The organism is Rhizobium leguminosarum (assembly GCF_004123835.1).
Taxonomy (GTDB): Bacteria; Pseudomonadota; Alphaproteobacteria; order Rhizobiales; family Rhizobiaceae; genus Rhizobium; species Rhizobium leguminosarum_M.
On record NZ_MZMU01000011.1, the window covers coordinates 57672 to 114166 of the forward strand.

Annotated in this window: 55 protein-coding genes and 1 other RNA gene (2 of these 56 cut by a window edge); 31 read left to right on the top strand and 25 right to left on the bottom strand. The window is 61.6% G+C overall.

The genetic code is table 11. The features are described 5' to 3' along the window. Positions 1 to 1339, bottom strand: the 5' portion of a protein-coding gene (locus B5P46_RS16000; RefSeq protein ID WP_129419512.1) for a putative bifunctional diguanylate cyclase/phosphodiesterase. The gene continues 815 nt to the left of window position 1, outside the view; 1339 of the gene's 2154 nt are visible here — the first part of the coding sequence; it begins with the start codon at positions 1337 to 1339; its stop codon lies beyond the left edge, outside the window. A 164-nt stretch (positions 1340 to 1503) separates the two neighbouring features. Here B5P46_RS16000 and B5P46_RS16005 point away from each other — a divergent pair, with 164 nt between their 5' ends. Then, positions 1504 to 1770 (top strand): hypothetical protein, encoded by a 267-nt coding sequence (locus B5P46_RS16005; RefSeq protein WP_129419513.1) that lies wholly within the window; start codon positions 1504 to 1506, stop codon positions 1768 to 1770. 267 nt (positions 1771 to 2037) lie between these two features. Here B5P46_RS16005 and serA read toward each other — a convergent pair whose 3' ends face one another. From serA to ybgC, 14 genes are all read right to left on the bottom strand, one after another. Next, positions 2038 to 3633 carry a phosphoglycerate dehydrogenase gene (gene serA / locus B5P46_RS16010; RefSeq protein ID WP_129419514.1) on the bottom strand — a complete coding sequence of 532 codons (1596 nt, stop codon included), beginning with the start codon at positions 3631 to 3633 and terminating at the stop codon, positions 2038 to 2040. Positions 3634 to 3715: 82 nt separating this feature from the next. Continuing rightward, positions 3716 to 4894, bottom strand: coding sequence for a phosphoserine transaminase (locus tag B5P46_RS16015; protein WP_077979585.1), 1179 nt, complete (start codon positions 4892 to 4894; stop codon positions 3716 to 3718). Between the two features lie 188 nt (positions 4895 to 5082). After that, the gene (locus B5P46_RS16025) at positions 5083 to 5919 is read right to left on the bottom strand and encodes an outer membrane protein (protein WP_129419516.1); all 837 of its coding nucleotides are present in this window, start codon (positions 5917 to 5919) and stop codon (positions 5083 to 5085) included. Positions 5920 to 6429: 510 nt separating this feature from the next. Continuing rightward, complete coding sequence (gene glmM / locus B5P46_RS16035) at positions 6430 to 7782, bottom strand: phosphoglucosamine mutase (RefSeq protein WP_129419518.1); 1353 nt, start codon at positions 7780 to 7782, stop codon at positions 6430 to 6432. A 241-nt stretch (positions 7783 to 8023) separates the two neighbouring features. Continuing rightward, the gene (gene ftsH / locus B5P46_RS16040) at positions 8024 to 9955 is read right to left on the bottom strand and encodes an ATP-dependent zinc metalloprotease FtsH (RefSeq protein ID WP_017961979.1); all 1932 of its coding nucleotides are present in this window, start codon (positions 9953 to 9955) and stop codon (positions 8024 to 8026) included. A 97-nt stretch (positions 9956 to 10052) separates the two neighbouring features. Then, positions 10053 to 11510, bottom strand: coding sequence for a tRNA lysidine(34) synthetase TilS (tilS, locus tag B5P46_RS16045; protein WP_129419519.1), 1458 nt, complete (start codon positions 11508 to 11510; stop codon positions 10053 to 10055). A gap of 11 nt (positions 11511 to 11521) precedes the next feature. Next, positions 11522 to 12508 (bottom strand): tol-pal system protein YbgF, encoded by a 987-nt coding sequence (gene ybgF / locus B5P46_RS16050; RefSeq protein ID WP_129419520.1) that lies wholly within the window; start codon positions 12506 to 12508, stop codon positions 11522 to 11524. A 163-nt stretch (positions 12509 to 12671) separates the two neighbouring features. Further along, positions 12672 to 13205 (bottom strand): peptidoglycan-associated lipoprotein Pal, encoded by a 534-nt coding sequence (pal, locus tag B5P46_RS16055; protein ID WP_024323075.1) that lies wholly within the window; start codon positions 13203 to 13205, stop codon positions 12672 to 12674. Between the two features lie 152 nt (positions 13206 to 13357). Further along, positions 13358 to 14665, bottom strand: a complete 1308-nt coding sequence (tolB, locus tag B5P46_RS16060) for a Tol-Pal system beta propeller repeat protein TolB (RefSeq protein WP_129419521.1) — start codon at positions 14663 to 14665, stop codon at positions 13358 to 13360. 22 nt (positions 14666 to 14687) lie between these two features. Continuing rightward, positions 14688 to 15131: a cell envelope integrity protein TolA gene (locus B5P46_RS16065; RefSeq protein WP_129419522.1), complete on the bottom strand. Its 444-nt coding sequence runs from the start codon at positions 15129 to 15131 to the stop codon at positions 14688 to 14690. Beyond that, a complete protein-coding gene (locus tag B5P46_RS16070) occupies positions 15132 to 16277 on the bottom strand; it encodes a hypothetical protein (protein WP_129419523.1) in 1146 nt (381 codons plus the stop codon). It lies immediately after the preceding gene. An 8-nt stretch (positions 16278 to 16285) separates the two neighbouring features. Then, positions 16286 to 16741, bottom strand: coding sequence for a protein TolR (tolR, locus tag B5P46_RS16075; protein WP_003542730.1), 456 nt, complete (start codon positions 16739 to 16741; stop codon positions 16286 to 16288). Between the two features lie 18 nt (positions 16742 to 16759). Next, positions 16760 to 17479, bottom strand: a complete 720-nt coding sequence (tolQ, locus tag B5P46_RS16080; RefSeq protein ID WP_003542733.1) for a protein TolQ — start codon at positions 17477 to 17479, stop codon at positions 16760 to 16762. Between the two features lie 375 nt (positions 17480 to 17854). Further along, positions 17855 to 18310, bottom strand: coding sequence for a tol-pal system-associated acyl-CoA thioesterase (ybgC, locus tag B5P46_RS16085; protein WP_129419524.1), 456 nt, complete (start codon positions 18308 to 18310; stop codon positions 17855 to 17857). A gap of 141 nt (positions 18311 to 18451) precedes the next feature. Here ybgC and B5P46_RS16090 point away from each other — a divergent pair, with 141 nt between their 5' ends. The 7 genes from B5P46_RS16090 (at position 18452) to B5P46_RS16120 (ending at position 24960) form a co-directional block, all read left to right on the top strand. Continuing rightward, positions 18452 to 19672, top strand: a complete 1221-nt coding sequence (locus B5P46_RS16090; RefSeq protein ID WP_129419525.1) for an NAD-dependent epimerase/dehydratase family protein — start codon at positions 18452 to 18454, stop codon at positions 19670 to 19672. 267 nt (positions 19673 to 19939) lie between these two features. Then, a complete protein-coding gene (locus B5P46_RS16095; protein WP_129419526.1) occupies positions 19940 to 20764 on the top strand; it encodes a glycosyltransferase in 825 nt (274 codons plus the stop codon). Then, positions 20761 to 21678: an NAD-dependent epimerase/dehydratase family protein gene (locus B5P46_RS16100; protein WP_129419527.1), complete on the top strand. Its 918-nt coding sequence runs from the start codon at positions 20761 to 20763 to the stop codon at positions 21676 to 21678. Before B5P46_RS16095 ends, B5P46_RS16100 begins: the two co-directional genes overlap by 4 nt. Before the next feature lie 39 nt (positions 21679 to 21717). Continuing rightward, positions 21718 to 22413 (top strand): hypothetical protein, encoded by a 696-nt coding sequence (locus B5P46_RS16105; RefSeq protein WP_129419528.1) that lies wholly within the window; start codon positions 21718 to 21720, stop codon positions 22411 to 22413. Positions 22414 to 22530: 117 nt separating this feature from the next. Further along, positions 22531 to 23118, top strand: a complete 588-nt coding sequence (locus tag B5P46_RS16110; RefSeq protein ID WP_129419529.1) for a 5-formyltetrahydrofolate cyclo-ligase — start codon at positions 22531 to 22533, stop codon at positions 23116 to 23118. A 3-nt stretch (positions 23119 to 23121) separates the two neighbouring features. Next, the gene (locus tag B5P46_RS16115) at positions 23122 to 23946 is read left to right on the top strand and encodes a TIGR00282 family metallophosphoesterase (protein ID WP_129419530.1); all 825 of its coding nucleotides are present in this window, start codon (positions 23122 to 23124) and stop codon (positions 23944 to 23946) included. 168 nt (positions 23947 to 24114) lie between these two features. After that, complete coding sequence (locus B5P46_RS16120) at positions 24115 to 24960, top strand: MBL fold metallo-hydrolase (RefSeq protein WP_129419531.1); 846 nt, start codon at positions 24115 to 24117, stop codon at positions 24958 to 24960. An 83-nt stretch (positions 24961 to 25043) separates the two neighbouring features. On the opposite strand, the gene B5P46_RS16125 is transcribed toward B5P46_RS16120, so the two are convergent. Next, entirely contained in the window at positions 25044 to 25547 is a 504-nt protein-coding gene (locus B5P46_RS16125; protein WP_029871965.1) for a pyridoxamine 5'-phosphate oxidase family protein, read from the bottom strand. Between the two features lie 141 nt (positions 25548 to 25688). Here B5P46_RS16125 and B5P46_RS16130 point away from each other — a divergent pair, with 141 nt between their 5' ends. Beyond that, complete coding sequence (locus B5P46_RS16130) at positions 25689 to 26435, top strand: YebC/PmpR family DNA-binding transcriptional regulator (RefSeq protein WP_011653412.1); 747 nt, start codon at positions 25689 to 25691, stop codon at positions 26433 to 26435. Positions 26436 to 26513: 78 nt separating this feature from the next. On the opposite strand, the gene B5P46_RS16135 is transcribed toward B5P46_RS16130, so the two are convergent. Further along, on the bottom strand, positions 26514 to 27515 hold the full coding sequence (locus B5P46_RS16135) for an LLM class flavin-dependent oxidoreductase (protein ID WP_129419532.1): 1002 nt from the start codon (positions 27513 to 27515) through the stop codon (positions 26514 to 26516). 125 nt (positions 27516 to 27640) lie between these two features. Continuing rightward, the gene (locus B5P46_RS16140) at positions 27641 to 29956 is read right to left on the bottom strand and encodes a methyl-accepting chemotaxis protein (protein WP_129419533.1); all 2316 of its coding nucleotides are present in this window, start codon (positions 29954 to 29956) and stop codon (positions 27641 to 27643) included. Between the two features lie 241 nt (positions 29957 to 30197). Here B5P46_RS16140 and ruvC point away from each other — a divergent pair, with 241 nt between their 5' ends. The 10 genes from ruvC to B5P46_RS16190 all read left to right on the top strand — a co-directional run bounded on the left by ruvC (position 30198) and on the right by B5P46_RS16190 (position 35932). Next, complete coding sequence (ruvC, locus tag B5P46_RS16145; RefSeq protein ID WP_129419534.1) at positions 30198 to 30707, top strand: crossover junction endodeoxyribonuclease RuvC; 510 nt, start codon at positions 30198 to 30200, stop codon at positions 30705 to 30707. Positions 30708 to 30764: 57 nt separating this feature from the next. Next, a complete protein-coding gene (locus B5P46_RS16150; RefSeq protein ID WP_017961997.1) occupies positions 30765 to 31016 on the top strand; it encodes an AbrB/MazE/SpoVT family DNA-binding domain-containing protein in 252 nt (83 codons plus the stop codon). Further along, positions 31016 to 31429 (top strand): type II toxin-antitoxin system VapC family toxin, encoded by a 414-nt coding sequence (locus B5P46_RS16155; RefSeq protein ID WP_129419535.1) that lies wholly within the window; start codon positions 31016 to 31018, stop codon positions 31427 to 31429. Before B5P46_RS16150 ends, B5P46_RS16155 begins: the two co-directional genes overlap by 1 nt. Before the next feature lie 13 nt (positions 31430 to 31442). After that, the gene (gene ruvA / locus B5P46_RS16160) at positions 31443 to 32057 is read left to right on the top strand and encodes a Holliday junction branch migration protein RuvA (RefSeq protein ID WP_129419536.1); all 615 of its coding nucleotides are present in this window, start codon (positions 31443 to 31445) and stop codon (positions 32055 to 32057) included. A 74-nt stretch (positions 32058 to 32131) separates the two neighbouring features. Continuing rightward, complete coding sequence (locus B5P46_RS16165; protein WP_064651256.1) at positions 32132 to 32416, top strand: AbrB/MazE/SpoVT family DNA-binding domain-containing protein; 285 nt, start codon at positions 32132 to 32134, stop codon at positions 32414 to 32416. Then, a complete protein-coding gene (locus B5P46_RS16170; protein ID WP_129419537.1) occupies positions 32413 to 32817 on the top strand; it encodes a PIN domain-containing protein in 405 nt (134 codons plus the stop codon). Before B5P46_RS16165 ends, B5P46_RS16170 begins: the two co-directional genes overlap by 4 nt. After that, positions 32814 to 33854, top strand: coding sequence for a Holliday junction branch migration DNA helicase RuvB (ruvB, locus tag B5P46_RS16175; protein WP_017968121.1), 1041 nt, complete (start codon positions 32814 to 32816; stop codon positions 33852 to 33854). The genes B5P46_RS16170 and ruvB overlap by 4 nt, the downstream gene beginning before the upstream one ends. After that, entirely contained in the window at positions 33855 to 34757 is a 903-nt protein-coding gene (locus B5P46_RS16180; protein WP_129419538.1) for a metallophosphoesterase, read from the top strand. Positions 34758 to 34764: 7 nt separating this feature from the next. After that, on the top strand, positions 34765 to 35277 hold the full coding sequence (locus B5P46_RS16185; protein ID WP_129419539.1) for an NUDIX hydrolase: 513 nt from the start codon (positions 34765 to 34767) through the stop codon (positions 35275 to 35277). 91 nt (positions 35278 to 35368) lie between these two features. Then, the gene (locus B5P46_RS16190) at positions 35369 to 35932 is read left to right on the top strand and encodes a DinB family protein (RefSeq protein ID WP_129419540.1); all 564 of its coding nucleotides are present in this window, start codon (positions 35369 to 35371) and stop codon (positions 35930 to 35932) included. A gap of 46 nt (positions 35933 to 35978) precedes the next feature. On the opposite strand, the gene B5P46_RS16195 is transcribed toward B5P46_RS16190, so the two are convergent. Both B5P46_RS16195 and mprF read right to left on the bottom strand, forming a co-directional pair. Next, positions 35979 to 37361, bottom strand: a complete 1383-nt coding sequence (locus tag B5P46_RS16195) for a virulence factor family protein (protein WP_129419541.1) — start codon at positions 37359 to 37361, stop codon at positions 35979 to 35981. Then, positions 37358 to 39961 carry a bifunctional lysylphosphatidylglycerol flippase/synthetase MprF gene (mprF, locus tag B5P46_RS16200; RefSeq protein ID WP_129419542.1) on the bottom strand — a complete coding sequence of 868 codons (2604 nt, stop codon included), beginning with the start codon at positions 39959 to 39961 and terminating at the stop codon, positions 37358 to 37360. Before mprF ends, B5P46_RS16195 begins: the two co-directional genes overlap by 4 nt. A 233-nt stretch (positions 39962 to 40194) precedes the next feature. On the opposite strand from mprF, the gene B5P46_RS16205 reads away from it, so the two are divergent. Beyond that, positions 40195 to 40572, top strand: coding sequence for a DoxX family protein (locus B5P46_RS16205; RefSeq protein WP_129419543.1), 378 nt, complete (start codon positions 40195 to 40197; stop codon positions 40570 to 40572). Between the two features lie 289 nt (positions 40573 to 40861). Here B5P46_RS16205 and gnd read toward each other — a convergent pair whose 3' ends face one another. Together gnd and B5P46_RS16215 are read right to left on the bottom strand one after the other, a co-directional pair. Further along, the gene (gene gnd, locus B5P46_RS16210; RefSeq protein WP_129419544.1) at positions 40862 to 41893 is read right to left on the bottom strand and encodes a phosphogluconate dehydrogenase (NAD(+)-dependent, decarboxylating); all 1032 of its coding nucleotides are present in this window, start codon (positions 41891 to 41893) and stop codon (positions 40862 to 40864) included. Positions 41894 to 42030: 137 nt separating this feature from the next. Next, positions 42031 to 42513 carry an SRPBCC domain-containing protein gene (locus B5P46_RS16215; RefSeq protein WP_129419545.1) on the bottom strand — a complete coding sequence of 161 codons (483 nt, stop codon included), beginning with the start codon at positions 42511 to 42513 and terminating at the stop codon, positions 42031 to 42033. A 69-nt stretch (positions 42514 to 42582) separates the two neighbouring features. On the opposite strand from B5P46_RS16215, the gene B5P46_RS16220 reads away from it, so the two are divergent. The 4 genes from B5P46_RS16220 (at position 42583) to B5P46_RS16235 (ending at position 46344) form a co-directional block, all read left to right on the top strand. Further along, on the top strand, positions 42583 to 42915 hold the full coding sequence (locus tag B5P46_RS16220) for an ArsR/SmtB family transcription factor (protein ID WP_129419546.1): 333 nt from the start codon (positions 42583 to 42585) through the stop codon (positions 42913 to 42915). 76 nt (positions 42916 to 42991) lie between these two features. After that, the gene (locus B5P46_RS16225) at positions 42992 to 43528 is read left to right on the top strand and encodes a helix-turn-helix transcriptional regulator (RefSeq protein ID WP_129419547.1); all 537 of its coding nucleotides are present in this window, start codon (positions 42992 to 42994) and stop codon (positions 43526 to 43528) included. A 98-nt stretch (positions 43529 to 43626) separates the two neighbouring features. Beyond that, on the top strand, positions 43627 to 44610 hold the full coding sequence (locus tag B5P46_RS16230; RefSeq protein WP_129419548.1) for an NAD-dependent epimerase/dehydratase family protein: 984 nt from the start codon (positions 43627 to 43629) through the stop codon (positions 44608 to 44610). A 246-nt stretch (positions 44611 to 44856) separates the two neighbouring features. Beyond that, positions 44857 to 46344: an esterase-like activity of phytase family protein gene (locus B5P46_RS16235; protein WP_129419549.1), complete on the top strand. Its 1488-nt coding sequence runs from the start codon at positions 44857 to 44859 to the stop codon at positions 46342 to 46344. Positions 46345 to 46410: 66 nt separating this feature from the next. On the opposite strand, the gene ssrS is transcribed toward B5P46_RS16235, so the two are convergent. From ssrS to B5P46_RS16250, 3 genes are all read right to left on the bottom strand, one after another. Next, positions 46411 to 46569: non-coding RNA, 6S RNA (ssrS, locus tag B5P46_RS16240), on the bottom strand. A gap of 69 nt (positions 46570 to 46638) precedes the next feature. Further along, complete coding sequence (locus B5P46_RS16245; protein WP_129419550.1) at positions 46639 to 47016, bottom strand: cell division protein ZapA; 378 nt, start codon at positions 47014 to 47016, stop codon at positions 46639 to 46641. Positions 47017 to 47031: 15 nt separating this feature from the next. After that, positions 47032 to 47307, bottom strand: coding sequence for a DUF4164 domain-containing protein (locus B5P46_RS16250; protein ID WP_012758879.1), 276 nt, complete (start codon positions 47305 to 47307; stop codon positions 47032 to 47034). Between the two features lie 333 nt (positions 47308 to 47640). Between B5P46_RS16250 and tkt the strand changes: the two genes are divergently transcribed. From tkt to B5P46_RS16285, 7 genes are all read left to right on the top strand, one after another. Continuing rightward, complete coding sequence (tkt, locus tag B5P46_RS16255) at positions 47641 to 49614, top strand: transketolase (RefSeq protein ID WP_129419551.1); 1974 nt, start codon at positions 47641 to 47643, stop codon at positions 49612 to 49614. A gap of 83 nt (positions 49615 to 49697) precedes the next feature. After that, the gene (gene gap / locus B5P46_RS16260; protein ID WP_129419552.1) at positions 49698 to 50708 is read left to right on the top strand and encodes a type I glyceraldehyde-3-phosphate dehydrogenase; all 1011 of its coding nucleotides are present in this window, start codon (positions 49698 to 49700) and stop codon (positions 50706 to 50708) included. A 251-nt stretch (positions 50709 to 50959) separates the two neighbouring features. Further along, entirely contained in the window at positions 50960 to 51274 is a 315-nt protein-coding gene (locus B5P46_RS16265) for a hypothetical protein (protein ID WP_129419553.1), read from the top strand. Between the two features lie 249 nt (positions 51275 to 51523). After that, a complete protein-coding gene (locus tag B5P46_RS16270) occupies positions 51524 to 51703 on the top strand; it encodes a hypothetical protein (RefSeq protein ID WP_129419554.1) in 180 nt (59 codons plus the stop codon). A gap of 491 nt (positions 51704 to 52194) precedes the next feature. Further along, a complete protein-coding gene (locus B5P46_RS16275; RefSeq protein WP_129419555.1) occupies positions 52195 to 54069 on the top strand; it encodes a potassium/proton antiporter in 1875 nt (624 codons plus the stop codon). A 70-nt stretch (positions 54070 to 54139) separates the two neighbouring features. Beyond that, entirely contained in the window at positions 54140 to 55342 is a 1203-nt protein-coding gene (locus B5P46_RS16280; RefSeq protein WP_206735360.1) for a phosphoglycerate kinase, read from the top strand. A 226-nt stretch (positions 55343 to 55568) separates the two neighbouring features. After that, a protein-coding gene (locus B5P46_RS16285) for a class I fructose-bisphosphate aldolase (RefSeq protein WP_129419557.1) crosses the window boundary here: on the top strand, positions 55569 to 56495 show its 5' portion. 99 nt of this gene lie beyond the right edge of the window; only the first 927 of its 1026 coding nucleotides appear in the window; the start codon lies at positions 55569 to 55571; its stop codon lies off the right edge, out of view.

The window sequence follows — 56495 nt, forward strand, 5'->3', positions numbered from 1 at the left end:
AACGATAGGTCGAGCGCCCGTTCTCCTTGGCGGCATAGAGCGCCAGATCCGCATGCCGCATCAGCACATCCGCGTCGCCGGCATGATCCGGCGCCAAGGCGATGCCGATACTGCAGGTGACATGCTCCCGGGCGCCGTCGAGATCGAAGGCATGGCTCAGCGTCTTGAGCAGCCGCTGCGCAAAGCGGCCGGCCCGTTCCGGCTCGTCGAGCTCCAGCACGACGGCGAATTCGTCGCCGCCGAGACGGGCGACGAGATCGCCCTCCTCCGCCAGCTGCAGCAGCCGCTCCGACACTTGGCAAAGCAGCGCGTCGCCGGCGGCATGTCCCTTGCTGTCGTTGATATGCTTGAAGTGATCGACGTCGATATAGAGCAGCGCGATCGGCCAGCGGGCGGTCGCCTCGACCGCCCGCTGGCCGATATGTTTGGAAAATGCTGCCCGGTTCGGCAGGCCGGTGAGCGAATCATGCATGGCGAGATGCGCAAGCTTTGCCTCGACGGCGCGCTCCTCCGTCACGTCCTGCGAGATGCCGAGCAGATAACGCGGCGCATGGCCCTCCGGCGTCGGCAGGGCGCGCTTGACGGTGCGCAGGAGGCGCGGCGCACCGTCGGCGCGCAGCATCGTCTCCTCGAAGCTGATCGCCGTATTGGCTTCGAAGGCCCGGCGGTCCTGATCGCGGAAGGCGTCTGTCTGACTGGGAGGAAACAACGCCCGGTCGGTTCGGCCGACCACGTGCTCCGCCCTCATGCCGACAATGTCGCCGCAAGCCTCGTTGAAGAGAACGTAAAGCCCGTCCGCTTCCATGTCCTTGACGAAGACGCCGACCGGCAGGTTGTCGACGATGCTGTCGAGAAGCGAGCGCGTATCGCTGATCTGGCGTCTGGCGGCATTGACCTCGGTGCGGTCCTGCACGATCGCCAGGATCGCGGCCCGGCCCTCGAAACGCACTTCTCGGCCATAGGTCAGCACTTCGAAGGTCTCGCCACTCGCCTTGAGGTGAACCCAGCGTTCTGCCTTTTCCATGTCGGTACGGCCGCTGACGGCGTCGCTCATCCGCTCCCGCTCATGCTCAGGGCGGATATCCAGAACCGTCATGCGCCGGTATTCGTCCGCGCCGTAGCCGTAAAGAGCTGCCGCTGCCTCATTGACGATGAGAAAACGCAGCGATGCCGGATCATAGACCCACATCGGCGACGGATGCGTCGCAAACAATGACCGGAAGTCGTCGCTTAATGCTTCGGTCTGCTCGGTGTTCTGCAAGAGGGCCATGGAATTTCGCGTGCGGTTGATGCCGATGTCAGGGGTATACCGAGAAAAGTTAAATAAAATCAGAATCATAATCGGGGTTAAACTTTAGGCTTCCGCCTTCAGAATGTGCAAAGCGACGGTCTGCTGTCACGATCTCGGCCCTTGACAAAATAATTTGGGCGTCGCGGAACAATTCCGTCGATCGTGCGTTGCGGGGTGATCGATGTCGCATTCGAATTGCTGAGGAGGGTTTCATGGGCAGGTTCGGCACGACGACGGATTACAGCAGAATCAGACATTGGATCGAGGCGCGCGGCGGCCATCCCGCTCGCATCAAGAACGCACCGGACAGCGAAACCGTCCGCGTCGATTTTTCCTCTGAAACGCAGGAAGAGATTTCCTGGGACGAATTCTTCCAGGGTCTCGACGGCAGCAGGCTCGCCTTCCTTCACCGCACGAAGGCTGAAGACGATGCCGCCCGTTTCGGCAAAATCCTCCGCCGGAAACGCCGGCACCACTAAGATTCACCTTGCTCCTGACGCAGCAAAAACCCGACGCTGCTCCCGCACCGGTCAGTTTGTTGACAAAGTCTCCTCCGTCATGCTCGGTCTTGTGCCGAGCATCTGACCGCCCTAACTATTCTGGAAGAAAAGTATTTATTTTCAAACACTTAATTGACAATGGGCAGATCCTCGGCACGAGGCCGAGGATGACGTTGCAGGTTTGGCAGCAGCAAAAACCCGGCGCCGTTCCAGCGCCGGGTTTTTCATTTCCTCGGGAGGAAAAACTCAGTCGATATTGAAGGTCAGCGGCTTTGCCTGGCGAACCGCCTGGTGGGCGGTCAACTCAGCAAGCACGGCGTCATCAACCTTGCCGTCGACATAGAGCAACGCGATGGCGTCGCCGCCCTGTTTGTCGCGGCCGAGCTGGAAGTTGGCGATGTTGACGCCGGCAGCACCAAGCGTCGTGCCGATGAAGCCGATCATGCCGGGAACGTCGGTATTGGTGATATAGATCATGTGCGAGCCGACATCGGCATCAAGGTTGATACCCTTGATCTGGATGAAGCGCGGCTTGCCGTCCGAAAACACCGTGCCGGCGACTGAGCGTGTCATGCTTTCGGTCGTCACCGTCAGCTTGATATAGCCGTCAAAGACACCTGTCTTGTCGCGCTTGACCTCGGAAAGCACGACACCCTTTTCCTTGACCATGATCGGCGCCGAAACCATGTTGACGTCGGCAACCTGAGGGCGGATGAGGCCGGCGAGCACAGCGCTCGTCAGCGCCCGCGTATTCATGTTGGCGGTGATGCCGTCATAGAGGATTTCGATTTCCTTGATCGGCTCTTCGGTGACCTGGCCGACGAAGGCGCCGAGAACGTCGGCGAGACGAATGAAGGGCTTCAGGATCGGCGCTTCCTCAGCCGTGATCGACGGCATGTTGATGGCGTTGGAGACCGCACCATTGACAAGGTAATCCGCCATCTGTTCGGCGACCTGCAAAGCGACGTTTTCCTGAGCCTCGGTCGTCGAGGCGCCGAGATGCGGCGTGCAGACGACGTTCGGCAGGCCGAAGAGCGGGCTTTCCTTGGCGGGCTCGACCTCGAACACGTCGAAGGCGGCACCCGCGACATGGCCCGACTTGATCGCCTCGGCAAGCGCTGCCTCATCGACTAGGCCACCGCGGGCGCAGTTGATGATGCGCACGCCGGGCTTGGTCTTCGCCAGTGCTTCCTTGTTGAGGATGCCGCGCGTCTTGTCGGTCATCGGCACATGCAGCGTGATGAAGTCGGCCCGGGTGAAAAGCTCTTCCAGCTCGACCTTGGTGACGCCCATCTCTTCGGCGCGCTCCTTGGAGAGGAACGGATCGTAGGCGACGACGTGCATCTTCAGGCCGATGGCCCGGGCGCAGACGATCGAACCGATATTACCGGCGCCGATGACGCCGAGCGTCTTGCCGGTGATCTCGACGCCCATGAATTTCGACTTCTCCCACTTGCCGGCCTGCGTCGAGGTATCGGCTGCCGGAAGCTGGCGGGCGACGGCGAACATCAGCGCGATCGCATGTTCGGCCGTCGTGATCGAGTTGCCGAAGGGCGTGTTCATCACGATGATGCCGCGGCGCGAGGCGGCCGGGATATCGACATTGTCGACGCCGATGCCGGCACGGCCGACGACCTTGAGGTTCGTCGCCCCCTCGATGATCTTTTCCGTCACCTTGGTGGCGGAGCGGATGGCCAGGCCATCATACTTGCCGATGACTTCGAGCAGACGGTCTTTGTCCTTGCCGAGCTGCGGTTCGAAATCGACTTCGACGCCGCGGTCGCGAAAAATCTGGACGGCGGTTTCCGACAATTCGTCGGATACGAGAACGCGAGGTGCCATTGTGGCCTCCTTCAAAAGTGTTCAGCGATGAATGAATGGAGATGCTAGGCTCCGCCCGATGGCGGAGCCGAATGCGATCAGGTCAGGCGGCAGCCTGAGCAAGCTGCGCCTTCTGGGTTTCGAAAGCCCAGGAAAGCCAAGGCATCAGCTTCTGCATATCGGATGCCTCGATCGTGGCGCCGGCCCAGATACGCAGGCCGGACGGCGCGTCACGGTAGTGGCCAACGTCATAGGCGACACCTTCCTTTTCCAGGAGGCCGACCAGACCCTTGGCGAAATTCGCCTGGCCGTCGTCGTCAAGCGCTGCGATGTCCTTGTCGACGATCTTCAGGCAGACGGAGGTATTGGAGGCCGTTTCCGCCTTGACGGCAAGATTGGCGATCCAGTCGTTAGCCGCGACGAAATCGTGGATGACCTTGGCATTGGCATCGGCACGCGCGATCAGCCCCTTGAGGCCGCCGAGGCCCTTGGCCCAGACAAGCGCATCGATATAGTCCTCGACGCAGAGCATCGACGGTGTGTTGATCGTCTCGCCCTGGAAGATGCCTTCCGTCAGCTTGCCGCCCGAGGTCATGCGGAAGATCTTCGGCAGCGGCCAGGCCGGCGTGTAGGTGACCAGACGCTCGACGGCCCGCGGCGAAAGAATGATGACCCCGTGGGCGCCCTCGCCGCCCAGAACCTTCTGCCAGGAGAAGGTGACGACGTCGAGCTTGGCGAAATCGAGTGCCTGCGCGAAAGCGGCCGAGGTGGCGTCGCAGATCGTCAGGCCCTTGCGGTCAGCCGGGATGAAATCGGCATTCGGCACGCGCACGCCCGAGGTGGTGCCGTTCCAGGTGAAGACGACGTCGCGGTCGAAATCGACGGCGGAGAGATCGGGAAGCTCGCCGTAACCGGCTTCGAGCTTGCGAACATCCTTGAGCTTCAGCTGCTTGACGACATCGGTGACCCAGCCGGCGCCAAAGCTTTCCCAGGCGAGCATATCGACGCCGCGTTCGCCGAGCAGCGACCAGAGCGCCATTTCGACGGCGCCGGTGTCGGAAGCCGGAACGATGCCGATGCGGTAATCCGCCGGCACTTCGAGAATTTCACGGGTAAGGTCGATGGCCTGCTTGAGCTTGGCCTTACCGACCTTCGCGCGGTGCGAACGGCCAAGGGCCGCGTCGGAAAGGGCTTCGAGCGACCAACCGGGGCGCTTCGAGCAGGGGCCAGAAGAAAAATGGGTATTGTGCGGACGGATGTCCGGCTTTGCGGTCTTCGCCATGATGCTATCCTCTCAGATAGAAAGCCCTTCGTTGGGGAAGGGTGTCCCGCCGCCGTGTGTATGGATCCGGCGCGTCATAGTCAAGATCGAAGTGTCGCGGTCGGAACATATTTTGACGCAGAGCGGTAAGGCCGCAATACGAAAAGCCGCCCGGTTGGGGGCGGCTTCTGGTGTCAGGGGGATCTGGCTTACTTGTAGACCGGCTGCTGCAGCGGGATTTCCGGCGGCGGTTCGTAGCTGGCCTGGGCGCAACCGCCGAAGAGATAACGGGCGCCGACGCGGGCTTCGTGGACGCTGAGGCCCTTGTCGCGGCCCGGGCCGCCGTTTTCGGCATAACCGAACATGTTGCCGCCGTCGATATGCAGGTAACGGTAACCGACGTCGGCCTTGACGTTGCAGGTCACGTCGATCGAGGCGCCGGCCATGAGCGCGTAGGTGAAGCGCCAGTTGCCCTTGCCGCCATGGGTGACCTGGTCGTCGCAGAAGCTGCCGTCATCGGCGCAGGCAACGTTGCGCAGGTTCTTCCACTTCACGTAAGAACCACCGATACCGGCGCCGACATAAGGCGTGACGTAGCCGTAGGTGCCGAGATCGACATAGGCGTTGGCGAGCAGCGTATAGGCTGTCAGCGAAGAGCGGTCGCTTGAGGTGCAGTCCACCAGCGGAAAGCCGCACTGCCCAACCGTCGAGCCCTTGAAATCCGCCTGGGTGAGATAGTCGAAGGTCAGATCGGTGCGCAGATAGCTGTTGATCTGATAGCCGACACCGCCGCCGATCGTCCATGCGTCGTCGAGGTCGGCGTCGTCGAAATCGACTTCCGTGGCGTTACTGCCCTGGAAGTAGCGCGCGCCGCGCAAATCGGTGAAGGCATAACCGACGTCGCCGCGCAGATACCAGCCGGTCGCTTCGGTGACCGTCACTTCAGGCGGCTGCTCAGGAATAGGCTCGGCAGGAGCGAAGTCCGCGGAATAGGCGTTTGTCGCGATCAACAATGCGGCGAAAACGCCGGACAAGCTTCTTTTCATGGATCTCACTCCAAAATCCCGTTACGTCGGCAGGCTCAATCGCCGCCAATCTGGTACGCTTCGTATGGATAATGAATGGGAAACGTTAAAAGCTGCTTAACCACGCTTGTTTACCTTGATGCCCGGACATCTCCTTCCGCCTCGATCCCCTCGTCTCCCCTGGGGAAAGGTGCCGGATGGATAAGGGATCGGCGAATCGGTCTGCCCGGCACAAGATGAATAGCAATGCCGGGATTCGACCGCACCGGCATCGTCTCGAACCCATTGGAGCGCGGGGCACGGCCGCAGACAGGCAAATACGCGAGGGACGCGCGGTGCGGCCCCCTCATCCGCCCTACGGGCACCTTCTCCCCGAGGGGAGAAGAGGAAATCGAGACGTTGCGGCATATCTCTTCTCCCCTCGGGGAGAAGGTGCCGGCAGGCGGATGAGGGGGCCGCAGAAACCGGTCTACCCAACACGCTCACTCGAGGTTCGATCGCATCGGCTTTCGAGACTTCGTCGCGAAAAAATCAGGCGGCGGTACGGACGTTCGAGATCGTGCCGATCAGCTCGTTGACGATGCGCTCGATCTGGGCGCGGTCGTCGCCTTCGGCCATGACGCGGATCAGCGGTTCGGTGCCCGAGGGGCGGATGACGAGGCGGCCGTTCCTGGCAAGCTCGGCTTCGGCATCGGCGATCGCCTTCTGCACCTGGATATCCTCCAGCGGCTTGCCGCCGCCGATGCGGACATTGCGCAGGAGCTGCGGCACCGGCTCGAAGCGGCGGCAGACCTCGCTGACGGTCCGGCCGGTGCGCTTGACCGCGGCCAGGATCTGCAGGGCGGCAACGAGACCGTCGCCGGTCGTGCCGTAGTCCGAAAGCACGATGTGGCCGGACTGCTCGCCGCCGACATTGTAATTGTGCTGGCGCATATGCTCGACGACATAACGATCACCGACCTTCGTCCGGGCAAGGCCGAGACCCTTGTCCTCGAGGAAACGCTCGAGGCCAAGATTGGACATGACGGTCGCAACGATCCCATTGCCGCGCAGCTGCTGGCTCTCGGCCCAGCTCTCGGCGATGACGGCCATCAGCTGGTCGCCGTCGACGATCGAGCCGTTCTCGTCGACGATGATGACGCGATCCGCATCGCCATCGAGCGCGATGCCGATATCGGCGCGCACCTCGTCGACCTTCTTCTGCAGCGCGACGGGGCTGGTGGAGCCGCAATTCAGATTGATGTTGGTGCCGTTCGGCTCGTTGCCGATGGTGACGACGTCAGCACCGAGCTCCCAGAGCACGGCGGGCGCCACCTTGTAAGCGGCGCCATTGGCGCAGTCGATCGCAATCCTCAGGCCCTGCAGCGTCACATCGCGTGGCAAGGTGCGCTTGGCATGTTCGATATAGCGGTCATGCACGCCGTCGACACGCTTGGCGCGGCCGATATCGTCGGATTTGGCAAGCTGCGCGTTCAGGTCTTTTTCGAGCAGATCCTCGATCTCGGCCTCGATATCGTCGGAAAGCTTGTAGCCATCGGGACCAAAGAGCTTGATGCCGTTATCCTCGTAAGGATTGTGCGAAGCCGAAATCATCACGCCGATATCGCAGCGCAGCGAGCGCGTCAGCATGGCAACAGCTGGTGTCGGGATCGGGCCGAGAATAAAGGCATCGAGGCCTGCGGCCGTGAAGCCCGCGACCATGGCGTTCTCCAGCATATATCCGGAAAGGCGCGTATCCTTGCCGATGACGACGCGGTGGCGGTGGTTGCCGCGGCGGAAGATCGTGCCGGCGGCAATGCCGACCCGCATGGCGAGATCCGGCGTCATCGGGAAGACGTTGGATTGGCCGCGAATGCCGTCCGTACCGAAATAGCGTCTTTTCATCTGCACTCCTGTGCTTTCCGCGCGCCATTCAAGGCAGCGCACCGTTCCAAGCGAATCCGGCTTCAGTGGAATGTCGTCAATCCAGCAGCGTGATTCATGCTTGCCTCAATTCAGCGGAATGCCACAAAATGCGGCGAACGGCACGTAAATTAGCAAGAAAAATGATTATATCCCGTTACCAATAGAAAAGGCCGGATCTCCCACTTTGGAAATCCGGCCCTGTTCAAGGTAGCGCCGCTGTTCAATGCGGCTGCGGTTCGAGGCCGCCTTCGGGCTCGTCGCCCTTGGTGGCAGGCCGTGCGCCGGCCTTCGGAACGGCTGAGCCGCGGCTTGGCGGCGAATCATCACCGAGATCGCGGGAAGGCTTTTCGCCGCGGATCAGCGCCTTGATCTCTTCGCCGGTCAACGTCTCGTATTCGAGCAGACCTTCGGCAAGCACGACGAATTCGTCGTGCTTTTCCGTCAGGATCGTGCGGGCCTGAGTATAGGCTTCATCGATCAGGCGGCGCACTTCATTGTCGATCTTCTGCGCGGTTGCTTCCGAAACATTCTTCGACTGCGAAACCGAGTGGCCGAGGAAGACTTCCTGCTGGTTCTCGCCATAGGCGACCTGACCGAGCTGATCGGAAAAGCCCCACTGCGTGACCATAGCGCGGGCAAGCTTCGTGGCCTGCTCGATGTCGGAAGAGGCACCCGAGGTGATGTTCTCCTTGCCGAAGGTGAGCTCTTCGGCAACGCGGCCGCCCATCATGATGCAAAGGCGTGAGACCATCCACTTGTAGCTCATCGAGTAGCGATCGCCCTCAGGAAGCTGCATGACCATGCCGAGCGCACGGCCGCGCGGAATGATCGTCGCCTTGTGCAGCGGATCGGCGACGGCGACATTGAGCGCCGTCATGGCGTGTCCGGCTTCATGGTAAGCGGTGAGCTTCTTTTCCGCCTCGGTCATCGCCGAGGAACGGCGCTCGGCGCCCATCATGATCTTGTCCTTGGCGTCCTCGAATTCCTGCATGGTGACGACGCGCTTGTTGCGGCGGGCGGCCATGAGGGCGGCTTCGTTGACGAGGTTCATCAGGTCGGCGCCGGAGAAACCGGGCGTACCGCGGGCGAGGATCTTGAGATCGACATTCGGCGCCAGCGGAACGTTGCGGGCATGCACCTTGAGAATGCGCTCGCGGCCGACGATGTCGGGGTTCGGCACCACGACCTGACGGTCGAAACGGCCGGGACGCAGCAGCGCCGGATCGAGAACGTCGGGACGGTTGGTGGCGGCGATCAGAATCACGCCTTCATTCGCCTCGAAGCCGTCCATTTCGACCAGCAGCTGGTTCAGCGTCTGCTCGCGTTCGTCATTGCCGCCGCCGAGACCGGCACCGCGATGACGGCCGACGGCATCGATTTCGTCGATGAAGATGATGCAGGGCGCATTCTTCTTCGCCTGTTCGAACATATCGCGCACACGGCTTGCACCGACGCCGACGAACATTTCGACGAAGTCGGAGCCCGAAATGGTGAAGAAGGGCACGTTGGCTTCGCCGGCAACCGAGCGGGCGAGCAGCGTCTTGCCGGTGCCCGGAGGACCGACGAGCAGCACGCCGCGCGGGATCTTGCCGCCGAGACGCTGGAACTTCTGCGGATCACGCAGGAATTCGACGATTTCTTCGAGATCCTGCTTGGCCTCATCGACACCGGCGACGTCTTCGAAGGTCACGCGGCCATGCGCTTCGGTGAGCAGCTTGGCCTTGGACTTGCCGAAGCCCATCGCCCCGCGCGAGCCGCCCTGCATCTGCCGCATGAAGAACAGCCAGACGCCGAGAATCAGAAGCATCGGCAAAAGCGTGCCGAGATAGCTGAGGAAACCCGAAGAGCCGTCCGTTTCAGGACGGGCGGAAACCAGGACATTCTTCGACTGCAGGCGATCGAGCAGACTGTCGTCGATCACAGGCGAATAGGTCTGGAAGGTGGTGCCATTTTCAACATAGCTTCCGGAGAGACGGTTGCCCGTGACCACGACGTCCTTCACACGGCCCGCATCGACCTCACGCAGAAACTGCGAATAAGGGATTTCGCGGGAGCCCGTTTGCGCCGGCGCCGTCTGAAACATACTGAAAAGGGCGATCAGCAGAAGCGCTATGATCGCCCACAAGGCGAAATTACGTAAGTTAGGGTTCATTGAACTCCCCAGCACTGGAACAGCCGCCTCATGGCGACCGTCTTATTCGGTTCTAACATAGGGTTGCGCCGTGCCGTTGCCAAGGCGATCCCCCAAGTCAGATGGTTTTTCCGTCAATACTTCTTAAAGGCAGCCTCGCATAGGGCGCCGTCGCGAAAACTGCCGAAAGTCTGTTGGCAAAGATGAAGTCAAATCGTGTCAAAAAGCGGTCGAAGGGTGCGAAATAGGGTGTCAGCTCGACCATGCGGGCGGATTCCTCAGATAAAAGGTTTCCTTCGGCAGATAAAACCGGCGCGGAGGCGACGGCGCGCTTCCATGCCGCCTTGGGAAGGTGATGCATACGCCCCCTCATTCCTGTGCTTGTCACAGGAATCCAGCCACCGCGCGTCTGCGCGGTGATTGACTCAATAAAGCGTGAAGTGTCTTTCGCGCCCAAGGACTTGGACGCGCTGGATTCCTGTGACAAGCACAGGAATGAGGGGGCGTATGGAGTGGCGGCCTCGACCACTATCGATGTGGACAAACCATTGCGCGCATAAAACCTGCCATCCCAAACCCCGGCCTCTTCCGGCCGCAGAACCAGGGGCACTATCCCCCGGCTCTCGCGCGCCAGATAAAGCCCGTCACGCCTGAGATCGAACACCACCCTGCCGGCGGTCATTCGTCCAAGCCCGCTGCCGGTGGCAAATGTGAGAACCCGCTCCATCTGCGCCCTGCCCGGCACGAACGGCTGCCCACCGAAAACGGCTGCCAGACGGGCGAGTACATAGTCGAGAACGAGGCGATCCTGCCGCAACCCGTCAGGCATCACCTGCCCGAGCAGGCCGCCGTGAAGAAGGAAATGACGATCCAGCCATTCGGCTCCTCTGGACGAGAGGGCCAGCCGCTCCTCCCAGGCCGCGCCAATATCCTTCTCCATGCCTGCATCGGCCGAAAGCTGCCGCCGCAACCGCACGCGCTCGTACTTGGTATCCTCGTTGCTGGGATCGTCGATCCACGGCACGCCCTGCTCTTTCAGGAAAGCGCGGATATCTGCCCGGGCAGAAAATAGAAGCGGCCGTAAAATCCAGAAACGCCGGTCGAAGAGCACCGCATCTGCAATACCGGTAGAAACCTGCACCGCTCGCATCCCACGCATGGCAAGCGTTTCGCGCTGGTCGTCGAGCGTATGGCCCGTAACGATGAGATCGGCTTCGAAACTTTCGGCGGCAGCCGCAAGCAGGCCGTAGCGTGCCTCTCGGGCCGCAGCCATGATGCCGGTCTTCGGCTTGTCGCTCTGCCAGATCAGAATGGTGTGGGGAATGCCGAGCGATGCGCAGAGGGCTGCGACTTCACGCGCCTCGTCTGCGGAGCCCGCGCGCAACGCATGATCGACGGTCGCAGCGCAAAGGGAAATCTTGAGATGGGGCGCGGCCTTCACGGCTTCATCGAGCAGAAGAAGCAGGCCGGTGGAATCGCTGCCGCCTGATATCGCGACGAGAATGCGCGCAGGGCTTTGAAGCGACGTGAGAAACTGGAGGATCGCCAGTTGAGGCGATGCGGCTTCCGGAGACATTCCGGAAGACCTTAGCAGGCGAGGCGCTTCTGTTCGCTCGCAACCTTGCTGATGACGGCACGCGAGGCCTTCGGATAACGCTTCGACACCTCGCGCAGCGTCGCACAGGCCGTCTCGTTATTGTCGAGGGCGGCAAGCGACATGCCGAGCTTCAGCAGCATTTCGGGGGCCTTTTCCGATGTGCCATATTTCTGGTGCGCATTGAGGAATGTTTTCGCCGCCTCATTGTATTTGCCCTGCGAATAGAGCGCTTCGCCGAGCCAGAAATTGGCGTCCGCCGACCGCGCGCTGCTCGGGTAGCGGGTGATATACTGCGTGAATTCCTGTTCGGCCGTGCTGTAATCGCCGGATAGCACGTGGCCATAGGCGGCCTTGTACTGGTCGGCCTCGCCGCCGAGCGAGGCGGTCTGCTGCGGCGTTTTGGTGTTGGCATCGGGAATCGGACCGGAACCGATCGTGGCATTTTCGTCGACGCTTCCGCCGATCGGATTGCCGCTCTGATCGAAATCGATCGAGCCGAGCTCCTTCGGCGGCTGGCCGAGGCCGCTATTCTCAGGCACGCTGGTGGAGGGAGCCGTTTCGGCTCCCTGCGGTGCTTGGATCACCTTGGCAATGTCGTCGCCGCCGGAGGCTGCCGGAGCGGCATCGGTCTCGCTCTTCTTGACAGGAGCCTTGGCGCCACCGCCGGCGCCGGTCTTTTCGAGCTGCTGGAAGCGGAATTCATTGTCTTCCTGCTGCTTGCGGATCGTCTCCTGCATCTGCAGAAGCTGAAAGCTCATCTCCTCGATCCGGCCGTTCAACTGCCGCAGCTGCTCTTCGAGCTGCTGCACGCGGACCTCCGCGTCGCCGCTCTGCACCTTGACGACGGGTGGCGCCGCCTGGTTTTCCGCGAATCGGCCGCCGAGATGTAGCCCGAAGAACGAGGCGGAATAGGCCGCCCGTTCGCTTCCGGTCACAGCCGCGAGGCACAGCATGCCTGCCACGACAAGTTTCTTCATATGTATCGTCCTGTCCCAGTGATTCTTCGCACCTCGATGGCACGAACAGGAGACTTTTCCAATTGCTTTCAAAAAGCAACGGAGTCTGGCCAAAGTGTGGTCAAAAAGAAAAGGCGGCCCCTGATGGGACCGCCTCTCGAAAAAGCGAATTGTTGCTCGGCAATTACATGCCGGCGCCGCCAAGCACGGTAACCGCGCGACGATTCTGCGACCAGCAGGAAATATCGTCGCAGACGGCGACCGGACGTTCCTTGCCGTAGGAGATCGTCTTCAGGCGCTGCGCCGGGACGCCCCGCGAAGCCAGATAGTCCTTGGCGGCAGCAGCACGGCGGGCGCCGAGCGCGAGGTTGTATTCGCGCGTGCCGCGTTCGTCGGCATGGCCTTCGACGGTGATCTGGTAGTTCGGGTAGCGGCCGAGCCACTGCGCCTGACGGTCGAGCGTCTGCGAAGCATCGGCGCGGATCGACGAGGAGTCGGTATCGAAGAAGATGCGGTCGCCGACGTTGACCGTGAAATCTTGGGCCGAGCCCGGCGTTGCAGCGCCGCCAGCACCGGTGCCGAGGCCGAGGTCGCCGGCGCTGTTCGGCGGCTTCTTGGCGCAGCTTGCGAGCGCAAGGCCGGCGAGAAGCGCGATCATGACGGGGTTGCGGGCGAAATTCTGCATGCGGCTCATTGCCGGGGTATGAATTCGGCTCATGGCCGGTCTCCTTGCGATTTCATCAGGGTTTCCGGACAGTAACCGCACTCGGTTAACCGCCCCTCAAAGATTATGGTTAACAATTTGCTACTTTGTCCCTTGGTCGCTCGGTTCCATGACTTTGGGGCGACAAGAAGGCAGCAGCGCATCGCCTACTCCATAAGCGGCGACCAGGCCGGGTCGGAACCGTAGGTCGGCGTCTTCACGAGCTGCTCGTTGTAACCGGTCAGATCGATCGAATAGAGCTGCGGACCGCCCGACCCCGCCGCCTGGCGGAAGAACATCAGCACGCGGCCGTTCGGCGCCCAGGTCGGGCCCTCATTGTGGAAGCCGGTCGTCAGGATGCGCTCGCCCGAACCATCCGGCTTCATCACGCCGATCGAGAACTTGCCGCCGGCCTGTTTGGTGAAGGCGATGAGATCGCCGCGCGGCGACCAGACCGGCGTCGAATAGGAGCCGTCGCCGAAGGAAATACGGGTCTGGCCGGAACCATCGGCGTTCATCACGTAGATCTGCGGCTTTCCGCCGCGGTCGCTTTCGAAGCTGACACGCGCACCATCAGGCGAATAGGAGGGCGAGGTATCGATCGCCGCCGTCGAGGTCAACCGCGTCGTCGTGCGCGAGCGCAGGTCCATCGTATAGATGTTGGAATTGGCATCCTGCTGCAGGCTCATGATCACCTTCTGACCATCCGGCGAGAAGCGCGGCGAGAAGGTCATGCCGGGGAAGTTACCGACGACCTCGCGCTGCCCGGTTTCCAGCTGCAGCAAATAGACGCGCGGCTGCTGGTTGGCAAAGGACATGTAGGTCACTTCCTGCCGGCTCGGCGAGAAGCGCGGCGTCAGCACGAGATCGCTGCCATCGGTCAGCATGCGGATGTTGAAGCCGTCCTGGTCCATGATCGCCAGCTGGCGCTTGCGCTGCTGCTTGGTGCCGGATTCGGAGACGAAAACGACGCGGGTATCGAAATAGCCTTCTTCGCCGGTGATCTGCTTGTAGATCGCATCGGCGATGATGTGGGCGACACGACGCCAGTTCTCCGGCTGCGTGTAGAACTGCTGACCGGTCATCTGCTGCCCGGCGAACGGGTCCCACAGCCGGAATTCGGCGCGAAGACGGCCATCCGCTTCCTTGGTAACCCGGCCGGTGACCAGCGCCTGTGCATTGATGACCTTCCAGTCCTCGAACCGCGGCGCGGCATCAGGATTGGAGATCTTTTCGATAAAGGCGGTTTTGTTAATCGGTGCGAAGAGACCGGACCGCTGCAAGTCGGCGGCGATGACTTGCGAGACCTGCGCGCCCAAATCACCCTGGAAGTCGGTCACCGCAATCGGCATCGGCTGGACATTGCCTTTTCGAAGATCGAGGGTGACCAACGCGTTCGCCGGCGTCGTAAAGGCTGCGACCCCAATCAGGCCTGCAATGACCATCAGAGCGCGGATGAGGGAACACTTGACCATATCAAACAAGCCTTTCAGCATCTTATTGGGTAAGAGCGCTGGTGTCGAAATTGAAAACAACTTCCTTCCAGACGTCGTATTTATCCTTCGGAAGCATCGTAAATGGAGCTGCGCGACGAACGGCGCGAAGGCCGGAATCGGCAAGACTTTTCTGCACACGCTCACTGCCACCGGTGACCTGCACATCAGGGTTGCCTACGATCTGCCCGTCTCTGGCTAGCTTTATGTGGATCGTCAAACGCACGCTGCCGATGTCTTTCAGGCGACTATCGACGATGAATTGACGTTCGATCGAGTGCACAACCGCCGTGATTTCAGCCTTGCTGAGAATCGGGGCGTTTCCGCCGATTCGGCGATCAGCCGTCTCCGCATTTGCATCGAAGGGAAATGCGAGGCCAAGGATCAACCCTGCCAGCATCGCGCATATGCCGCAAGATTTCGCGAAATGGATCGAATCCCTCGGCATTTAGATCCCCATATCGCTGGGATGAAAGTTAAGAACGACCTCGTTCCACACGTCGTACTTGTCCATCGGAAGGTTCGTGCGGAACGACGGAGCAGATTTCATCACGGCACGGTAAGCGCCGCTTTCCAGCGCACGACGCGTTGAATCGGTGCTGCTTCCACCGGAAGACTCAATTTCAGGCTGGCCGATAATGTTTCCATCTTTGTCGAGTTTGAAATGCACGGTGATGACCATGCCGGAAAGGCCTTCCATTCCCGGAGTGATAAGCCAGTTACCCTCGATCAAACCCTTTAGCGCATCTTCTTCGCTTTGACTGAGCTTGGAGCCGCTATTGCTCTTCTTCGCACCGAGCGATGCCTCCTGCGTCGAACGCTTGGCGCCGCCGGCGGAAGGATCGGTCTTGTTCAGCAACGCCGCAACCTCATCGGCATTGAAATCGCTCTTCATCGCCGAAGCGGATTTCGCCGTCTCCTGCTTCTGATCGGCCTTCTTCTTTTCGGTCGGCTTCTCGGCAGCCTTCGGCTGGTCGGCTGTCTTTTCCGGCGGCTTTTCGGCGGGCTTCTGTGGTTCTGGCGGCTTCACCTGCGGCTTGGCGACGGGCGTCGGTACATTGTCCGGCAGCGCCTCGGCATCCGGCTTCGGCGGTTCCTCCGGCTTGGCCTGCTCTTCCGGCGGTTTTTCCTCAGGCTTCGGCGGCGTCACTTCGACAGGCTTCGGCGGCGGAATGGAGGCGACCTCCTTCGGCTGCTCGACTTCCGTTTCCTCCTTGACGATGTCCTTGACATCATTCGGGACGGGATCGGTCTTCGGCATCGGCTTTTCGCTCGAATTCGCCGCGGCAGCCTCGCTATTGCTGGGCTTGGCGTTCGGCACCGGCGGCGTCTTCAGGTCGACATTGTTGTCGCCGGCGTTCTCCGCCGGTTGCGCGATCGGCGGCCGCGTCGTCGGCACGGGCGCGGAAGTCTCCTTCTTCGGAGCCTTCTTGTCGCCTTGCTGCATCTGGGTAATGGATTCCACCGGCACCAGATCGACCGGCATCGCCTCGAAATCCTCCACCTTGAAGGATTCAGGGGCTCCGAGCGAAACCATCGCCCAGGTGAGCACCAGGCCGTGCAAAACAGCAGATGTGATGACACTGGCCTTCATTTTGCGCGCTATTGGTCCTTCTTCTGCTGCGTCACGAGGCCGATATTCTTGAAGCCTGCGCCCTGAATACGGGCCATGACATCGGCGATGACGCCATAAGGCGCGGTCGCATCGCCGCGCACGAAGATACGTTCGTTATAGCCGGTGGTGGCGATCGCCTCGAGCTTGGCGGCGATCTCCGCGGCCGGGATCGGCGTTTCCTGCAGGAACACCTCGCCGTCATTCTTGACGGAGATGGTGATCGGCTGCGTCTCGGAATTCAGCGCCTTGGCCTGCGTTTCCGGCAGGTCGATCGGCACGCCGACAGTCATCATCGGTGCCGCGACCATGAAGATGATCAAAAGCACCAGCATGACGTCAACGAGCGGCGTCACGTTGATTTCGGAAATCACGGCCCTGTTCCGACCGCCGCGACGGCGGCGTCCGCCGCCCCCGCCGCCATTGCCTCCAACAGCCATACCCATGTCAGAATACTCCGTTGGTTACTGAGCGGCAGCGCGCGGCTGCAGTTTCTCGTCGATCTGGCGCGAAAGTATGGCGGAGAATTCATCCGCGAAACCTTCCATGCGGCCCGAGAGCTTGCCGGCATCGGCAGAGAACTTGTTGTAGGCGATGACCGCCGGGATAGCGGCGACGAGACCGATCGCGGTGGCAAGCAGCGCTTCGGCGATACCGGGCGCAACGACCGCAAGGTTGGTCGACTTCGAACCGGCGATCGCCTGGAACGAAGTCATGATGCCGACGACCGTGCCGAAGAGACCGATGAACGGACCGGCCGAGCCGATGGTCGCGAGCGATCCGAGGCGGGCGCCGAGAAATTCTGTTTCACGGGCGAGCGTCACGTCCATCGCGCGGTCGATACGCATCTGCAGGCCGATCGGCGAGCGGGCGCCGCGTTCGAAGGATTTCTTCCATTCGCGCATGGCGGCCACGAAGATCGCCGCGAGCCCTGTATTGTTGCGTTCCGACAGCGAGCGGTAGAGTTCTTCCAGCGACTGGCCCGACCAGAACACCTGTTCGAACTTGTCGAACTGGCGCCGTGCGCGGCCATAGGCCAGGTATTTATCGATGACGATCGCCCACGTCCACACCGAGGCCGCGATGAGCCCGAGCATGACGAGCTTGACGACGATGCCGGCCTGCATGAAAAGCGACCAAAGGCTGACGTCCGTCGTTGCTGCTGCCAATCCTACTTGTTCCATTGATCCAAAATCCCCGAATCCAAACGCCCGGTGCTGGACCGGGCGGCACAAACTGATCTCGCAAGAAGTGTCCGGCGGCCGCCGCCCAAAGCCCTGGTCAAACTTCCAAGCTCATCTTCCGCCTTCTTGCCGTCAAATTTGGTCAAAGGAAGGCGTGCACCGCACAAACTCCGACTTTCCCAGTAAGACACTATTATGGTTAATAGATCGTTAGTGCCGGACTGTGGCAGTAAGCCTGTGTTTGGAAGATTTCGTTCCATGGATTACTTGACCGGAGCAAGGTCCGGCTGCCGAAAGAGCGCTCATCCTGCGGCGCGGGAATTCCTTCACATAAAGTTCAAGTTTTGACAAGACCTGAATTTCAAGCGATTCTGACTACAACGGCTGGCTGCCTTCCAGGAATTTCACCGCCAGCGTTTCCGGCAGCCGCCTCGGCCGCCCCCGAGCGTTGATGACGGCGATGATCACCTTGGCGGCGATCAGCAGCGTCTCGCCCGAGCGGATCTGCTGATTGAGCACCATCTTGGCGCCGCCGGCTTTTTCCGTATGCGTCAGGATCGTCAGCACATCGTCCATGCGCGCCGGGCTCTTGAAGTCGATCTCCATGCGGTGGACGACGAAAACCAGCCCCTCCTCGTCGGCACTGACGAGTTCGCGCTGCTCGACGCCGAGGCAGCGCAGATAATCGGTGCGGCCGCGCTCCAGAAAATGCAGGTAGCGGGCGTGATAGACCAGGCCGGAGAAGTCCGTATCTTCATAATAGACCCGCTGAACGAGGCGGTGTCCGGCCTCCGTCAGCTCTCCCGAAATGGAAAAAGGGCTTTGCGTCATAATTTTCTCCAAACTGAGGTGCCCTGTTTGGCGCAACGCTTCCGGACAGGCAAGCATTGAATGCCCGGCCGGCAGGCATTGAATGATTGTCACAATTCCTAACTATTCCCGATAATGAGCGACCAATCAGGAGACGATGCGATGAAGATTGCGGTTATGGGCGGAGACGGTTTCATTGGTTGGCCAACGTCGCTGCATCTCTCCGATGCCGGGCACGACATCCATATCCTCGACAATCTCTCGCGCCGCTGGATCGACACCGAACTTGGCGTTCAGTCGCTGACCCCAATGGATTCGATCCAGGAGCGCACCCGCATCTGGCATGACGAAACCGGACGGCGCATCCACTTCAATCTGATCGATCTCGCCAAGGATTACGAACTCCTGAAGAACTGGCTTTCCGAACACCGGCCGAATGCCGTCATCCATTTCGCCGAGCAGCGGGCCGCGCCCTATTCGATGAAGAGCGACCGCCACAAGAACTACACCGTCAACAACAATGTCATCGCCACGCACAACCTGCTGAACGCGCTGACGGAACTTAACCTCGATGCCCATCTCATCCATCTCGGCACCATGGGCGTCTACGGCTATTCGACGGTCGGGGCGGCGATCCCAGAAGGTTACCTGCCGGTCGGCATCGAAACCGCAGGCGGCGAGACGGTCAGCCAGGAGATCCTCTATCCCTCCAATCCCGGCTCGATCTATCACATGACCAAGTGCCTGGATCAGCTTCTCTTCCAGTTCTACGCGAGGAATGACGGCCTGAGGATCACCGATCTGCACCAAGGCATCGTCTGGGGCACGCATACCGAGCAGACGCGCCGCCACGCGCAGCTGATCAACCGTTTCGACTATGACGGCGATTATGGCACTGTGCTGAACCGCTTCCTCATCCAGGCGGCGATCGGCTACCCGCTGACGGTGCACGGCACCGGCGGCCAGACCCGCGCCTTCATCCACATCCAGGACTCGGTGCGCTGCATCGAGCTGGCGCTAAAAAACCCGCCGGCCCGCGGCGCCCGCGTCGAGATCTTCAACCAGATGACGGAAACCCACCGGGTGCGCGACCTCGCCGAGATGATTGCCAGGATGAGCGGCGCCAAGATTGCCTGGCTGCCCAACCCGCGCAAGGAAGCCGCAGAAAACGAGCTGATCGTCCGGAACGAAAAATTCCGCGAACTCGGCCTCGACCCGATCACGCTGGAAGCGGGCCTGCTCGGCGAGATCGTCGACGTCGCGAAGAAGTTCGCCTATCGCGTCGACCGCGCGCGCGTGCCGGCCGTCTCCGCCTGGACCAAGGACATCGCCGCGACGATCAATCACGATCCGGAAGGCAAGCGGCTAAAGTCGGTTTCATGAGTGCTGAGAGATGACGAAGGCTAGGAAGGCCGCGGCTTGCTCCCTCTTCTCCCCGGCGGGGAGAAGGTGGCCCGAAGGGTCGGATGAGGGGGCCACACGGCACGCCCTTCATTGCCCTTCGCTCGCGCTCAGCGCACTCGCTCCTGTCGTCGCTCGCCCCCTCATCCGCCTGCCGGCACCTTCTCCCCGCTGGGGAGAAGAGACATGTAGCAACGCCTTGCCGCCTCTCCTTCGCCGGAGCAAGATATACCGAGGTAGTGGAACCTGATGAACCGTTCGTCCGTCTTCGCCTACGTCACCCTCGTTACCAATGCCGACTACGCCATGGGCGCCACCGCCCTAGCAAATTCGCTTCGCCGCACCGGCACGAGCGCCGACATCGTCATTCTCCACACCGGTGGCGTCGATACTGCCGCCCTTTTGCCTCTGAAAGCGCTCGACTGCCGCCTGATCGAGGTCGAGCACCTGCCGCTCTCTGCGGCCTTCGACGAACGCCATGCGCGTGGGCAGCTCCATTCGACAGCCCCTTTTACCAAGGGCCGCAAGCCGGATTTCCATTCGCCGCTCGACAATTTCTGCAAGCTCAGGCTCTGGCAGCTCGTCGAATACCAGCGCTGCGTCTTCATCGATGCCGACGCCCTCGTGTTGAAAAACGTCGACAGGCTCTTCCTCTATCCGGAGTTTTCCGCCGCCCCCAATGTCTACGAAAGCCTCGCCGACTTCCGCCGCATGAATTCCGGCGTCTTCGTCGCCACGCCCTCGCATGACACGTTCCGGCACATGCTCGAAAGGCTCGACAGGCCGGACGCCTTCTGGCGGCGCACCGATCAGACTTTTCTCGAGACATTCTTCCCGGATTGGCACGGCCTGCCGGTTTATTTCAACATGCTGCAATATGTATGGTTCACCATGCCGGACCTTTGGGACTGGAAGAGCATTTCGATCCTGCATTACCAGTATGAAAAACCGTGGGAAAAAGATCATCCCAAGGCAGCGCGACTACAACCTTTGATCGATCTGTGGCACCGTTTCCACGATGGCGGCGATGTGCCTGAGATCACGGCGCTGGACAATCCGGAAGGGGTAGCATGAAGGTACTGGTATCGGGTGGAACGGGTCTCGTCGGCCGGTATGTCGTCGAGGAACTGCTGGCCGCCGGATATCAGGTGATCGTCGGCGAGCGCCGCGCGCCGCTGCCCCGCCTCTTCTCCCGCCCGGTCGAGTTCGCGGCGCTTTCGCTCGATCCCGACAAGGATCAGATCGACGTCTTCGATGACGCCTATTTCTTCGTCCACGCCGCCTTCAGTCATGTTCCGGGCAAATATCGCGGCGGCGAGGGCGACGATCCGAAGACCTTCCACAGGCTGAACCTCGACGGCACCGTCCGGCTTTTCGAAGCCGCCAAACGCGCCGGCACGCGCCGCTGCGTCTTCCTGTCCAGCCGAGCCGCCTATGGCGAACATCCCGAGGCAACCGAACTGGCGGAGACGATGCTGGCCAAGCCCGAAACACTCTACGGCCAGGTCAAGCTCGATGCCGAGCGCACGCTTGCCCATCTCTCCACGCCGGGTTTTGCCGGCGTAAGCCTGAGGGCGACCGGCGTCTATGGCGATCTCTCGCCGAACAAATGGGACGGCCTGATCGCCGATTACCTCGCCGGCCGACCGGTTACTGCCCGTCGGGGAACGGAAGTTCACGGCCGCGACCTCGGTCGGGCGGTGAGGCTGATGCTGGAGACGGAAAGCACCCGCATCTCCGGCGAGGTCTTCAACGTCTCGGACATGTCCGTCGACACGCGCGATATCCTTTCACCCATCCGCCGCGAGACGGGCTGTCGGCACGCGTTGCCGGCTCCTGCCGATAGCGCAGCACTCAACCCCATGAGCACGGCGAAAATCCGCGCGCTCGGCTGGGCACCTGGCGGAGCGCCTCTGTTCGAGGAGACGATGCAGCGGCTGGCCGCTGCGCTTCCCGAATCCCAAAGACACAGGTCCACGCAAGTCTGACGTTGCAGAATGCGCCCGAATCGCAATCGGGGATTGTTCATGCAGGTCGCAACCACGTCTGCCTCCATCATCTTGCGCGGCGCGTCTTCGACGGCAGCCATTTCAGCCGCCGGAAGCGAGACCGATCAAGGCGTGCTGAAGCTGCAGCGCGCCACCCAGGCGCTGCAGCAAATGCGCCAGACCTTGGCGAACTCGGGAGACGAGGCCAAGGCGAAGGCACAACGCAAGCTCGAAGAGGCGAAACAGGAGTTGGAGATGCTGCGCAGCTCCAACATGGCTCCTGAGGTGGTCGCCCGGCTGGCCGCCGAACTGGCGCGCAAGGTCGGCACCGCCGCCTCCGAATTCGCATCATCAGTCGCGACCGGCAGTCCCGCAACGGCTGTTCCGATGGAAGCAATTGCGGATGCAACAGCAGTCGCAACCAGCGGGGCCGCTGCTGCACTGACGGATACTTCAGGAGAAACTGCGGCCGGCGAGACCGGCTCGCAGGAACCGGACGCCGCCGCCAACGCCCGCAACGCCTATGCGAGCGTCGCCGAAGATGCCCCGAAATTCTCAGGCATTTCGGCCGATGATCGCGAAACGATGGAAGAGTTCAAGGCGGTCGTGCGCGAACTCAAACAAGTGCTCGAAAAGGCGATGCGCGAGTTGCGGCAGCAGGACCGGCAGGCCGGGGCCAACATGGCAGGCTTCTCCATCGCCACGGCGACAATACCGACAAGCATCGTCGTCTGACGACCACTGCCGCAGGCGGGCGAGGCGTGAAACGAGCGTGATGCCGTCGCATCCTGCATTTGCATCCGACATCCAGCCGTCTATGCTCGGGTAAATCTCTCAGAACCGGCAGATCGAATGACCGCGAAAGAATTGAAAGCGCAGTTGCGCAACGAACGGCTGTCCGCGCGCGACGCCATCCCCGCTGAGAAACGCGCCTCCAAAAGCCTCGCAATGGCCGACCATGCCGGCGAGGCCGTTGGTTTTGCGCTGGATACGATCGTCTCCGGCTTCCTGCCGATCCGTTCGGAAGCCGATCTCAGGCCGCTGATGGCGCGCTTTGCCGTGCGCGGTGCGCGGCTCTGCGTGCCGGCGATCCTTGACCGGCAGACCATCGTCTTTCGCGAGCTGGCGGAAGGCGCGCCCCTCGTCGATACCGGTTTCGGCACGGTCGGCCCCAGCGCGGATGCCGCCATTCTTGATCCCGAGATCATGCTGGTGCCGCTTTCGGCCTTCGATGCCCGCGGCCACCGCATCGGCTACGGCGCCGGCCACTACGACCGCGCCATCAGCCGGCTAAGGCAAAAAGGCCTGCATCCGAAGCTGATCGGCATTGCATTCGACTGCCAGGAAGTGGCACATGTGCCCGCTGAGCCGCACGACATAAGCCTGGATGCCATCCTGACAGAAAGCGGCCTTCGCTTTTTTGCCTCTTGGATTGGATAGGGAATGCGGCTGCTTTTTCTGGGTGACATGGTCGGCAAGACGGGACGCACGGCGGTGTGGGACCGCCTCCCCGGCCTGGTTTCCGACCTCAAGCTCGATTTCGTCATCGTCAACGGCGAGAATGCCGCCGGCGGCTTCGGCATCACCGAGGACATCTTTCTGGAAACAATCAATGCCGGCGCCGATGTGGTGACGACCGGCAATCACGTCTGGGACCAGAAGGAAGCCGTCGCTTTTGCCGGCCGCCACGATCAATTCCTGCGTCCCGCCAACTATCCGCAAGGCACGCCCGGCCGCGGCTCCGGCCTTTTCTATGCCAGGAACGGCGCGCGCGTGCTCGTCGCCAATGTCATGGGCCGGGTCTTCATGCATCCCGAACTCGACGACCCCTTCAAATCGGCGGAAGTGATCCTCGACGCCTGCCCGCTGAAGGAACAGGCCGATGCGATCATCTTCGATTTCCATGCCGAGGCGACCAGCGAGAAGCAGTGCTTCGGCCATTTCGTCGACGGCCGCGCCAGCTTCGTCGTCGGCACCCACACGCATGTGCCGACGGCCGACGCACAGATCCTGAACGGCGGCACCGCCTATATGTCGGATGCCGGCATGTGCGGCGACTACGACTCCTCCCTCGGCATGGACAAGGAGGAGCCGCTCAACCGCTTCATCTCCAAGATGCCGAAGGGCCGTATGGAAGCCGCGAACGGCCCCGCGACGATCTGCGGCGTCGGCGTGGAAATTTCCGATGCAACGGGGTTGGCCGAAAAGATCGCCCCGCTCCGGATCGGACCCCGGCTGGCCGAGACGGTGCCGGAGTTCTGGCGGTAACAGGCGACGGGCAGCCATCCAACACGCAATTGTGAGCATCCGCCGTCTGGACCCCTGCGGCCTCATGCCGCATCCTCCCGCCACTCGCGCATAACCCCGAAAATCGGAATCGATTTTCGGAAAGGATTATGCGCCGATTGAAGGGTGATAGAGCGCCGGAGGGGTGGCATGAAGCCGCGATATCTTGTCCTCGCTATCGCATGCCTTGCGGCCTTCGCCGCGCCTAGTCTTGCCGGGGCGCAAGAGCAGCTGCCACCGGTCAGCCAGTGCCAGGCGATCGCGCAAACCATCCCCAAGGTGACCTTCGCAAGCTTTTCCGGCGCTCCGCCGCTGATGCCTGCCGTCTCTGAGGGCGAGGACGTCAAACTTACCTTCCTCGGCCACTCCACCTTCGCGATCGAGACCCCGGGCGGCATCGTCATCGCGACAGACTATAATGGCTGGTACAGGCCGGCGACGATGCCCGACGTCGTGACCATGAACAAGGCCCACTCGACCCACTTCACCTTGGCGCCCGATCCGGCAATCAAGCACGTACTGCACGGGTGGAGCGATGTTCCGGACGAGAAGGCCAATGTCAATCTCGTCGTCGGCGATGCCTATATCCGCAACGTCACGACGGATATCCGCTTCAGCTACGGCCTCGGCGGCTCGCACGAAAACGGCAATTCCATCTTCATCTTCGAGATCGCCGGCCTCTGCATCGGCCATCTAGGCCACCTGCATTACGAGCTGACGGATACCCATTATACCGAGATCGGCCGCCTCGACGTCGTCATGGTCCCGGTCGATGGCGGCCTGACCATGGGCGCCGACAGCATGAGCCGCGTCATCAAGCGACTACGCTCGTCGTTGATCCTGCCGATGCACCGGCGCGGCCCGCCAGTCGAAGCCTTCGTTTCGATGTTCGGCAAGGATTTCGACGTCGCCAATGCGCCCGATGACAGTATCACCGTCTCGATGCGTACCCTGCCGAAAAAGCCGCTGATCTATGTCATGAAGGGTGTGCAGTAAAAAAGGCCGGGCGGTTTCCCTTCTACAGCGCCGCGCGTCTTTTCAGACGCGCAAAAGACGCTGTAGCGCCTTGAATTCCTGCATCAGGCGAACTGCAGATGGCGCTTGATGCCGACATCCGGCATCTTGTCGTCGTCGAGATTGGCTTTGGCGATCTCCCAGCCGAATTTCAGCTTGTTGCCTGTGGAAACCCAGATCTCGGCATCGTCGACATGGAGGGACAGCATGGTGAGCTTGGGGTCCTTCTTGCCGCCGTCATACCAGGCCGCGACGATCGAGCTCCAATATTCCTCGATCTTGGAGGGGTCAGGATGCACCTCGATCACACCGGCGAGGCAGGCGTGATAGTCGTGATCCTTGCCGATAACGCAGAAATGCGCGCGGCTGCCGGGCTTGATGGCGCGCACGATGTCGGCGTCGGTCTTGGTGTAGAACCAGATGGTGTTGGTGGTGGGATCGGCATGCGGCGCCATCGGTTGCATGTGCATGTCCAGTCCGGAAATTCCGAGCATGCCGGCGTGAACGCCGTTGACCTGATCCCAGAGCTGACGTGCTGGATGTTCCTGCGCCTCGCTGAGACTTGCCATGACCGTTCCTTTCCGTTGGATGGAGTTCGGTTGAAACGTCATCCCCTCGCCTTTGTTCCGAACTGCTTTTTCCTTGAACGGGTGCCGTTTCGCTCTTATAAGGCGGCCCATTCCGAACAATGAGACGTGAACAGGGGTGCCATGGCTGGCCATTCACAGTTTAAAAACATCATGCACCGCAAAGGCCGTCAGGATGCCGTGCGGTCGAAAATGTTCTCGAAGCTTGCGCGCGAAATCACCGTTGCCGCCAAGGCCGGCCTGCCCGACCCGACGATGAACGCCCGCCTTCGCCTGGCGATCCAGAACGCCAAGGCCCAGTCCATGCCGAAGGACAATATCGACCGCGCCATCAAGAAGGCAGCCGGCGCCGACGGCGAAAATTATGACGAAGTCCGCTATGAAGGTTATGGCCCCGGCGGCACGGCGATCATCGTCGAGGCGCTGACCGACAACCGCAACCGCACTGCCTCCAACGTTCGCTCGAGCTTCACCAAGGCCGGCGGCGCTCTCGGCGAAACCGGTTCCGTCTCCTTCTCCTTCGACCATGTCGGCGAAATCACCTACAAGCTTTCCGTCGGCGATGGCGACAAGGTGATGGAAGCCGCGATCGAAGCCGGCGCCGATGACGTCGAGTCCGACGAAGACGGCCACTACATCACCTGCGCCTTCGAAGCCCTCGGCGAAGTGGCAAAGGCGCTGGAATCGAGCCTCGGCGAAGCCGAAACCGTCAAGGCCGTCTGGCGCGCCCAGAACAACGTGCCGGTAGACGAGGAGAAAGCCCAGTCGCTGCTGAAACTTATCGACAGCCTGGAAGACGATGACGACGTGCAGAACGTCTATTCCAACTTCGAAGTCTCGGAAGAAGTGCTGGCGAAGCTCTCGGCCTGATCTCCCCAGGCAGGTGTCAAATAAAAACCCGGCTGCAACGCCGGGTTTTTTCTTGCCGGGAAGATCCCTGTGTAAATCCTAGGCGGCGGCTCGCATAAAGCTCCCCAGCCCTGCGAATAGTTCCACCGATGTCAGCCGCGCCTCGATGTCGTGGATCGGCATCGAGATGATCACCTCGTCGGCCTGCGTTTCCTGTAGAAACCCCGTCAGTTTCGCCTCCGCCGTCTTCGGTGACCCCACTACAGCATAACGCAGCGTGTGTTCGACATTCATCTTCTCCATCGGCGACCAGAAATCCGCCATATCGGCCACCGGACGTGGGAACGGGCCGCGGACATTGCGGCGCAGATTGACGAACTGCTGCTCTGCGGAAGTGAAATGGTAGCGAGCCTCCTCATCCGTCGCCGCCACGGCGCCCATCACGCCGACCATCACATGCGGCTTGTCGAGCGTCGCCGAGGGCTGGAAGCGGTCGCGGTAGATCGCGATCGCATCGAGCAGCATGTCGGGCGCGAAATGCGAGGCGAAGGCATAGGGAAGGCCGAGCATGCCGGCGAGCTGGGCACTGTAGAGGCTGGAGCCGAGCAACCAGATCGGGATGTGTGAGCCATTGCCGGGAACCGCGAGGATCGCCTGGTTCTCGACCGGCGTATCGAGGAGTTGCTGCAGTTCCACCACGTCGTTGGGGAAGCTGTTTGCGCCAGCCTCGAGGTTACGCCGCAGCGCCTGTGCCGTGCGCATGTCCGTTCCCGGTGCGCGCCCGAGGCCGAGGTCGATACGGCCGGGGAAGAGCGCCTCCAGCGTGCCAAACTGCTCGGCGATGACCAGCGGCGAATGATTGGGCAGCATGATACCGCCGGAGCCGATGCGGATGCGCTTTGTCGCGGCCCCGACATGGCCGATAACGACGGCGGTGGCAGCACTGGCGATCCCAGGCATGCCGTGATGTTCGGCAAGCCAGAAGCGCTTGTAACCGAATTCCTCGGCCTTCACAGCCATCCGCGCCGAGGCCTCGAGGGACTGGCGCACGGTGCTGCCTTCGGCAACGGGGGAAAGGTCGAGTATGGAGAAGGGAACCATGGGAAACCTGCCGGGCAGTTGAACGATGCCGTCTATGTAGGTTCGCGCCCGCACCATTCCAAACCATGCGCGCAAACAAAAAGGCCGCGCGAGCGCGACCCTTCTGCAATGTCAGAAGCGATCGTTTACCGATGACGGCGCAGCACATGCACCTCGGCGCTCGGCTGGTGGTGGCCGGGCGGCAGCGTGAAATTGCCGAGCTGGCGGTCCATTTCCAGGGCTTCCGTCGCCAGCCGGTGGATCGCCGCCGTCGTCTCTTCGACCATCGAGGCGTTCTGCTGCGTCATCGCGTCGAGTTCGGCAACGGCGCTATTGATCTCGCGCAGCGTATTGGCCTCCTCGCGGGTCGCACTCATGATCTCGTTGATCTGGCCGTTGATCGCCTCGACATGGGCGCCGATGCCCGTCAGGGCAACGCCCGCTCTTTCCACAAGCGTAACGCCGCTTTCGACCTCATGCGTCGATTTCTGCAGCAGGCTGGAGATTTCCTTGGCCGCACTCGACGAACGCTGGGCGAGCTCGCGTACTTCCATGGCGACGACGGCGAAGCCCTTGCCGGATTCACCGGCGCGCGCCGCCTCGACGCCGGCATTGAGCGCCAGGAGGTTGGTCTGAAAGGCGATGTCGTCGATGACCGAGATGATCGTGTTGATCTGGCGCGAGGAGGCCTGGATTGCCTCCATCGCCGCGATCGTCTCGCGCATGATCTGGCCGGAGCCGGTCGTCTCGTTCTTGGCGTCGCGGGCGATGCGCTCGGCCTGCTCGGCCCGCTCGATCTGCCGGCGAACCGACTGTGTGATGGCGCTAATCGCATTCGCCGTCTCGGTGATCGAGCCGGCCTGGCGCTCGGTGCGCCCGGCAAGTTCGTCGGCGCCGGTGCGCATCTCCTCGGAGCCGGCGCGCACCGCCATCGAGTTGCCACCGATGGCCGTCATGGTTTCACTGAGCGTCGCCAGCGCCTCGTTGAAATTGACGCGCAGGCTTTCGAGCTCGTTCGGGAAGCGGGTATCGATCTGATAGGCGAGATCGCCGCTCGCCAGATGATGCAGGCCCTCGTCAATCGCCTCGACCACCTGCTGCAGCGTTTTCGCCTCGGCCTCACGCTCGGCCAGATTCTGCTGGCGGTCGTGCTCTGCCTGCAGGCGCGTCTCCTCGCTGGCGGCTTCGAGCTCGCGGCTCTCGATCAGCGAGTGGCGGAAGCGGTCGAGCGCGTTGGCCATCGTGCCGATCTCGTCCTTGCGGTTCAGGCTGCCGATCTCGCTGTCGAGCTTGCCGTCGGCGACATCGCGGGTGACGCCGGCAAGCCGCGCGAGCGGCGAAAACAGCAAATTGGTGACGAGCCCGGTCGTGACGGCCATGACGACTAGCACGCCGATGCCGATCATCGTCAGCAAGGTGGCGATCTCGATCGAGCCGGCATTGAGCTCGCTCAAGAGCACACTCTCGACAACGAGGAAGCGGTCGCCGCGATAGTCGATGCCGCGGACATAGGCACGAGCCGTACCGTCCGCCCGGTCGAAATCGGCAACCGTCATCGCCGAACTGGCAAGCGCATTCTTGACGAAGGTGAAGGGCGTTGCATCGAGCGTCGCAAGCTTGCCGCTTCCGTCGAGGCCGATGGCGGAGCCATCGCCGGAGACGATCGCCGCCCGCGCCGTGCTGCCCTGGACGATGCCCTTGGCGAGGATGCCGGTGACGATCTCGTCGCGCACCTTGAAGAGGATGATGCCCTTGGCCGCTCCAAGCTTGATGATCGGCACGGCATAGAAGATCGCCGATTTGCCGCTGCCGGCATCGACGCGAAGGCCGGAGAAGCCTGTCGGCGCGGCGTCATCGGTCGCCTTGGCGGTATTCTCGATCGCCTTGGCGAAAGCGATGCCGGCGCCGGTTGTCTTCCAGGCGTCCGACTTCAGGTTCTCGGCGAAGTCGTCCTCCTTCTTATAGGAATAGAGCACGGCACCCTCGAGATCGACGATCAGCAGGTCGCTGAAGGCGGTATCCTCGAGGTCGCGGGCGACTTCGCCCTGCGTCTTCTCATGGTTCGAATAATAAAAGCCGCTCGGCCCTTCCGGCTTCATAAGCCTCTCACGCTGGTCGGCCGGGTTGGGATTGTTCGATATGAAAACCTTCTTCAGCTCGGTACGAGCGTCGCCCGAGGTTTTCTCGATGGTTTTCCAGCCGCTCTTCAGGCTGGTGATCGACATTTGCAGCGCCTCGATGCGCGCAATCGAGTTGGCCTGGTTTTCAAGCTGCGCCAGCTGGTCCTGCAGCATGTCGCCGCGGAAGATCAACACGCTTTCCTTGGCCTTCAGCGCCTGCTCGTCGGAGATGCGGCTGCTGGCGAAATAGGCCAGCACGTTGATGACCGCGATCGACAGCACGGTCAGCAGAATGAATGTGACAATGACCTTGAAGGACAGGGATTGAAATCTCTGTGCCATGTACGACGAACCCCTTCTGAACGCGCTTGCCAGCCGGGCATGCAGCGCATGCCTGATCGGCCGACCTGTAAACAGAACATCGGAGGCTTAATCTTCGCGAAAAGAAGCCCCTCTCGTATTGACGACTAGAATTCAGGCATCTGTTTTAATTCGCGGTAAATGGCGGGGCTTAAATCCGGGAGTGTTTTTGTTTTGTTCACATATCGATGGCAGTTATTTCGCGATCGCTATAGGTTGAACCATGCAAAATACGATTCGCATCGTCGGTATTGATCCCGGACTTCGCCGCACCGGCTGGGGAATCATCGACACGCTGGGCAATTCCCTGCGGTTTGTGGCATCCGGAACCGTGACTTCCGATGGCGACATGGACCTTGCCTCCCGCCTTTGCCAATTGCACGACGGCCTGGCGGAGATCGTCCACAGCTATAAGCCGGATGAAGCCGCCGTCGAACAGACCTTCGTCAACAAGGATGCGGTGGCAACCCTGAAGCTCGGCCAGGCCCGCGGCATTGCCATGCTGGTGCCGGCACGCGCCGGGCTGCCGGTCTCCGAATATGCCCCGAACGCCGTGAAGAAGGCCGTCATCGGCGTCGGCCACGGCGAAAAGCAGCAGATCCACATGATGTTGAAGATTCTGATGCCGAAGGTCGAATTCAAGGGCAACGACGCCGCCGACGCCCTGGCGATCGCCATCTGCCATGCGCATAATCGCGGCAGCAACCGGATGCGACAGGCGCTGGCCGGATAGTTTGTTCTTGACTTGTTCCATTGGTAAGGATAATTCTTACTATGAAGGAGCAACAAGATGCGTGTTACGTCCAAAGGGCAGGTCACCATTCCTCGCGATCTCAGGGAACTTGTCGGCATCGAGGCCAATAGCGAGGTCATTTTCTCGATAGAGGGTGGCAAGCTCGTTCTCTCGCCGAAGAACGGCAAGCAGGAGATCGAGGATCGGGGCCGCCTGGATCGTTTCATACAGACGATCCGTCGTCTCGAGGGCACTGGCGATCAGGAGATCGATGCCGAAGACCTTATGTCGATGACCCGTGATCGCTGATGGCCACACTTGTCGACACGAACATACTTGTCGATCTGGCCGTGGTCGGTTCGGACTGGCACGGTTGGTCGCGTCGAAAGATGCTTGACGTCTTCAAAGACGGTCCTGTCCTCATAAACCCGATCATCTATTCCGAATTTTCCGTTCGGTACGACGACGTGGACGAAGTCGATCGACTGCTGCCGCAGGATGAATTCCGCCGCGAGAATCTGCCTTGGCCGGCTGCATTCGCCGCTGCTGCGGCCTTCCGGCTTTACCGTCGCGCCGGCGGTGGGCGCGAACGGATATTGCCCGATTTCTTCATCGGCGCGCATGCGGCGATAAGGGGCTACAGAATTTTGACCCGCGATCCCAGCGGATACCGCTCCTATTTCCCCTCCGTTGACCTTATAACCCCCGAAACGCATCCTTGAGAGACCGCGACCCATGATCGGCAAGCTGAAAGGCACCATAGACGAGATCGGCGAAGACTATGTGCTCGTCGATGTGCACGGCGTCTGCTACGTCGCCCATTGCTCGGCCCGCACCCTTTCCAAGCTCGGCTCGGCCGGCGAGGCCTGCGTGCTGTTTATCGAAACCTATGTGCGCGAGGACCAGCTAAGGCTCTTCGGCTTCATGACCGCGCTGGAGCGGGAATGGTTCAACCTGCTCCAGAGCGTTCAGGGCGTCGGCGCCAAGGTGGCGCTCGCCGTGCTCTCGACGCTGACACCAGGCGAACTCGCCAATGCGATTGCCCTGCAGGATCGCGCCGCCGTCTCGCGTGCGCCGGGCGTCGGTCCGAAAGTGGCGATGCGTCTCGTCACCGAGCTCAAGAACCGGGCGCCGGCCTTTGCCGGCGAAGCGATCAATATCGCCCTCAAGCAGGAACTCGGCGAAGGGGTCGCGGCCGCCCCGGTCGCCGACGCGGTATCTGCGCTGACCAACCTCGGCTATTCCCGCGACCAGGCGGCGAACGCGATTGCCACCGCAATGAAGACTGCAGGCGACGGCGCCGACAGCGCCAAGCTGATCAGGCTGGGATTGAAGGAGCTTGCGCGATAGAGTAGGATGAAATGTCATTTTTCTGCCGATTGACAAATTTTCCGACTGGCGCACAAAGACAGGACTGCTGATCCATGCGGGGAGAATTTACCCTTTCACCGAAAGGCCAGATAACGTTTCCGAAAGAGTTGCGGGACACGCTCGGCCTTCAGCCTGGCGATCAGCTTGTTTTCTCGATGATCGACGGAGAAGTCGTGATTACACCGAAATCGATCAACTTCAATGATCTTGCAGGCCTTCTGGGATCGCCTCCAAATGGTCGTGCTTCCCTGGAAGAGATCGACGCTACCGTCACCGACGCTGCGGGCAGCGATGTCGTCAACGAAGCCACGCGATCGAAATCGGATGTAGCGGCATGATTGCCTATGGCTTGGATACAAACGTCCTGCTGAGGCTCATCGTCGACGATGATCCGGAGCAAAGGGCGGCCGCCCTGAAATTCGGTGAAGGCATCGGCAGGGATTATCGTGGATTTCTCTCGCTTCTGAACCTCTTGGAACTGGATTGGGCGCTGCGCGCACGGTTCGGCTTCAAGAAAAAGGACGTTGTCGAGGCAATCGGCAAGTTGACACGCGTCAGGGGATTGGACATCGAGAACCAGACCCTCGTTATCAAGGCCCTGAGGGCCGTGGAAACGCGAGACGCCGATTTTGCCGATGCCTTGATCGGCTACCGCGCCGCGGATGAGGGATGCCAGGCGACCAAGACATTTGACCGGCACGCGTTCAAGACCGTGCCAGGTATGGAGCTTCTTTCATGAGCGAATCCGCCCGCCTGATATCGCCGGAAAAGCGGGGCGAAGACCTTGATATCACGTTGCGCCCGCAATCGCTGGACGAGTTCACCGGCCAGGCGGAAGCGCGCGCCAATCTCAAGGTCTTTATCGAGGCGGCGAAAAACCGCGGCGAAGCGCTGGACCATGTGCTCTTCGTCGGTCCGCCCGGCCTCGGCAAGACGACGCTGGCGCAGATCATGGCCAAAGAGCTCGGCGTCAACTTTCGCTCGACGTCGGGCCCTGTGATCGCCAAGGCCGGCGATCTCGCTGCACTGCTCACCAATCTCGAGGAGCGCGACGTGCTCTTCATCGACGAGATCCATCGCCTCAACCCCGCAGTCGAGGAAATCCTCTATCCGGCCATGGAAGATTTCCAGCTCGACCTCATCATCGGGGAAGGCCCTGCCGCTCGCTCGGTGAAGATCGACCTGTCGAAATTCACGCTGGTGGCGGCCACCACCCGCCTCGGCTTGTTGACGACGCCGCTGCGCGACCGCTTTGGCATTCCGGTGCGCCTGAGTTTCTACACCGTCGAGGAGCTGGAACTGATCGTGCGCCGTGGCGCGCGGCTGATGAACCTGCCGATCACCGAGGAGGGCGCCCGCGAGATCGCAAGACGCGCCCGCGGCACCCCGCGCATCGCCGGCCGGCTGCTGCGGCGCGTGCGCGACTTCGCCGAGGTGGCAAGGGCGGAAGCCGTCACCCGCGAGATCGCCGACGAGGCGCTGACCCGCCTGCTGGTCGACAATGTCGGCTTCGACCAGCTCGACAAACGTTACCTCAACATGATCGCCGTCAATTTCGGCGGCGGCCCGGTCGGCATCGAAACCATTGCCGCCGGCCTTTCCGAGCCGCGCGACGCGATCGAGGACATCATCGAGCCCTATATGATCCAGCAGGGTTTCATTCAGCGCACGCCACGCGGCCGTGTTCTGACCGCAATCGCATGGAAACATCTGGGAATGCAACCGCCCAAGGATATGGAGGCTGCGCAGTTCCGGCTGTTCCAGGAGGACAACTGAGTGATCACACGCCGCGGATTTTTCAAGGTTCTTGGCGGCGGTGTCGCAGGCGTTATGTCGCTCGGTGGTTACGCCTTCGCCTATGAACCGCTCGCGCGGCTCGCCATCACCCGCTATCAGCTGACGCCGCCGGGATGGACCCCGGGGCTCAAGCTGCGCGTCGTTGCGCTCGCCGATCTCCATGCCTGCGAACCCTGGATGTCGGCAAGCCGCATTGCCGCGATCTGCCACAGGGCAAATGAACTCGAAGGCGACGTCACCGTCCTGCTCGGCGATTACGCCGCCGGCATGAACATGGTGACGCAGTACGTGCATTCGAGCCAATGGTCGAAGGCGCTCGCCACCTTGCAGGCCCCTCTCGGCGTCCATGCGATCATGGGCAACCACGATTGGTGGGAGGACAGGACCGCTCAGAAGAACGGCGGGATGGAAACATTCGGACACCGAGCCCTCGCCGACGTCGGCATCCGGGTCTATGGCAACCGCGCCGTTCGGCTCGAAAAGGATGGCCGCGGCTTCTGGCTGGCGGGCCTCGAGGATCAGCTGGCGCTGCTGCCCGGCAGGAAATGGGGCCGCACGCATATGCTCGGCCTCGACGATCTCGAGGGAACGATGGCTCAGGTGACGGACGATGCGCCCGTCATCCTGCTCGCCCATGAGCCCGATATCTTTCCGCGCGTGCCCGAGCGGGTCTCGCTGACGCTCTCGGGCCACACGCATGGCGGACAGATCCGCCTCCTCGGCCGTTCGCCAATCGTCCCCTCGCGTTACGGCAACCGCTACGCCTATGGCCATATGATCGAGGAGGGGCGTAATATCATCGTGTCCGGTGGCCTCGGCTGCTCCATCGCACCGGTTCGCTTCGGCGTGCCGCCGGAAATTGTCGTGATCGATCTTGGATAAGAATGGCATGGCCAAGCGCACTCTCATACGCCTGAATGCGGGCACTGAGCGTTTCAACTATCGCATTGCCGGCCTCGGCTTTCGCGATGGCCACGTGCTCGTCCATCGCGCCGTGCATGAGCCCTTCTGGACCTTTCCAGGCGGCAGGGCGGAAATCGGCGAGACGTCGGAGGAAACGCTGAAACGGGAGATGGTGGAGGAACTGGGCGTTAACGTGACCGTCCATCGGCTGCTGTGGATCGTCGAGAACTTCTTCCGCTACGAACAACGCGACTGGCATGAACTCGGTCTCTATTACCTGATGGACCTCCCGCCGGAATTCCCCTTTTTGTCCGGCCAGATCATCCATCGGGTCGAGGACGGCGACAACCATCTCGAGTTCAAATGGGTGCCGGCAACGCGTAGTGCCCTGACCGCACTCGACATCCCGCCCTACTTCATCGCCGATGAAATCGAGAGCCTGCCCGTTGCGCCACGTCACCTCGTCTGGCGGGACGGCGATCTCGACGGCAAAGACTGACGCAAGCAGTTGAAAATGTTACAGCATCCTTGTGCGCCTCAAAAGGCGCCCGGGCGCTGTAGCCAAAAGCGCTTAAAGAGGAGATGCGCCGATGCCGACCTTCGATCCTGTCAGGCCATTCCGCAAACTTGCCTATAACAACGCCCTTGCCAACCGCCGGCTGCTTCAGGCCTGCGCGACTTTAAAGCCTGGAGAATTCGAAGCGCCACGCACCAGCTTCTTCCCCTCGATCAAGGAAACCTTGAACCATATCATCACGGTCGACTGGTTCTATGTCGACGGCCTGGAAGGCGGCACGCTCGGGCTCAAGGCCTTCGAGATCGACGAACCATTCGATGACGTCTCCTCGCTGGCGAAAGCGCAGGCGAAGGTCGATCAGCGCCTAGTGGCGCTTTGCGAGGCCCTGACGCCGGAGAGGCTCGCCTCGACCGTCAGCCTCCATCGCGGCGCCCGCATCCAGCAGGAGCGGATGGAGGACGTGCTCGGGCATCTCTTCCAGCATCAGACCCATCATCGCGGCCAGGTGCATGCGATGCTCTCTGGCACCAGCGTCGCTCCGCCACAGCTCGATGAATTCATCGTCGCCGACGATGCACGGTTTCGCGGCAACGAACTCGCCGACCTCGGCTGGAGCGAAGAGAGGCTGATGCGCTGATTTCATGGTAAAGCGCGCTTAAGCGTCCTATCGGACGCGCGACGCTTTAATTCTGCAGCCGCCTCTTCAGCCCGTCGATGATCGTCTTGGTAAGAAGGTCGTAATTCTCGTCGAAATGGTGGTCGCCGGGCAGTTCGATCACCTCGGCGCCGCTCTCCTTCACCGCCGGACAGGCGACATCGTCATCGTCGTCCTTGCCGTAGATGCATTGCACGAGCTTCGGATCGATGTTCTTCAGATCGCTGACGGGATCGCCTCCGGCCCCATCCGTTTTCTGGCCGAGCCAACCGAGAACGGAGATGACGTAGTCGACTTCGTGTGACAGCGACAGCAGCGACAATTGCACCACCGCCGACTTTTCAGCCGGCTTGAGGAGCTGGTAAGTGGCGGGTACCACATCGGCGCCGAAGGAATAGCCGACGAGCAGCACATGCTTCACCTTCCACTGCTTGCGGTAGAAGTCGATGATCTTCGAAAGATCGCCGGCTGTCTCCTCCGGCTTACGCTCGGACCAGAAATAGTGGAGCGAATCGACGCCGACGACCGGAATGCCTTCCTTCTGCAGCGTGCCGCCGACCTCCTTGTCGATGTCGCGCCAACCGCCGTCGCCGGAATAGATCACCGCCATCGTATCGAGAGCGGGGGTCGCCTCAAGGATCGCCAGCGGCAGGCCGAGCGGATTGCCGAAGGCGCCGGAGGCGGTGACGAGATCGTCGAGCGTATCGGCAAACACCGTCTGCGCATCGTCGGTGGAATCGCGGATCTCCATCGCAGCATGGATCTTCTTCAGCGCTTCGGCATGCGCCCTGCCATCCTTGTCGGCATTGGGCGTAAAGACGGTGACGATCGGATCCGGCAGAGCGCCGTCGCTGAGGCCATACATGGTGCGTTGGCCGACGACCTGCTTGGAAGCCGGCGTGCAAAGTCCCTGGGCGAGCGGAATGCCGGCCTTCGGATCAACAGCAAGCGTCTGGCCGATCGTCGCATCCGGCGTCTGTGCGGCAATCGCCAGCGCCAAGGCCCCGCCCTCGCCGATGCCGGCGACGATCGGCAGGTGATAGGCACTGTTACCGGTCGCGCGCTGCACCTGCTGGCTCAGCGATTCGATGTCCGAGACCATGTAGACGCAGCCGTCATTGAGGCTGACGTCGTACCGGTTGAGCGCCTCGATATAGGAGGGGAAGTCGACGCCGATGACGACGGCGCCTTCAGCGACCAGCCTGTCGGCTTCGGCCTTCTCATAGTCGCCCCAGCCGGCCGCATCCGAGATCAGCATCACCGTGCCCTTCACCTCCCCTTCCGGCAGGAAGATGTGCGGCGACGGGATGAGCCCGGCTTCGAAGCTCTGTGTGGTCTCTTCGGCAGCATCAGCCGGTGCGGCCGCGAGCATGCAGGCGCATGCCGTGGCAAGAAGGATTGTCCTGATCATTTTCTCACTACCCCTTTCAATCCGCCCCCGATCAGAAATGTCGCGTCCATCAACGCGATCATCGGATTGCCCCCTCCGGATACCGCAAGATAGCGCGGTTGCCAGTGCGGATGAAACTTGGATTTGAATGCCCGAAGGCCTTTGAAGTTATAGAAGCGCTCGCCGTGTTCGAAAACGGTGCTGCCGATGCGGTCCCAGACGGGCGCCGCCTCGCGTTTCGACATGCCGGAAAGGGGCGCCATGCCGAGATTGAAGTGGGTGAAACCCTGCGCGCGCAGATATTCCATGATCTGCACGAAGAGAAAGTCCATCGAGCCCTTCGGCGCATCCGGCGAGAAGCGCATGAGATCGATCGTGCCCTCCTGTCTGGATTCGGTCACGAGGATATTGGCGAAGGCGACGATCCTGCCGTCCTTTTTCAGGATGCCGACCGGCTGCGAGGAGACGTAATCGGCATCGAAGGCGCCGAGAGAAAAGCCCTTTTCCTTGGCATTGTGATGCTCGAGCCAAGCCGTGGAAACGGCGGAAAGGTCATCGATGACCGAGCGCACGTCTTCAGGTTCGACGACGGCAAATTCCAGCCCGTCGCGCTGGGCGCGGCTTGCCGTCTGGCGAAGGTTCGCCCACTTGCCGCCCTTCATCTCGAAGGTCCTGAGATCGGCCACCGCCAGTTCGCCGAGCTTGAAGGCGCGCAGGCCGGCATCGGCGCAATGCGACAGCAGCGCCGGCGATATCTGGTAGAACACGGCCCGGCAGCCGGCGGCGCGCGCCGCTTCGACGAAACGCCAGACGAGTTCCTGCACGGCGTGATGGTCGCCGACCGGATCGAACAGCGCGATCCAGGAGCGGCCCTGCCGGCCATACATGATGAAAGCGTCGCCGTTTTCCGAGAACATAATGCTCTTGTCGCCCATGCGCACCAGATTGGCGTCGGCATTGCCCTGCTTCATGACGATCTCGACGGCACGCGCCAGGGCCTCGTCCGTCGCCTGCTCCGGCCGGAAGCTCGCCGGCCGGAGCAGGCTGAAGACGGCGATCGCCGACGAGATGATGGTGATGCCGAGGACGGCGCGTAAGCCCCGCGGCGCCTCGGCGGTGAATTCGAACTGCCACCAGAGCTGGTTGCTGTATTCGACGTCGCGATAGACGAAGAGCAGGATGACGACGGCGCCGACGACGATCACGGCGATCGCCATCAGCCAGGACGCCGTCAGCGCCTGGTTGAGCAGCGAGGCCTGGCGGGTAAAGAGCCGGCGGCTGACGAAGAGCCCGAAGATGAGGAAGGCGAGAAACGCGGCTTCGACAAGCGCGATCGCCTTCAACAGCGACAAAGTCAGCGCGGCAATTGCCGAGAACACAGCCACCCACCAGGCGCCGTCAAGCCGCTGGCCGAGGCCGCGCGCGGCGACGACGAGGGCCAGCCCCAGCAGGCTGGAGAGGAAATGCGCCCCTTCGACCATCGGCAGCGGCAGATAGTTGGAGAGGAATTCGAGGTTCTGGTCCGGCGTCGGCGTGACGCTCGAAAACACCAGCATGACGCCGAGCAGCAGTGCGAGAGCCGACAGCAGCTGCGGCATCAGCCGTCCGCCGATGCGCCGCATGCTGGAGGCGGCCGGATGGTCGACGAAGCGCCGCAGCTCCGCCGCCAAGACCGCGAGCACCGCAATCAGCAGCGGCAGCACATGGTAGACCAGCCGGTAGAGCACCAGTGATCCGAGCACGGCATCGATGTTCACCGCGCTGCCGAGCGACGCGATGATCACGGTCTCGAACACGCCGAGGCCGGCCGGAACGTGACTGAGCACGCCGAGACCGACGGCGATCGCATAGACGGCGAGGAAGACCGGCCAGCCGATGGCCGTCTGCGGCAGCAGCACATAGAGTACTGATGCCGAGGCTGCGATATCGAAGGCTGTGACGAGGAACTGCCGCGACCAGGTACGCGAATCCGGCAGGCGGATTGCCACGGGGCCGAGATCGAGCACGCGCCCATCGCGGCCGACGATCATCACCGCGCCCAGAATGGCGACGATCGAACCGGCGATCAGCCTCAGAAGGAAGGGGCTTACGCCGACGAGCGGGCCGATCTCATCGGCGATGACCATGAGGGCGATCGCCGCGACGCCCGCAAGCCCCAGTCCGAAGGACAGCGTGACGAAGGCGATGATGCGGCCGATATCCTCCGGCGAGAGCCCGAGGCGCGTATAGGCGCGGTAGCGGATCGCACCACCCGAAAGCGCGCCGAAACCGGCGGTATTGCCGACGGCATAGGCACTGAACGCCGTCAGCGCCACGTGCGGAAAGGGCAGCTTCTTGCCGATATATTCTATGGCGTTGAGATCGTAGAAGATCAGCGCGAGGAAACTGAGCGCCGTGAAGAACAACGCAAGCAGGATCGCGCTCGGCCTGGTCGCGGCCAGCGCACCGACGACGTCGTCATAGCGCACCTCGTTGGTGAGCTGCATGATCGCGTAACCGACGAGGCAGAAGACCACCAGTGACGCGGCTGCCAGCAGCGGAGTTCTGTACCGTCTGATTAGTCCGCCAAAAGAAAACCCGCCCGTTTCTTCCATCTCTTCCAAATTGCCGTGCCCCGACATCTCGTACCCTGCTGCAACTTCAAGCTGGCGGGAATCATTTCAGATGACGTAACATGAGAGGCATATAAGCTCTATGAAGCCATGCCGCCGCTACCAGCCCCGCCGCCTGCGCCTCAATCATCCTCAATTGGGGCGAATTTGCGCAGGCGGGCGTCACGATGCATTGCATTTTCGTAAGCTTCAGCAGAGCCTTGCCCTCGATGGAGAGTTGAGACGCGGGAGAAAGGTTCGATATGCAGGATGGTTCGGCCTTCGTGATGCTTGCCCTCGGCCGCCTGCTGCTCGGCGGCCTCTATGTCGCTGGCGGCATTCAACATTTTTTCGTCATCGTGCCGCTGACCGATGCGATCGAAGCCCGCGGCGTTCCTTTTGCGAAATGGGTGCTGGTCTTGGGCAGCATGTTCCAGATCGTCGCCGGCATCCTGCTGATGCTCGGCCTTTTTGTCGCGGCAGCGGCATTCGGTCTCATCATCTTCACCCTTGCCGCCACCATCATGCTGCTGAATTTCTGGGACATGCAGGGAACGGCGCGCGACAGCGCGATCAATACCTGGAAAACCAACATGGCGATCATCGGCGGCCTGCTGATCGCAGCAGCCGGCGCAGTGTGAGGACATTCATGCGGCTGGCTCGCCGTTCGCCCGCGCATGCGCTGCATAGCGCGCGACAGCAGCATCCCCTTCGCGTCGCGGCCGCCCGCTGCCTGCACCGTCGGCACGGGAGGATGGAGACGAAGATCATTCGGGAAGGCAGGCGGAGCAGCCGGACCGTCGATCTCAAATTCACGGCTAAACTGGGGCCTAAATTCAGGAGCTGACGGCCTCGGCTATCAAGGCGCGCGCGACAGCGCCACTCGTCTTTTCGAGAGCCGCAAAGGACGCTGTAGCGCTTTCAATTGTTTCAGGATTTCGCGGCCGGTTTTTCCACGTGGCCGCCGAAGCCCGCGCGCATCGCCGACAGCACCTTGTTGGCGAATTCGTCATTGTCGCGCGAAGAGAAGCGACCGTAGAGCGCAGCACTCAGCACCGGCGTCGGCACGCTTTCGTCGATTGCCGCCATGATCGTCCAGCGGCCTTCGCCGCTGTCCGAGACGCGGCCGGCATATTTCGACAGCGCAGGATCGGCATGCAGCGCATCGGCCGTAAGATCGAGCAGCCAGGAGGTGATGACGCTGCCGCGGCGCCAGACTTCGGCGACATCCTGGAGGTTGAAATCATATTGGAAATGTTCCGGATGGGCGAGCGGCGCAGTCTCCGCATCGGCCACGTGCGAGGCAGCGCCGATATTGGCGTGTTTCAGAATATTGATACCTTCGGCATAGGCAGCCATCAGGCCGTATTCGATGCCGTTATGTACCATCTTGACGAAATGACCGGCGCCATGTGGACCGCAATGCAGGTAACCCTGCTCCGCAGTGCTGGCAGCAGCGGCTTCGGCGCTCCGGTTCGGCGAGGCTTCCGTCTTGCCGACGCCGGGCGCCAGCGTCGCGAAGATCGGGGAAAGGTGTTCGACGATGCCCTTCTCGCCGCCGATCATCAGGCAATAACCGCGCTCGAGGCCAAAGACGCCGCCGCTTGTGCCGACATCGACATAGTGGATGCCCTTGGTGATGAGGTCGGCGCCGCGGCGGATGTCGTCATGATAATAGGAGTTTCCGCCGTCGATGACGATATCGCCATTCTCAAGCAGCGGCACCAGGCTCGCCAGTACCTTGTCGACGATCGCTGCCGGCAGCATCAGCCAGATCGCGCGCGGATGGGCGAGCTTCGAGACGAACTCCGCGAGCGAGGCACTGCCGGTCGCGCCGAGGCCTGCGAGCGCGGCAACGCTTTCCGGCCTGGCGTCGTAGACGACGCATTCGTGACCGCCTCGCATCAAGCGCTGGACCATATAATTGCCCATGCGGCCCAAACCAACCATGCCAAGCTGCATAATGAATCTCCTGGAAACCGAAATGAAGTATCGAATCCGGAAATTAGCACCCGCAGTGTGACAGGCAAGCAAAGTCTCGGTGATATTGGCGAATGCGACGATTGCGCCGCCGATCTTCTTGACAGCGACGCACTCGTTCAAACATCAGGGGCGCTGGCCGGCTCACCCTTCATTTCGCTGAGGAACATGCCTTCGCGCAGATTGATGCCGTATTCGACAAAGGCCTTCATGCAGCAAAGCATCTGCGTCCAGCCTTCGCAGTTGAGATAGGTGCCGCGCCGGCCGGCCTCATCTTGGCGCCAGCCGGTCTCGGCGATGGTCACCAGCGTGCCGCCGTCTTCCAGCGGCTTGAAGTTCATCTCCACCAGCGTCTTATAGGTCGTCTTGTCTTCGCCGGTGCCACCATCCCAGCGCAGCACGATGCGGCTTTCCGGCACCAGATCGACGACCTCGACCGGCGCATCCTTCCACCACGTCACCGTGGTGCCCTTCACGAGCGGCGCGCTCGCTCCGCCGATCGTCGTGAAATAACTGCTGAGCTTCTTCGGGTTGACGACGGCATCGAACACTTCTGCGACAGGGCGGCCGATACGGCCGGAAACGCGGATTCCGAGAGACATGACACTTCTCCTCTTCTCCAGTGTGTTTGTTCCATTGTCCTTGGCGCCATTATGTTATAAAAATATAACATGTCAAGCGAATCAACCGACGACCCAGTCTTCAAGGCGCTGGCGCATCATCGCCGCCGCGAAATCCTCGATCTGCTCAAGGACGGCCCTCGAACCACGGGGACCCTTTGCGAGATGTTTCCGGAGATGGATCGCTGTACGGTGATGCAGCATCTGAAGGTACTGGAAGAGGCTGACCTGGTCATTGCCAGGAAGGAAGGCCGCGAGCGCTGGAACCACCTGAACAGCCTGCCGATCAAACACATCTATGACCGCTGGATCAGCGCCTATGCCGGCCATTCCCTGTCGATTCTCGACCGGCTGAAAGGCGATCTCGAGGGCCAGCCCGAATAATGATCCGGCCGCCCAACACCTTGCCGCCCGGCCGGCCGAAGCCTTATGCTGGCGAAAACGGCACGGGATCAGGCAGATGACGATATCGGGGGCCGGCATACGCCGCATGCGGCTGCTGCGCAGCATGAAGCAGGGACATCTTGCCGAACTCCTCGGCGTCAACCAGGCGACGGTTTCGCGCTGGGAGCGCGATCAGCTCGCCCTCTCGCCCGAACAGGCAATCAAGCTGGAACGGATTTTCGCCTCACCGCGACATACGGCAGTCGATGCGGCGCTAAAGCGGCTGGTCGAGGATTCCGTCCGGCCGGTGCATCTGATCTGCGACCGCACCCACCGGCTGCTCTCCGCCTCTCGCCGGCGGCAGGCGGAGTGGCGGGCGCCGCTCGACGCCTTTCTCGGCCATTCTCTGTTCTCCTACGCCTCCGCCGAAATCGCCGCCGCCGAGCAGTCGCTCGAAGAGCGCGGCTGGCATGAGGGCAGGCTATCGTCGCTGACCCTCGATACCGGCGCCAACGGCAATGCGCTGTTGCCGATCGCCGCCGGCCGCGTCACCTGGGAACGGATCATGCTTTCCGACGGTAGCGCCGGCCGCCTTGTTACGACCATCGGCTGAGCCTCAAGCTTTCCTGCACTCCCATGCATAATTTATGCGTTGTCCGGAAACGTCAGTCTTTATAGCGTCCGCCGCCTAAACGGTCAGGAGACGATGTGATGACGATACTGGTGACGGGAAGTGCCGGCCATCTCGGCGAGGCGCTGATGCGGACCTTGAGGGCGGAAGGCCGCTGGGTGCGCGGCATCGATATCAAGTCCTCGGCTTTTACCGACATGGTCGGCTCGATCAGCGATCGCGCCTTCATCAGGCAGGCGATGTCAGGCATCAGCCACGTCATCCATGCCGCGACGCTGCACAAGCCGCATGTGGCGACCCACGACAATTACGATTTCCTCGACACCAATATCGCCGGCACACTCAACGTGCTCGAAGAAGCGGCCGCAGCAGGCGTTGCAAGCTTCGTCTTCACCAGCACCACCAGCACCTTCGGCGCGGCATTGACGCCGGCTGCCGGCGAACCGGCAGCCTGGGTGACTGAGGACGTGCTTCCCGCCGCGAAAAACATCTACGGCGCGACGAAGCTCGCCGCCGAAGGTCTGTGCGAACTCTTCGCCCGCAGATCCGGCCTGCCGGTCGCCATTCTCAGGACGTCGCGTTTCTTTCCCGAGAACGACGACGATCCTAACATTCGCAACCTCTATTCAGCAGAGAATGCCCAGGCCAACGAGCTTCTTCACCGCCGCGTCGATATCAGCGACGCGGTCGGCGCCCATCTGTTGGCGCTCGAAAGGGCGCCGGCGATCGGCTTCGGCCGCTACATCGTCTCCGCCACGACGCCATTTTCGGCGAGCGATCTTGCCGCGATCCGGCACGACGCGCCTCACGTCGTCGAACGACTGTTCCCGGGTGCTGATGCACTCTATGCCGAACGAGGCTGGAAAATGTTCCCGACACTCGACCGCGTCTACGTCAACGAACGCGCAAGGCGGGAGCTCGGCTGGCAGCCGCGATATGATTTCCGTTTCGTGCTCGATTGCCTGCGCGACAACAAGGAATGGCGAAGCCCCTTGGCGCTGGATGTCGGCTCCAAAGGCTACCACGACGAGGTCTTTGCCGAGGGGCCTTACCCGGTCGGATAGAGCAGCGAGCTGAAATGCGGATATGCAAAAGCCTCACACCTTTTGGCATGGGCTTTTCACTGAAAAGCGTCATCCAGACATCATGATCCCGTCATAGACCGTCTGCCGGGGATATGGGGTGACGAAATCCAGGGCGTGTTGTGCCATCGGGAAATCGAATCCAGGCCGGGGGTGTCATTTGAAGCGGTGTCCAGCCTGCGGGCGGGAAGCCGCCTCGAGAGCGCTTTTGACCGAGAGGGTATTTCCATGAAGAATCTCAGACCTTACACAGCGCGGCTGTTCGCCGCGGTTCTTGCGGCATCCGCCGCCGTTCCGGCCGTCGCAATGGCCGAGAATTCCGCCACCGTCGGCGGCCTCACCTTCGTCAACAAGGGCCTGGTGGGCATCGGCCGCATTCCGGCCAACCAGCGTGACAAATTCGGCGAGACCTTCGGTTCCGGCTCGGGCATGGCGATCGATCCCGCCGCCTGGAGCCGCGACGGCGCTACCTACAAGGGCACGCTCTACCTGTTGCCCGATCGCGGTTATAACGCCGTCGGCACCGTTGATTACCGGCCACGCCTGAACACCATCTCGATCGGCCTGACGCCGACCGCTCCGGGTGCGGCACCCGAGACCGGCAAGGAACAGTCGGGCGTTGACGCAAAGCTGGTCCATTCCACGCCCTTCGTCGACGACAAAGGCGGCGACATGACCGGTCTCGACCCGGAATCCGGCGTCCGCCCCGCTGCCGGCAATTTTCCGCCACTGCCGCAGGCGGTGAACGGCAAGATTGCGCTCGACAATGAAGCCATCATCCGCATGGCCGACGGCAGCATGTTCGTCAGTGACGAATACGGTCCTTATATCTACCACTTCTCGGCCGACGGCCACCTCCTGTCTGCCACCCAGCCGCCGAAGGCGCTTTTGCCGATGCGCAAGGGCGCGTTGAGCTTTGCCTCCAACAATCCCGGCCCCGGCGCCTCCGCTCCGGACCCGAAGGATCCGGAGACCGGCCGCCAGAACAACCAGGGTCTCGAAGGCATGGCGATGACGCCGGACGGTAAGTTCATCATATCAGTGCTGCAATCGGCTGCCCGCCAGGACGGCGGCGATTCCGGCTCGACCCGCCAGAATACCCGCGCCATGATCTATGACGCCGCCGATCCCGATCACCTGAAGCTGGTGCACGAATATGTCGTGCCGCTGCCGGTCTTCAAGGACGCCAAGGACAAGACGACGATCGCCGCCGAGAGCGAAATCGTTGCTCTTTCCGACAAGACCTTCCTGATGCTCACCCGTGACAGCGGCAACGGCCAGGGCCTGAAAGGCGAGACCTCGCTCTACCGCAAGGTCGACATCGTCGACGTTTCCGCCGCGACCGACATTGCCGGCAGCGATTTCGATGACGGCAAGCCGATCGCGCCGAAGGGCGTCGTCGATCCCTCGCTGACACAGGCGACGCTGACACCCTTCATCGACCTCAACGACAAGGCCGATCTCGCCCGCTTCGGCCTGCACAACGGCGCGCCGAACGACAAGAGCAATCTATCGGAAAAATGGGAGGCCATGGGTCTTGCGAGCGTTCTCGACCCGAACCTGCCGGACGACTATTTCCTGTTCGTCGTCAATGACAACGACTTCTTGACGCAGGATGGTTTCCAGGTGGGTGCCGCCTACAAGGCGGACGGCGGTGCCGACGTCGACACCATGTTCCAGGTCTTCCAGGTCACCCTTCCAGGCCTGAAGAAGTAACGAAGCCGCTGAAAAAGGGACGGACGCGCAAACCGCGCGTTCGCCCGCCATATCTAAAAGGAAAGGGTGCGATCCACGACCACCGATGGATGTTTACGATCCTGGGTGCCTACAAACGTAGGTGGGCGCCGTGTGTCCAGGCCCACGGGCCTGGCCAGGGACAGCTCCCTTTGGATCGAGTATGGCCCCAGGGATTGTGGTTCCTGTCGAGAGGCGCAGACCGCATGCCGATATATAAGGTCGTTTGTGCTGACGCGCCAGTGGCGACGGAAGGCCGCCCCTATTTATTTGAGATCAATTGAGTTCGGGTGCGGACCGGCCGTTCAGCTTGTCGGTGATGCCGCGGATGCGGCTCGACACTTCACTGAGCGCCGCCGCAAGATTTTCCTCGGTCCGGGCGGTGGCGGCAAGCACCGTATCGCGATTGCCGCGCAGCGTCTCGAGTTCGGACTCCAATCCGGCGACACGGCGCGTCAGCTCGGCAATCTCGTCCATGATCATGATGCCGGCCATGACGGTGATCCTGAGATCGCCGATTTCCCCGAACTGATCCTTGAGATGGCCGACATAGCGGTCGAAGCGGGTGGCGAGATCGGTCAGGTGATCCTCCTGCCCTTCCTCGCAAGCCATGCGATAGGCCTTGCCGTCGATCGTTACCGTCACCTGCGCCATGCCAAACTCTTTCTATCAGCGATCCAGAACTGCGCGGATCGTTTCCATGGCCGTCACCAGCCGCCGCGATACCTCGCGATTGACCTCTTCCAGCCGGTTGGCGCGGAATTCGGCCTGGTCGAGCTCCTGCGCCAGCCGCGAACGGTCGGCGTGCACACGCCGCACCTCGCCCTCGATCTCGCCCTGCTCGCGCTGCCGCTCGACGCGCATGTCGACGGCGTTTTCGAGGCTCGATATCGCCTGTCTCAATTCGTTGAGCGCTGCTTCCATGGTTTTGCCTGTGGGCATCATGTCTTTCCGATTCGCGCGCAGGATCCGCGAATCGGCACGCCGCGCCGATCCTGCGATTTAAAAAGGATATGCAGCTCGCCGACGGCCCGTCAATAAATCCTGTCCCTTGCCCACCGGCCTATCCTGTGGATGAGCGTTTTACATAGGCTCGTCACATCAGATTCGTCATTTGTACAATCGCGCGATCAAATGTCAAAAATCGCCGCCGCCAGCCCGGATTTGGCCTGCCATTTATTGACTTGCCCGTCCCAACTGCTATGTCTCTGCCGCTTTCACTCGATGGTCTTGGAGGCTCGAGGCCATCCCCCGACACCCGGAACTTGCGGAAAAGCCATGACCTCTCCCGAACAACACGACCGGATGGCGAATGCGATCCGTTTTCTTGCCATGGACGCCGTCGAAAAGGCGAACTCCGGCCACCCGGGCATGCCGATGGGCATGGCTGACGTGGCAACGGTCCTGTTCACCAAATATCTGAAGTTCGATCCGAAGAAGCCGCACTGGCCGAACCGCGATCGCTTCGTGCTGTCGGCCGGCCATGGCTCGATGCTGCTCTATTCGCTGCTGTATCTGACCGGCTATCCTGACATGACGATCGAAGATCTGAAGCAGTTCCGTCAGCTCGGATCGAAGACCGCCGGCCATCCGGAATACGGCCACGCGACCGGCATCGAAACGACGACCGGTCCGCTCGGCCAGGGTATTGCCAATTCCGTCGGCATGGCGATTGCCGAACGCAAGCTGCGCGAGGAGTTCGGCTCCGATCTCCAGGATCACTATACCTATGCGATCTGCGGCGACGGCTGCCTGATGGAGGGCATCAGCCATGAAGCCATCGCGCTCGCTGGCCACCTGAAGCTCAACAAGCTCATCCTGTTCTGGGACAACAACTCGATCACCATCGACGGCGCCGTGTCGCTGTCGGACTCCACCGATCAGATCGCCCGCTTCAAGGCGGTACACTGGAACACGATCGAGATTGACGGTCACGATCAGGCCGCTATCGCTGACGCGATCGAAGCTGCCCACAAGTCCGACCGCCCGACCTTCATCGCCTGCAAGACGATCATCGGCTTCGGCGCCCCGAACAAGCAGGGCACCCACAAGGTCCACGGCAACCCGCTCGGCGCCGAAGAAATTGCGGCCACCCGCAAGGCACTGAACTGGGAAGCCGAAGCCTTCGTTATCCCGGCGGACGTTCTCGACAGCTGGCGTGCAGCCGGCGCCCGCTCCGTCGACCTCGTCAAGACCTGGGAAGACGGCCTCGCCAAGGCTCCGGCCAGGGCCGAGTTCACCCGCCGCATGGCAGGCGAGCTGCCGGAAGGCTTCGACGCTGCGATCAGCGCATATAAGAAGAAGCTCGCCGAGACCAAGCCGACGGTTGCGACCCGCAAGGCTTCGGAAGACGCGCTTGAGGTCATCAACGGCTTCCTTCCGGAAACGCTCGGCGGCTCCGCCGACCTGACGCCGTCGAACAACACCAAGACCAGCCAGATGCATTCGATCACGCCGACGGATTTCGCCGGTCGTTACATGCATTGGGGCATCCGCGAGCATGGCATGGCGTCTGCCATGAACGGCATTGCGCTGCATGGCGGCCTCATCCCCTATAGCGGCGGCTTCCTGATCTTCTCGGATTATTGCCGCCCGCCCATCCGCCTTGCTTCGCTGATGGGCATCCGCGTCATTCACGTCCTGACGCATGACTCGATCGGCGTCGGCGAGGACGGCCCGACGCACCAGCCGGTCGAACAGCTCGCCGGTCTGCGCGCCATCCCGAACCTGATGGTCTTCCGTCCGGCCGACGCCACGGAAACGGCGGAATGCTGGCAGATCGCCATCAAGACGCACAACCGTCCTTCGGGTCTTGCTCTGACCCGTCAGAACCTGCTCGCAGCCCGCACCGAATTCAGCGAAAAGAACCTTTGCGAACAGGGCGCCTATGTGCTCGCTGGCATTGCCGACGCCAAGGTGACGATCTTCGCCTCCGGCTCGGAAGTCGAAATCGCCGTTGCGGCCCGTACGGCGCTGGAAGCCAAGGGCGTCACCGTCCGCGTCGTATCGGTTCCCTGCACGGAATTGTTCTTCGAGCAGCCGGAAGCCTATCGCAAGGAGATCCTCGGCAACTCGCCGGTCAAGATCGCCGTCGAAGCCGCCGTTCGCGAAGGCTGGGATGCTTTCATCGGACCGGAAGGCACCTTCATCGGCATGAAGAGCTTCGGCGCTTCCGGCCCGGTCAAGGAAGTCTACAAGCATTTCGGCATCACTGCCGACGCCGTCGTTGCGGCCGCGGAAGCAAAGCTTTAATGAGGGCGCCTTGAGGCGCTCTCCATCTCCTCAAATCCAGGCCCTCATCTATCGGGGCCCTACTCTATCGGGAGTGAATGAACATGACAGTCAAGGTTGCCATTAACGGTTTCGGCCGCATCGGCCGCAACGTCCTTCGCGCCATCGTCGAATCCGGCCGCACCGACATCGAAGTCGTCGCCATCAACGATCTCGGCCCGGTCGAAACCAACGCCCACCTGCTGCGCTACGACTCAATCCACGGCCGCTTCCCGGCAACGGTGAAGGTCGAGGGTGACTCGATCATCGTCGGCAACGGCAAGCCGATCAAGGTCACGGCAATCAAGGATCCGGCAACGCTTCCGCACCGCGAACTCGGCGTCGACATCGCGATGGAATGCACCGGCATCTTCACCGCCCGCGACAAGGCTGCCGCTCATCTGACTGCCGGCGCCAAGCGCGTCATCGTCTCGGCTCCTGCCGACGGCGCCGACCTGACGGTCGTCTTCGGCGTCAACGATGACCAGCTCACCAAGGAGCACATGGTCATCTCCAACGCGTCCTGCACCACCAACTGCCTGGTGCCGGTCGTGAAGGTTCTCGACGACGCCGTCGGCATCGACCATGGTTTCATGACGACCATCCACTCCTACACCGGCGACCAGCCGACGCTCGACACGATGCACAAGGACCTGTATCGCGCCCGCGCTGCTGCCCTCTCCATGATCCCGACCTCGACGGGCGCTGCCAAGGCTGTCGGCCTCGTCATGCCGCACCTCAAGGGCAAGCTCGACGGCACCTCGATCCGCGTTCCGACCCCGAACGTTTCCGTCGTCGACTTCAAGTTCGTCGCCAAGAAGGCGACCAGCGTCGGCGAAATCAACGAAGCCATCAAGGCTGCTGCAAACGGCAAGCTGAAGGGCATCCTCGGCTACACCGACGAGCCGCTCGTCTCCCGTGACTTCAACCACGACAGCCACTCCTCGATCTTCGCAACCGATCAGACCAAGGTCATGGAAGGCAACTTCGTGCGCGTTCTGTCCTGGTACGATAACGAGTGGGGCTTCTCCAGCCGCATGTCCGACACGGCAGTCGCTTTCGCCAAGCTCATCTGAGCGCTCTTGAGGCATCGACATGCAAAGCGGCCCGGAAACCGGGCCGCTTTTTGTTGCTGTGCCTTCGAACGACACCAGCCTTCCCTGCTCTGGTATCTTTTCGTCCATCGCCGGGATGGGATCTGTTAGGATAACTCAGCTGGACATTCCAGAATGCCCAGTTTCCTCGCGCCTCATCGGCCGCCGGCCAGGCGCGGAACGCCAATACCCGTGCGGTAGCACTGATGCCCGCATGAAAATGTGAGAGATGGATGGATTATTTTACCGTTGAAATCGCCGGCCGCGCCGTTGCCAGTTTTCGCTCGGAAAATCACGAGGAAGCGACGCATTTCTTCGAGGCGGAAGACTTTCGCGACGATCTGACCGTCCTGGAATCCGAAGGCAAGCCTCTTTGGGACCGCAAAGCGGCCCTGAGCTTACGCAAGGCAACGGCCGAGGAAGCAAGCGAAGTCGAGCACGCCTATGAATTCGACGATGATCCCGAACGGACCATCGAGGACGAGTTCGTCGTATTCCTGGTCCCGGTCGCGGATCTGACCGACGAGAGCGAGGAAACAGAAGACTGACCGACGATCCGCATCTTTTTCCGGTTTTGAAGTCATATAGAAGCGCCGCCGTTCGCAGGACAGGATGGCGGTGCAGTTGAGGCTGCCTCGGGTTCGAATTCGATAGACGTCCCTGCGCGAAACCATCATCGACGAATTCCCTGGCCGCAAGGATGGATCACGGGTTGGCAATCCGCTGGCCAAGCGTGCTAGATTGAGGAAATGCACAGCGCTGCACAATGGCTAAAATGAGCCAAGTGGAGGTGATAAATGGTAGAGGCACAAAAACGCTTGTCCCACACCACCCTCAAACGGCGGCAGCGGTTTCACCCCAAGCGCGACGTCAGACCTGCCGTGCTGGCAAAGGCTAATCGTCTGGTCATCTGGGTCGCCGCGTTCATAGGCCTCTCGTTTCTCGCCATCGTCATACTTCAGGCAGTGTTGGGATAGCAGAGCAAGGGCCGGCCGCTTCTGGCACAAAACTACAGCCGGGGCTCTCGCTGGGCGGCCGGCATTTCCACCCGATATCGAAAAATCTCAGCGTTCATTTTCCCCGCTCTCCGCATCCGCGCGTGCAATCCATTCTTCCCGTCATTGGACAAGCAAACGGGCCGCGTGAAAGGAGGAGCGCGTCTTATTCTGTTGCCATTCGCAGATACCGGCAGGAAAAATCCGTGCCTGTCTCTTTTGCCCTGCTCTCGCCTGATTTTCCTATACATTCTTTATAGAGAATTTCTCCCGTAGCATTCCGTGTCGGTTGGCCGTCCGGCAGCCGTTCAGCAGCATGATGCAGCATCGCGACGAGGTTAAGCCGCAAGGCCTACCCTTCTCTGACGTTTTGCCGTTTACTGACGGATCGCCACGCGTGACGGAGGGGTTGAATAAAGGCGGATCGGCCGGGGCGGCTGTGTTCGCGAAGCAGTCGATGGAAAGGGGTGGGCATGGAAGCGTTCTATATCGTGGTGCTGGTTTCGACGGCGCTCGTGCTTCTTGCCGCTTTTTCGAGCCTGCTCGCCTTCCGCTTCGGCGCTCCCCTGCTGCTGCTCTTCCTGATGATCGGCCTTGCCGCGGGCGTCGATGGCCTCGGCATCGAGTTCAGCAACAATTATCTCGCCTATATTCTCGGCTCCATCGCGCTGGCCGTCATCCTCTTCGATTCCGGCTTCGGCACGCCGATGCAGGCCTTCCGGCTGGCGGCCGTGCCCTCTCTGGCGCTCGCCTCGGTCGGTGTGCTGATCACCGCCTCGCTCTTTGCCTTCGCCGCCATGTGGCTTTTGAATTTCACCTGGCTGGAAGGTCTGCTGCTCGGCTCGATCGTCGCATCGACGGATGCCGCCGCCGTCTTCTTCCTGTTGCGCATCGGCGGCATCAACATCCGCGACAAGGTGCGCTCGACGCTGGAAGTCGAATCCGGCACCAACGACCCGATGGCGATCTTCCTCACCATCGCCCTCGTCGAGGTGCTGGCGAGCGGCGAGCGTTACGCCGGCATCAATATCGGCATGCTCGCCATGTTCGTGCAGCAGATGGGCCTCGGCGTCATTCTCGGCCTGCTCGGCGGCATGATGATCGTGCTGATCGTCAGCAAGCTCGATACCGATCGCGGCCTGACGCCGATCTTCGTGCTGGCGCTTGCTCTTCTCGTCTTTTCCTTCACCGGCGCGGTTGGCGGCAGCGGCTTCCTCGCCGTCTATGTCGCCGGTATCTACGCCGGAAACCGGAAGATGCAGGCAATCGGCACCATCAAGCGCTTCCAGGACGGCATGACCTGGCTGGCGCAGATCATCATGTTCCTGGTGCTCGGCCTGCTCGCCACGCCGTCGCAATTCCCTGTCATCATTGTGCCGGCCATCCTGCTCGCCCTCTTCCTGATCTTCGTCGCCCGGCCGTTGGCGATCTGGCTGTCGCTGCTTCCCTTCGATTACACGCAGCAGGAAATCGGCTTCGTTGCCTGGGTCGGCCTGCGCGGCGCCGTCTCCATCCTGCTTGCCATCATGCCGATCCTCGGCGGGCTGGAAAACGGCCAGATCTATTTCAACACCGCCTTCATCATCGTGCTGGTCTCGCTGCTCCTCCAGGGCTGGACGATCAAACCCGTCGCCAAGAAGCTCGGGCTGATCATTCCGCCGCGCATCGGCGCCGTCGACAAGGTCGAGGTCGACCTGCCGGGCGCGGCCAACCACGAACTGCTCTCCTACCGCGTCATCAAGGATAGCCCGGTGCTGCGCGGCGAGCGCATTCCGCGCTGGGCGACCCCCTCGCTCGTCATCCGCGACGGCAAGTCGATGCGCTATCAATATGCCGGGCGGCTGCGCGAGCACGATCTCGTCTACCTCTTCATCGTGCCGAGCTATTCCCGCCTGCTCGACCGGCTCTTCGCCAGCCGGGCGCCGGTGGACGACGACGATGCAGAATTCTTCGGGGCCTTCGCGCTCTCTCCCGCCCGCCCCGCCGCCGATCTCGACGCCGCCTATGGCCCCGGCCTGCTCAACGAATCCGAAAAGGGCCTGACGATCGCCGAATTGATGCGACAGCGCCTCGGCGGCAAGGCCGATTATGCCGACCGCGTCCGCCTCGGCTCGATCATCCTCATCGTCCGCGATCTCGACGAGCACGATCACATCACCTCCGTCGGCATGTCGCTCGAAGCAGTCGAACCAGCAATTACGCTGCCGATCTTCCTCAATCTCAAGGACATCATCCAGCGCATCCGCGACCGACTGAAAGGACGCCGGAACCGGGAAACCGTAGCCTCCGAAAGCCCGCCGAAACCGCCGGCCGGACGCGACGAAGGCACACGCGAAAACGGCCGCTGAACGCCTTGCGTCTCGAATGATCCTTGCTATGTTCGGCGCAACTTTCGCCAACCACGACAGGATCCTCCCCATGCCTTCTTTCAAGACCCTCGACGATCTTTCCGACATCCGCGGCAAGCGCGTTCTCGTCCGCGTCGACCTCAACGTCCCGGTGAAAGACGGCAAGGTCACCGATGTGACGCGTATCGAGCGTGTGGCGCCGACGATCCTTGAATTGTCCGAAAAGGGTGCCAAGGTGATCCTACTGGCCCATTTTGGCCGGCCGAAGGATGGCCCTTCGCCGGATCTGTCGCTGTCGCTGATTGCCCCTTCCGTTGAGGAAGTGCTTGATCATCCCGTGCTGACGGCCTCCGACTGCATCGGCGAAGCCGCCGCCTCCGCCGTTGCCGCGATGAATGACGGCGATATCCTGCTTCTGGAAAACACCCGCTTCCACAAGGGCGAGGAAAAGAACGACGCAGACTTCACCAAGGCGCTTGCCGCCAATGGCGACATCTATGTCAACGACGCCTTTTCGGCCGCCCACCGCGCCCATGCCTCGACCGAGGGTCTTGCCCATCACCTGCCGGCCCATGCCGGCCGCACCATGCAGGCCGAGCTGGAGGCGCTGGAGAAGGGCCTCGGTGATCCCGCTCGCCCTGTCGTCGCGATCGTCGGCGGCGCCAAGGTCTCCACCAAGATCGACCTGTTGATGAACCTCGTGAAGAAGGTCGATGCGCTCGTCATCGGCGGCGGCATGGCCAATACCTTCATCGCCGCCCGCGGCACCAATGTCGGCAAGTCGCTCTGCGAACACGATCTCGCCGAAACCGCCAGGCAGATCATGATCGAGGCCGCGACCGCCGGCTGCGCCATCATCCTGCCCGAGGATGGCGTGATTGCCCGCGAGTTCAAGGCGGGTGCCGCCAACGAGACGGTCGATATCAACGCCATTCCTGCCGATGCCATGGTGCTGGATGTCGGCCCGAAATCCGTTGAGGCCATCAACGCCTGGATCGAACGCGCCGCAACCCTGGTCTGGAACGGCCCGCTCGGCGCCTTTGAGATCGCACCCTTCGATGCTGCGACGGTCGCTGCTGCGAAATTCGCCGCTGGGCGCACGGTAGCCGGCAAGCTCACCTCCGTTGCCGGCGGCGGCGACACCGTCTCGGCGCTCAACCATGCCGGCGTTGCCGACGATTTCACCTATGTCTCGACCGCCGGCGGCGCCTTCCTCGAATGGATGGAAGGCAAAGAGCTTCCCGGCGTCGCCGTCCTCAACGCTGCTAAATAGTCGCCAACACCGATTTCGCAGATTTTACATGTGCATAGACCGTGGAAAGAAAAACAGCTTCCGCGGTCTTTTGCTCAGATGATGAAAAATATCCCAGATTTTCAAACGATTGAATTCAATTCAATCGTTTCAATGACTTAGCCTTCCATTTTCCTCGCTATAAACTTCTGTTATCCGCGTTCTATATTCCTGAAGTGCCGATGTTTATTGTTGTGGAGAGAACGAAATGAGCGAACGACTGGAAGACATTGCAGTGCAGATGGTTACGGGCGGCCGGGGGCTGCTCGCCGCCGATGAATCGACCTCCACCATCAAGAAGCGTTTCGACGCGATCAATCTCGAATCGACCGAAACCAGCCGGCGCGACTACCGCGAAATGCTCTTCCGCTCCGACGAAGCGATGAAGAAATACATCTCCGGCGTCATCCTCTTCGAAGAGACCCTGTTCCAGAAGGCCGCGGACGGCACACCCTTCGTCGATATCATCCGCGCAGCCGGCGCCATCCCCGGCATCAAGGTCGATACAGGCGCCAAGCCGATGGCCAAATATCCCGCTGAAACCATCACCGAAGGCCTCGACGGCCTCCGCGAGCGACTTGCCAGATATTATGAAGCCGGCGCCCGCTTCGCCAAGTGGCGCGGCGTCATTGCCATCTCGTCGACCTTGCCGACCCGCGGTTCCGTCCGCGCCAACGCTCAGGCGCTTGCTCGTTATGCCGCACTTTGCCAGGAAGCCGGGATCGTTCCGATCGTCGAGCCGGAATGCCTGATGGACGGCAAACCGGGCGACCACAATATCGACCGCTGCGCCGAAGTCACCGAATCCACGCTGCGCATCGTTTTCGAGGAACTCGCCGATGCCCGCGTCAACCTCGAAGGCATGATCCTCAAGCCGAACATGGTGATCGACGGCAAGAACGCCCGCAAGGCCTCGGTCGCGGAAGTTGCTGAACGCACCGTCAAGGTGCTGAAGGCGACCGTTCCTCCTGCTGTTCCCGGCATCGCCTTCCTTTCCGGCGGCCAGACGACCGAAGAGGCGACAGCCCATCTTTCGGCGATCAATGCCAGCGGCGACCTGCCCTGGTTCGTCACCTTCTCCTACGGCCGCGCCCTGCAGGACAGCGCGCTCAGGGCCTGGAACGGCAAGCAGGAA

Bases quoted from the DNA above. Each gene is read 5' to 3' on its own strand.
- B5P46_RS16005 (WP_129419513.1), top strand. From the start codon at position 1,504: ATGGGCAGGTTCGGCACGACGACGGATTACAGCAGAATCAGACATTGG.
- serA (WP_129419514.1), bottom strand. From the start codon at position 3,633: ATGGCACCTCGCGTTCTCGTATCCGACGAATTGTCGGAAACCGCCGTC.
- B5P46_RS16015 (WP_077979585.1), bottom strand. From the start codon at position 4,894: ATGGCGAAGACCGCAAAGCCGGACATCCGTCCGCACAATACCCATTTT.
- B5P46_RS16025 (WP_129419516.1), bottom strand. From the start codon at position 5,919: ATGAAAAGAAGCTTGTCCGGCGTTTTCGCCGCATTGTTGATCGCGACA.
- glmM (WP_129419518.1), bottom strand. From the start codon at position 7,782: ATGAAAAGACGCTATTTCGGTACGGACGGCATTCGCGGCCAATCCAAC.
- ftsH (WP_017961979.1), bottom strand. From the start codon at position 9,955: ATGAACCCTAACTTACGTAATTTCGCCTTGTGGGCGATCATAGCGCTT.
- tilS (WP_129419519.1), bottom strand. From the start codon at position 11,510: ATGTCTCCGGAAGCCGCATCGCCTCAACTGGCGATCCTCCAGTTTCTC.
- ybgF (WP_129419520.1), bottom strand. From the start codon at position 12,508: ATGAAGAAACTTGTCGTGGCAGGCATGCTGTGCCTCGCGGCTGTGACC.
- pal (WP_024323075.1), bottom strand. From the start codon at position 13,205: ATGAGCCGAATTCATACCCCGGCAATGAGCCGCATGCAGAATTTCGCC.
- tolB (WP_129419521.1), bottom strand. From the start codon at position 14,665: ATGGTCAAGTGTTCCCTCATCCGCGCTCTGATGGTCATTGCAGGCCTG.
- B5P46_RS16065 (WP_129419522.1), bottom strand. From the start codon at position 15,131: ATGCCGAGGGATTCGATCCATTTCGCGAAATCTTGCGGCATATGCGCG.
- B5P46_RS16070 (WP_129419523.1), bottom strand. From the start codon at position 16,277: ATGAAGGCCAGTGTCATCACATCTGCTGTTTTGCACGGCCTGGTGCTC.
- tolR (WP_003542730.1), bottom strand. From the start codon at position 16,741: ATGGGTATGGCTGTTGGAGGCAATGGCGGCGGGGGCGGCGGACGCCGC.
- tolQ (WP_003542733.1), bottom strand. From the start codon at position 17,479: ATGGAACAAGTAGGATTGGCAGCAGCAACGACGGACGTCAGCCTTTGG.
- ybgC (WP_129419524.1), bottom strand. From the start codon at position 18,310: ATGACGCAAAGCCCTTTTTCCATTTCGGGAGAGCTGACGGAGGCCGGA.
- B5P46_RS16090 (WP_129419525.1), top strand. From the start codon at position 18,452: ATGAAGATTGCGGTTATGGGCGGAGACGGTTTCATTGGTTGGCCAACG.
- B5P46_RS16095 (WP_129419526.1), top strand. From the start codon at position 19,940: ATGAACCGTTCGTCCGTCTTCGCCTACGTCACCCTCGTTACCAATGCC.
- B5P46_RS16100 (WP_129419527.1), top strand. From the start codon at position 20,761: ATGAAGGTACTGGTATCGGGTGGAACGGGTCTCGTCGGCCGGTATGTC.
- B5P46_RS16105 (WP_129419528.1), top strand. From the start codon at position 21,718: ATGCAGGTCGCAACCACGTCTGCCTCCATCATCTTGCGCGGCGCGTCT.
- B5P46_RS16110 (WP_129419529.1), top strand. From the start codon at position 22,531: ATGACCGCGAAAGAATTGAAAGCGCAGTTGCGCAACGAACGGCTGTCC.
- B5P46_RS16115 (WP_129419530.1), top strand. From the start codon at position 23,122: ATGCGGCTGCTTTTTCTGGGTGACATGGTCGGCAAGACGGGACGCACG.
- B5P46_RS16120 (WP_129419531.1), top strand. From the start codon at position 24,115: ATGAAGCCGCGATATCTTGTCCTCGCTATCGCATGCCTTGCGGCCTTC.
- B5P46_RS16125 (WP_029871965.1), bottom strand. From the start codon at position 25,547: ATGGCAAGTCTCAGCGAGGCGCAGGAACATCCAGCACGTCAGCTCTGG.
- B5P46_RS16130 (WP_011653412.1), top strand. From the start codon at position 25,689: ATGGCTGGCCATTCACAGTTTAAAAACATCATGCACCGCAAAGGCCGT.
- B5P46_RS16135 (WP_129419532.1), bottom strand. From the start codon at position 27,515: ATGGTTCCCTTCTCCATACTCGACCTTTCCCCCGTTGCCGAAGGCAGC.
- B5P46_RS16140 (WP_129419533.1), bottom strand. From the start codon at position 29,956: ATGGCACAGAGATTTCAATCCCTGTCCTTCAAGGTCATTGTCACATTC.
- ruvC (WP_129419534.1), top strand. From the start codon at position 30,198: ATGCAAAATACGATTCGCATCGTCGGTATTGATCCCGGACTTCGCCGC.
- B5P46_RS16150 (WP_017961997.1), top strand. From the start codon at position 30,765: ATGCGTGTTACGTCCAAAGGGCAGGTCACCATTCCTCGCGATCTCAGG.
- B5P46_RS16155 (WP_129419535.1), top strand. From the start codon at position 31,016: ATGGCCACACTTGTCGACACGAACATACTTGTCGATCTGGCCGTGGTC.
- ruvA (WP_129419536.1), top strand. From the start codon at position 31,443: ATGATCGGCAAGCTGAAAGGCACCATAGACGAGATCGGCGAAGACTAT.
- B5P46_RS16165 (WP_064651256.1), top strand. From the start codon at position 32,132: ATGCGGGGAGAATTTACCCTTTCACCGAAAGGCCAGATAACGTTTCCG.
- B5P46_RS16170 (WP_129419537.1), top strand. From the start codon at position 32,413: ATGATTGCCTATGGCTTGGATACAAACGTCCTGCTGAGGCTCATCGTC.
- ruvB (WP_017968121.1), top strand. From the start codon at position 32,814: ATGAGCGAATCCGCCCGCCTGATATCGCCGGAAAAGCGGGGCGAAGAC.
- B5P46_RS16185 (WP_129419539.1), top strand. From the start codon at position 34,765: ATGGCCAAGCGCACTCTCATACGCCTGAATGCGGGCACTGAGCGTTTC.
- B5P46_RS16190 (WP_129419540.1), top strand. From the start codon at position 35,369: ATGCCGACCTTCGATCCTGTCAGGCCATTCCGCAAACTTGCCTATAAC.
- B5P46_RS16195 (WP_129419541.1), bottom strand. From the start codon at position 37,361: ATGATCAGGACAATCCTTCTTGCCACGGCATGCGCCTGCATGCTCGCG.
- mprF (WP_129419542.1), bottom strand. From the start codon at position 39,961: ATGTCGGGGCACGGCAATTTGGAAGAGATGGAAGAAACGGGCGGGTTT.
- B5P46_RS16205 (WP_129419543.1), top strand. From the start codon at position 40,195: ATGCAGGATGGTTCGGCCTTCGTGATGCTTGCCCTCGGCCGCCTGCTG.
- gnd (WP_129419544.1), bottom strand. From the start codon at position 41,893: ATGCAGCTTGGCATGGTTGGTTTGGGCCGCATGGGCAATTATATGGTC.
- B5P46_RS16215 (WP_129419545.1), bottom strand. From the start codon at position 42,513: ATGTCTCTCGGAATCCGCGTTTCCGGCCGTATCGGCCGCCCTGTCGCA.
- B5P46_RS16220 (WP_129419546.1), top strand. From the start codon at position 42,583: ATGTCAAGCGAATCAACCGACGACCCAGTCTTCAAGGCGCTGGCGCAT.
- B5P46_RS16225 (WP_129419547.1), top strand. From the start codon at position 42,992: ATGACGATATCGGGGGCCGGCATACGCCGCATGCGGCTGCTGCGCAGC.
- B5P46_RS16230 (WP_129419548.1), top strand. From the start codon at position 43,627: ATGACGATACTGGTGACGGGAAGTGCCGGCCATCTCGGCGAGGCGCTG.
- B5P46_RS16235 (WP_129419549.1), top strand. From the start codon at position 44,857: ATGAAGAATCTCAGACCTTACACAGCGCGGCTGTTCGCCGCGGTTCTT.
- B5P46_RS16245 (WP_129419550.1), bottom strand. From the start codon at position 47,016: ATGGCGCAGGTGACGGTAACGATCGACGGCAAGGCCTATCGCATGGCT.
- B5P46_RS16250 (WP_012758879.1), bottom strand. From the start codon at position 47,307: ATGATGCCCACAGGCAAAACCATGGAAGCAGCGCTCAACGAATTGAGA.
- tkt (WP_129419551.1), top strand. From the start codon at position 47,641: ATGACCTCTCCCGAACAACACGACCGGATGGCGAATGCGATCCGTTTT.
- gap (WP_129419552.1), top strand. From the start codon at position 49,698: ATGACAGTCAAGGTTGCCATTAACGGTTTCGGCCGCATCGGCCGCAAC.
- B5P46_RS16265 (WP_129419553.1), top strand. From the start codon at position 50,960: ATGGATTATTTTACCGTTGAAATCGCCGGCCGCGCCGTTGCCAGTTTT.
- B5P46_RS16270 (WP_129419554.1), top strand. From the start codon at position 51,524: ATGGTAGAGGCACAAAAACGCTTGTCCCACACCACCCTCAAACGGCGG.
- B5P46_RS16275 (WP_129419555.1), top strand. From the start codon at position 52,195: ATGGAAGCGTTCTATATCGTGGTGCTGGTTTCGACGGCGCTCGTGCTT.
- B5P46_RS16280 (WP_206735360.1), top strand. From the start codon at position 54,140: ATGCCTTCTTTCAAGACCCTCGACGATCTTTCCGACATCCGCGGCAAG.